Consider the following 57,671-nt stretch of genomic DNA (forward strand, 5'->3'; position numbering starts at 1 on the left):
GGCAGGGTCTGCCCGCCGGGATATCCGCTCAGTTCCGGCAGCCCGTCGCGGGCGTATTCCTTCGGGTAGCCGTCGACCGGGTCGTCGTAGAGCACACACAGGACCTTGGCCATGGGTATCGCCTCTCGTCCGTCAGGGGGGTGTCTAAGAACAGCTTTGAGGCGGCTCAATACCAGGTCAAAGCGTATGTCCCTATCGTTGATAGGCCCTGCCTATCGACTGAGGTGACCGCGCAGCGTGGCGTCGAGGGTGGCGCGGAGGTCGAGGCCGCGGGCGACGTCGAGCAGCGCCCGCACCACGACCGGCTCGGGTGACCGCTCGGCGGTGACGAGCCCGATCTGGGGTGAGCGCGGCGGGGTCTCCATCGGGATGATGCGCATGCCGTCGGGCACGCCGATCATGTGCAGCCAGGCGTGCGCGATCACGCTCGACCAGCGGTGGGTGGCGACGTGCGCGAACAGGGCCGACACGCTGTCGGTCTCGATCGCCGGGACGACCGCCGCCCCGGCGTCGTGGAACAGGTCGTCGAGGATGCGGCGGTTGCGCATCTCCTGGCCGAGCAGGCAGAGCGGCAGCGCCGCGACCTCGGTCCAGCGGGCCCTCGGGCGGTCGGCCAGTTCGCCGTCGTCGGGGGTGAGCAGCAGGTAGCGCTCCTCGTAGAGCGGGACGGCCCGCCGGCCGTCCTCGCCGTCGAGGTAGGTGAGCGCGGCGTCGATCTCGAAGTCGGTCAGCCGCCGGTGGATCTCCCGGGACGACAGGCTGCTCAGGGAGATGCGGGCGTGCGGGTGGCGTACGCAGAAGGGGGTCGTCAGCAGCGACGTGGCCGCCATGGCGGTGGGGATGGCGCCGAGGCGGAGCGTGCCGGAGACGCCGGCCCGCATCTGGCCGAGGTCGTCGCGCAGGCCGTCGAGGTCGGCCAGGATGCGGTGGGCCCACAGGAGCACCCGCTCGCCCTCCTCGGTCAGGCCGGTGAACCGGCGGCCCCTCCTGACCAGGGTGACGTCGAGGTCGGTCTCCAGACGGCGGATGCCCGCCGACAACGACGGCTGGGAGACGTGGCACGCCTCGGCGGCGCGGGCGAAGTGGCGCTCGCGGGCCAGCGCGACGAGGTATTCCAGCTCGCGGAGCAGCATGCCCCCAACCTAGGCCGCCAGGCCGGCGATCACTCGACGGCCTGGCGGCGGCGGGCTCAGAATCCCTGCGACAGGCGGTAGTACGCCTGGTTCCAGCGCAGTTCCTTGGTGAACCGGCGGGTGGTGGTGTCCGCGTCGATCAGGAGGAGCTCGACGCCGAGCATGTCGGCGAAGTCGTGCAGTTCCTCCGCGCCGACCGCCGCCGACAGCACCGTGTGGTGCGGGGCGCCGGCGGTCAGCCACGACTCCGAGGAGGTGCGCAGGTCGGGGCGGGGCTTCCAGACGGCGCGGGCGACCGGGAGGTTGGGGAGGGCCTCCAGCGGCTCGACCACGTCGATCTCGTTGGCGATCAGGCGGAAACGCTCGCCCATGTCGGCCAGGCCGATGACGACCGCCGGGCCGGGGGCCGCGTCGAAGACCAGGCGGACCGGGTCCTCGCGGCCGCCGATGCCGAGCGGGTGGATCTCGCACGACGGCTTCCCGGCGGCGATGCTCGGGCAGACCTCCAGCATGTGGGCGCCGAGGATGAGCTCCTCGTTCGGCGTCAGGTGGTAGGTGTAGTCCTCCATGAACGAGGTGGCGCCCCCGGGCACCATCGCCTTCAGCGTGCGGAGCAGCACCGAGGTCTTCCAGTCGCCCTCGCCGCCGAAGCCGTAGCCGTCGGCCATGAGGCGCTGCACCGCCAGGCCGGGGAGCTGGCGCAGCCCGCCGAGGTCCTCGAAGTTGGTGGTGAACGCCTTGAAGCCGCCCTCGGTCAGGAAGGTGCGCAGGCCGAGCTCGATGCGGGCGGCGTAGCGCAGCGACTCGTGCCGGGCGCCCTCGCTGCGCAGCTCGGCGGCGACGTCGTAGAGCTCCTCGTACTCCTTCACCAGGGCCGTCACGTCTGCGTCGGCCTGGGCGTCGACCACCGCGACCAGGTCGTTGACGCCGTAGGTGTTGACCGAGACGCCGAAGCGCAGCTGCGCCTCGACCTTGTCGCCCTCGGTCACCGCCACGTCGCGCATGTTGTCGCCGAAGCGGGCCAGCTTGAGGGAGCCGACCTCGGCCCGGCCGGCCGCCGCGCGCGCCCACGCGGAGATCCGCTCGGCCACCGCCGGGTCGGAGACGTGACCGGTGACGGTCTTGCGGGCCACCCCCAGGCGCGACTGCACGTAGCCGAACTCGCGGTCGCCGTGGGCGGCCTGGTTCAGGTTCATGAAGTCCATGTCGATGGTGGCCCACGGCAGCTCGCGGTTGGCCTGCGTGTGCAGGTGCAGCAGCGGCTTGCGCAGGGCGTCCAGACCGGCGATCCACATCTTCGCGGGGGAGAAGGTGTGCATCCAGGCGATGACGCCGCCGCACTCGTCGTCGGCGTTCGCGGCGAGCATCACGTTGCGGATGGACGTGGCGTCGAGGAGGACCGGCTTCCACTCCAGTTCGAACGGCAGGGCGTGGCCCAACTCGGCCGCGATCGCCCGCGACTGGTCGGCGACCTGGGCGAGCGTCTCGTCTCCGTAGAGGGACTGGCTGCCGGTCAGGAACCACAGTTTCACTTGGAACTCCTCTGTCCGTAGACGTTCTGGTAGCGGTCGTACAGAGCGTCGATGTGTTTCGGCTCGATGGGGATGACGGAGCCGAGCTGGCGCGCGACGTGCACGGTACGGGCGACGTCCTCGCACATCACGGCCGCCTTGACGGCGGCTTTGGGGGTGGCGCCGATGGTGAAGACGCCGTGGTTCTGCATCAGGACCGCGGGGGAGCGATGACCTTTCAGGGTGTCGACCAGGCCGCGGCCGATGTCGTCACCGCCGATCAGGGCGAACGGGCCGATGGGGATCTCGCCGCCGAACTCGTCGGCCATCGCCGTCAGCACGCACGGGATGGCCTCGCCGCGGGCGGCCCAGGCGGAGGCGTAGGTCGAGTGCGTGTGGACCACGCCGCCGACCTCGGGCATGTGCCGGTAGATGTAGGCGTGCGCGGCGGTGTCGCTGGAGGGCGCGTAGTCGCCCTCGACCAGGTTGCCGTCGAGGTCGCAGACGACCATCGTGTCGGGGGTCAGGTCGTCGTAGGAGAGGCCGCTGGGCTTGATGACGAACAGGTCCTCGCCCGGGATCCGGCCCGAGACGTTGCCCGCCGTCCAGGCGACCAGGCCGTAACGGACCAGCTCCGCGTGCAGGGCGCAGACGGTCTTCTTCACTTGGACGCCTCGTTCCGGATCGCGCGCAGCCGGTGGAGCACGGCCCCGTCGGCGAAGTGGTCGTGCAGCGTGCGGTATTCGGCGTAGAGCCGGTCGTAGGCCGCGGCGCGCTCGGGATCGGGCGTGTACGCCCCCGAGATCCGCTTGCCCATCGCCGCCGCCGCCGCGGGGATGTCGGGGTAGGCCCCGGCCGCCACCGCGGCGTGGATGGCCGAGCCCAGCGCCGGTCCCTGGTCGGAGTCGATCACCGACAGGGGCTTGCGCAGCACGTCGGCGTAGGTCTGCATGAGGAACGCGTTCTTCAGCAGGCCGCCGGCGACCACGAGTTCGTCGACCGGCACGCCGGACGCCTCGAAGGTCTCCACGATGACCCGGCAGCCGAACGCGGTCGACTCCAGCAGCGCCCGGTAGACGTCCTCCGGCTTGGTTGACAACGTCTGACCCACGACCACTCCCGAAAGATCGTGGTCGACGAGAACCGACCGGTTGCCGCCGAACCAGTCGAGCGCGACCAGTCCGTGCGCGCCGACGGCCTGCCCGGCCGCCAGAGACGTCAGGTGTTCGTGGACGGACACGCCCGCCGCGGCCGCGTCGGCCACGTAGGAGGCGGGCACGTTGTTGTCGACGAACCAGGCGAAGATGTCGCCGACGGCCGACTGCCCGGCCTCGTAGCCCCACAACCCTGGAACGATCCCGTCCCGTACGACGCCGCACATGCCCGGCACCTCGGCGAGGGTCTCGCCGTTCATGACCAGGCACGTCGAGGTGCCCATGATCGCGACCATCTGGCCGGGCCGCACGGCGTCGGCCGCGGCGGCCGTCACGTGGGCGTCGACGTTGCCGACCGCGACCGCGATGCCCTCGGGCAGCCCGGTCCACTCGGCGCCCTTGGCCGACAACGACCCGGCCCGGCCGCCGAGCGGCGCGAGTTCGGCGCCGAGCTTGGCGGTGAACCCGGCGAAATCGGGGTTGAGCGCGGTGAGGAACTCCTCGGAGGGGTAGGCGCCGTCCTGGTGGATGGCCTTGTACCCGGCGGTGCAGACGTTGCGGGTCTCGACGCCGCTGAGCTCCCAGATGATCCAGTCGGCCGCCTCGATCCAGCGGTCGGCCAGCGCGTAGAGCTCCGGGTCCTCTTCGAGGAGCTGGAGGCCCTTGGCGAAGGCCCACTCCGAGGAGATCTTGCCGCCGTAGCGGGGCAACCACGGCTCGCCGCGTTCGGCGGCCAGCTCGTTGATCCGGTCGGCGTGCGACTGGGCCGCGTGGTGCTTCCACAACTTGGGCCAGGCGTGCGGGCGGTCGGGGAAGCGGTCGCTGAGCGGGGTGCCGTCGGCCAGGGCGGGCAGGATGGTGCAGGCGGTGAAGTCGGTGGCGATGCCGATCACCTCCGACGGCGCCACCCCGGCCGACTCGACCGCCTTGGGCACGGCGATGCGCAGCACGTCGCGCCAGTCGTCGGGCGACTGGAGCGCCCAGTCGGGGGTCGGTCCGGAGATCACCCCCTGGGCGTATTCATGGACGGCGGAGCCGAGTTCGGCCCCGTCCCGGACCCGGACCACCACGGCCCGGCCGGAAAGGGTGCCGTAGTCGACTCCCACCACATAACGGTCATCGTTCACGCGAGACTCCTGTCGTCACAATGAGGCGCTGGAGAAGGATGAAGACCAGGAGCAGGAGACCGATGACGATCTTGGTCCACCACGAGCTGAGGGTGCCCTCGAAGCTGATCACCGTCTGGATCAGGCCCAGCACGAGCACACCGAGAACCGTCCCGAGCAGGTAGCCCGAGCCGCCGGTCAGCAGGGTGCCGCCGATGACGACCGCCGCGATGGCGTCGAGCTCCATGCCGACGGCGTGCAGGCCGTAGCCCGAGAGCATGTAGAACGACAGCAGCAGGCCGCCGAGGGCCGAGCACAGGCCGCTGACGGTGTAGACGGCGATCTTGGTCCGGGCCACCGGAAGGCCCATCAGCAGCGCCGACTGCTCGTTGCCGCCGACCGCGTAGACGTTCCTCCCCAGCCGCGTGTAGTGCAGCGTGTACGTCGCCACCAGCACCACCGCCAGCGCGATGAGCACCGTGGGGGAGATCCAGAGTTCGGGGGCGAGGTCGATGCGCGTCTGCGCGATGGCCGTGAAGGTGGGGTCGGTGATCGGGATCGAGTCGGTGCCGATCGTGTAGCACAGGCCCCGGGCCAGGAACATGCCGGCCAGGGTCACGATGAACGGCTGGATCTCGAAGTAGTGGATGATCGCGCCCATCGCCGCGCCGAGCACCCCGCCGATCGCCAGGACCAGCAGGATCACCAGGAAGGACGGTGTCGACGGCAGCAGGGAGGCGGCGATCATCGTGGTCAGCGCCACCACCGAGCCGACCGACAGGTCGATGCCCCCGGTGAGGATGACGAAGGTCATGCCGACGGCCACGACCAGCAGGAACGCGTTGTCGATGAAGACGTTCAGGATGATCTGACCGGTCGCGAAGCCCTCGTAGCGGATGCCGCCGGCGGTGAACATCGCGATGAACAGCGCCCCGGTGACCAGGACGGGCAGGTAGTTGCGCGGCAGCCGGCCGGGCAACTGGCGCGGGAGTGCCAGGGTTTTCACGTGCGGACCGTCACTTTCTCCCCGGCGGGCACCGTCGGCGGGGCCGGTTTTCTACGGGATCGGAAGACCTTGGCCCGGAACGCCGGCGACTGGAGCAGGCAGACGATCGTCACGACGAGCGCCTTGAACAGCAGCGTCGTCTCCGGCGGAACGCCGATGGAGTAGATCGTCGTGGTCAGGGTCTGGATGATGAGGGCGCCCAGGACCGTGCCGCCGAGGGAGAACCGGCCGCCGGCCAGCGAGGTGCCGCCGATGACGACGGCGAGGATGGCGTCGAGTTCGATCCACAGTCCGGCGTTGTTGCCGTCGGCGCTGGACACGTTGGAGCTGATCATCAGGCCGGCGATGCCGGCGCAGAGGGCGCAGAAGGCGTACACGACGATCAGCAGGCCGTGGGACCGGATGCCCGACAGGCGGCTCGCCTCGGCGTTGCCGCCGACCGACTCGATCAGCAGGCCCAGGGCCAGCCGACGGGTGACGAACGCGATCAGCGCGAGCACGACGGCCACGATGATGATGCCGAACGGCAGCGTCAGCCAGTAGCCGCCGCCGATGAGCTTGTAGGGGTCGCTGTTGATCGTGATGATCTGGCCGTCGGTGATGAGCTGGGCCAGGCCGCGCCCGGCGACCATCAGGATCAGCGTCGCGATGATCGGCTGAATGCCGACGATCGCGACGAGGAAGCCGTTGCCCACACCAAGCGCGACGGCCAGCGCGAGGGCGACGCCGATCGCGCCCAGGACGCCGCCGATCGAGTCCTGCGACGGGAGGGTGCTGATCTGCAGGCACGCCATCGCGCCCGAGATGGCCACCACCGAGCCGACCGACAGGTCGATGCCCTTGGTCGCGATGACCAGCGTCATGCCCAGCGCCACCAGGATGAGCGGGGCGCCGAACCGGAAGATGTCGATCAGGGAGCCGTAGAGGTGGCCCTCCTTGATCTCGATCTGGAAGAAGTGGTCGGTGAAGATCAGGTTGACCAGGAGGAGGGCGGCCAGGATGCCCGCCGGCCAGGCGAGGCGCTTCATTTCGCTCCCCCGCTCGCGATCGTCTCCATGAGCACGTCCGTCGTCAGGGTGTCGTCGTTGGGCAACTCGGCGACCAGCCGCCGGTCGCGGAGCACGGCGACCTTGTGGCTGAGCCGCAGCACCTCGTCGAGCTCGGCGGAGATGAACAACACCGCCATGCCGCCGTCGGAGAGCTCGACGACCAGCTTCTGGATCTCGGCCTTGGCGCCGACGTCGATGCCGCGGGTGGGTTCGTCGAGGATGAGCAGGCGCGGTTCGAGGATCAGCCAGCGGGCCAGCAGCACCTTCTGCTGGTTGCCGCCCGACAGGTTCCTGATGAGCATCTCCGGGTTGTCCGGGCGGATGTTCAGCGCCTTGATGTACTTGGCGACCAGCTCGTCCTGCTTCTTGCGGGGCACCGGGCGGCTCCAGCCGCGGCGGGCCTGCAGGGCCAAAATAAGGTTCTCTCGCACGGTCAGCTCAGGGACCAGGCCCTCTTCGCGCCGGTTCTCCGAGCAGAACGCCACCCCCCGGGCCATCGCGGCGCGCGGGGTGCGCAGGGTGACCTGGTCGCCGCCGATGCGCAGGGTGCCGGTCGCGGCGTGGTCGGCGCCGAACAGCAGCCGGGCGATCTCGGTGCGGCCCGAGCCGAGCAGCCCGGCCAGGCCCACCACCTCGCCCTCGCGGATGGTCAGCGAGAAGGGGGCGACCCGGCCGCCGAGCTCGGACGCCTCCACGAGCGTGTCGGAGGTGCGGGCGGGCGGGCGTTCGTCGAGGCGCTCCAGCTCGGCCAGCTCGCGGCCGATCATCTTGCCCACGAGCTCGACCTGGGGGAGTTCGGCGGTGACGTACTCGCCGACGAGACGGCCGTTGCGCAGGATCGTCATGCGGTCGGCGATCTCGTAGATCTGGTCGAGGAAGTGCGACACGAACAGGATCGCGATGCCCTGCTCCTTCAGGCGGCGCATGACCCGGAAGAGCTGCGCGACCTCGCCGGCGTCGAGGGAGGACGTCGGCTCGTCGAGGATCAGCACGCGCGCGTCGATGTCGATGGCCCGGGCGATGGCCACCATCTGCTGGATCGCCAGCGAGTAGTGGCTCAGCGGCTTGGCGACGTCGATCGGCAGGTCGAGCTGCCTGAGCAGGTCGCTCGTCCGGCGGCGCATCTCGCGCCAGTCGATGCGGCCGAACTTCCGCGGTTCGCGTCCGATGAAGACGTTCTCGGCGACCGACAGGTTCCGGCAGAGGTTGACCTCCTGGTAGACCGTGCTGATGCCGGCCTTCTGGGCCTCCAGCGGGCCGGCGAAGGCCACCCGGTTGCCGGCCAGCTCGATCTCGCCGCTGTCGATCGAGTAGACCCCGGTCAGCACCTTGATCAGGGTCGACTTGCCGGCGCCGTTCTCACCCATGAGGGCGTGCACCTCTCCGGGCAGCAGCCGGAAGTCCACGCCGTCGAGGGCCCGGACGCCCGGGAACTCCTTGCCGATCCCGGTCATCCGCAGGATCGCTTCAGCCATGCGCGTTCCTCAATTTCTGGCCTTCGATTGGAAAAGGGGCCGCCCCGATCTCAGGGCGGGACGGCCCCCGGCTCCTAGTACTGACGGGACGGCAGGGCCTGCTTGGCCTGCTCCTGGGTGAAGGTGGTCTCTTCGGTGACGACGCGGGTCGGGACCGTCTCACCCGCGAGAACCTTCTTGGCCAGGTCCATCAGCTGCGGGCCGAGCAGCGGGGAACACTCGACGATGTAGTTGATCTTTCCGTCGGCGAGCGCCTGCATGCCGTCCTTGACGGCGTCGACCGTGATGATCTTGATGTCCTTGCCGGGCACCTTGCCCGCGCCCTCGATCGCCTCGATGGCGCCCAGGCCCATGTCGTCGTTGTGCGCGTAGAGCACGTCGATGTCCGGGTTGGCCTTCAGGAAGGCGTCCATGACCTCCTTGCCCTTGGCGCGGGTGAAGTCGCCGCTCTGGGAGGCGATCACCTTGAACTTGGGGTCGGCGCCGATGACCTCGCCGAAGCCCGCCTTGCGGTCGTTGGCGGGGGCCGAGCCGGTGGTGCCCTGGAGCTCGACGATGTTCACGTCGCCGGTCTCGGAGGCGTACTGCTCGACCAGCCACTGGCCGGCCTTCTTGCCCTCTTCGACGAAGTCGGACCCGAGGAAGGTCTTGTACAGCGTCGTGTCGGCCGAGTCGACCGCGCGGTCGGTCAGGATGACCGGGATGTTCGCGGCCTTGGCCTCCTGGAGGACCGTGTCCCAACCCGACTCGACCACCGGCGAGAAGGCGATGACGTCGACCTTCTGCTGGATGTACGAGCGGATCGCCTTGATCTGGTTCTCCTGCTTCTGCTGCGCGTCGGAGAACTTGAGGTCGATCCCGGCCGCCTTGGCCGACTCCTGCACCGACTTGGTGTTGGCGGTACGCCAGCCACTCTCGGCGCCCACCTGGGCGAAGCCCATGGTGATCGTCGAGTCGCCGCCACCGCTGGCAGCGGGGGCGCCGCCTTCGGCCGTCGTGTCGCCGCCACTGCCGCACGCGGTCGCGAGCACGCCGACCGCCACCAGAGCCATGATCTTCTTGAACAAGGCCAAGTCCCTTCCGTATTTGTTAGCGCTCACACAATTTGCCCGGCCGGGAATCAGAGTGAAGCTTGGTCTGCCGTGTCGACTGTGAGCGTTAACATAGACGAGCGTCAAGAGTCCGCCTCGTCACGGTACGGTCACATGCGCTCAACCGGCTTGTGAGCCATGGCGCCATAGGCGAGAGACACCACGACGACCAGCACGGGAAAGGCGATTCCGGCCAGCAGCCCGGTGCTCAGCCCCCCGCCGGTCGCGTCGGCCACGGCCCCCGTCGTCCACGGTCCGACCGCCGCGCCGAGGTCCCCGAAGACGGCCAGCACGCCGAACATCGCCGCCCCGCCGAGCGGGAAACGCGCCGACGCGAGGCTGAAGGTGCCCGGCCAGAGCAGGCTCACCGCGAAGCCGCACAACGCGCAGCCCGCGAACGCCAGCACGGCGTTGTCCGACAGGCTGGCGAACAGGTAGCAGAGCGTCGCGAGCGCGCCCGAGAACACCATCGCGGGCACCAGGGGGATCTTCTCCCCGAACAACCCGTAGACGATGCGCCCGATGCCCATCAGCACCGCGAACAGGCACGGCCCGGCCAGGTCGCCCCAGACCTTCGACGCCCCGAGCCCCTCTTCGGCGAACAACGACGACCACTGCGACATGGTCAGCTCCGACGCGCCCGCCGCCAGCATCAGCACCATCGCGAGGATGAACGCGGGGGTCCGGAACAACGACGTCAGCGAGGTGCGGTGGGCGTCGGGAACGGTCTCGGGCATCGGCACCCGCAGGAACGCCACCAGGTTCGCCAGCGGCACCAGCGCCCAGATCAGCGGCAGCACGTACCAGGCGTCGCGGCCGATCCCGGCCAGCAGCAGGGTCGACCCGGCGACCACCGCGACCTGCCCCCAGCAGTAGAACGAGTGCAGCAGGCTCATCGCCGCCGCCTTGCCCTCCTGCGGCGCGGGCAGCGCGTCGACGACCGGGCTGACCAGCACCTCCAGCAGCCCGCCGCCGATGGCGTAGACCACCACCGCGACGCACAACCCGATGTACGGCGTCGGCGCGACGAACGGCGCCACCGCCAGCAGCACCAGCCCGGTCGCCGACATCACGTGGGCGAGCACGAGCGGCCCCCGGTAGCCGAGCCGGTCGACGTAGCGCACGGCGATGATGTCGGTCAGCAGCTGGGCGCCGAAGTTGAGCAGCACCAGACGTCCGAGCATTTCCAGCGGCAGCCCGTAGGCGGTCTGGAAGACGATGAACAGCAGGGGGGCCAGGTTGTTCACGATGGCCTGGGTGACGTAGCCGGTGTAGCAGGCCCAGCGCGTAGCCGTGTAAGACACCCAAAACCCCCCAAGGGCGACAGAAATCACCCGATGTTAGTGGAAGGTTCCGGGTACGCAGAAGGGCCGCGCACCCCCGAAGGGGTACGCGGCCCTCTGACTGCCAAGTGAGGCAGATTCCCAGCGCGAGCCGCGGTCGGCTTTGGGCCGCCCGCGGCTCGCTCAGCCGTCAGCTCTCATGGAACCCGAGTCGGAGACTCAGGTGGCCATGCGAAGCGGAGGCGTCTGGTCGGTCCACGCGGTGCAGTTCGCCGGGTAGGCCGGCGGGCCCAGCGGAGCACCGGGAGCGAAGAAGCCCCCGACGACCGGGACGGGCAGACCGACGGTGCAGATCGTCCGGTGGATGCCACCGGTGGTGGTCTGAACCGAGATGTGCAGGAGCGGGATCAGAGCGTCAATGATGACCTCTGTCGACACCGACTGCACGTTGGCCGGGTAGCCAGGCAGCCCGGACAGGTTGTGCCACATCGGCGTCGTCCGCGGGTCGCGGATCCACGTCTGGCCGTTCGGCCGGACCGACACCTGGAGGGTGTCGAGGAGCAGCGGCGACAGCGAAACCGACGTCCCTGCCCCCGGTCCCGCCGGGCCCTGCGGACCGGCCGGTCCGGACGGACCCTGCGGACCGGCGGGGCCGGTCGCACCGGTCGCGCCGGTCAGACCGGGCGCACCGGCCGGACCAACCGCGCCGGCCGGGCCCACGGGCCCTGCCGGGCCCTGAGCACCCGCCGGGCCGGCCGGGCCGACACCGCCGGTCGGGCCGACCGCGCCGGCCGGGCCCACGGGCCCTGCCGGGCCCTGAGCACCCGCCGGACCGGTCGGGCCGGTCTCACCGGGCGTGCCGGGCGTACCCGCCGGACCACCCGGGCCCGCGGGTCCAACCGGACCCTGGGGGCCCGCCGGGCCGACCGGGCCGGTCGTACCAGGCGTGCCGGGCAGACCCTGCGGTCCAGCCGGGCCCACCGGGCCGAGGCCACCCACGGGACCCGCCGGACCGACAGGTCCAACGGGGCCCACCGGGCCGAGACCACCCACGGGGCCCGCCGGGCCCACCGGACCAGCCGGGCCCTGGGCGCCGGGCGTGCCGGGCGTGCCGGGCGCACCCACCGGGCCGGTCGGGCCGACCGGGCCGATCAGACCGGTCTCACCGATGGGACCCTGCGGACCGACCGAACCCTGCGGTCCAACCGGACCAGCCGGGCCGATCAGACCGGTCTCACCGATCGGACCCTGGGGACCGACCGAACCCTGCGGTCCAGCCGGGCCCACGGGGCCCGCCGGACCCTGGGCACCGTTCGTCCCCGCAAGACCCTGCGGTCCAGCCGGGCCCGCGGGGCCCTGAGGACCCTGAGGTCCAACCGGGCCGGCGGGGCCACCCGCCGGTCCCGACGGACCCTGCGAACCGACCGGACCCTGAGGTCCGAACGGGCCGCGGGGTCCCATCGGGCCACGCGGACCCATCGGGCCACGCGGACCGCGGATGACGACGGGCTTCTTCCAACGCGGGTCGTCGTGCCACCCCGCCACACTCTGTGCCCGCATAGGGGCCGTGGAGTTGGCGGGCACGTTAGGGTTTTGGGCCGCCTGCTGAGTGCCGGGGACCTGAACGCCCTGCTGAGCCTGCGGCGCGGCCTGCGGCTGCGGCTGCTGCTGCTGGTCCCAACCGCCCTGCTGCTGGTTGTTGTCCCAGCCGCCCTGCTGGTTGTCGTCCCAGCCGCCCTGGTCGTTGTTGTCGTCCCAGCCGCGGTCGTTGTTGTCGTCCCAGCCACGGTCGTGGTGGCCGTGGTGGCCGCGGTCGTGGTGCCCGTGGTCGTGGTGGCCGTGGTGCCCGTGGTCGTGGTGGCCGTGGTGGCCGTGGTGCTCTTCCTCTTCGTGGTGGTGGCGGTGCTTCTTCTTGTGGTGCTTGTGGTGCTCCTCGAAGCGGTGGTGGTCGCGGCGGTGGTGGTGCCGCTCGTGCACGTGGTGGTGGAAGTTGCAGCGGTCGCCGAAGTGGTGGCCGTGGTGACCGTGGCCCCAGTCGCCGTCGCCGCCCCAGCCGCCGGTCGCGCCCCAGCCGCCCTCGTCGTCGCTCCAGCCGCCCTCGTGGTCGCCGTCCCAGCCGTGGTGGCCGCCGTGGTGGTGGCCGTGGTCACAGTGGTGGTGGCTGCGGTGGACGAAGTGCTGGCGGTGGTGACGGTGGAAGAAGCGGTGGTGCCTGTGGTGGTGGTGGCGGAAGCGCTTGATCACCTTGATCTTGACGCGCTTCAGCGGCCGCTTCTCGTGGAACTTCCAGCCGATGGCGCCGATGTTGTCGCTCAGCACACTCGCGTCGGCGACGGCCGAACTGCTGGCGCTGACGCCGGTGGCCCCGGTGAGAACCAGGCCGCTCGCCGCCACAGCGACGGCGAGCGCCTTGGCGCCGCGGACGGCGCGACGACCGAGCTCGCGCCCTTTATCCTGAAAAGTCATGTCAGTCCATGCTCTTTGGTACGTGCATCCGAATTACGGCATCTGAATTGATTCCGTAATGCTGAGTAGGGTGCCCGGCGTACCAAAAAGCGAAAAGCTGGACATAGCTAACTAACGTAAACGAGTTTCTATTGCGCAGGAAAAGCGCCGACGTTCTGACATGAGAGGACGTTCGTCATCGTCTCGCGGACTTCGCTGGTCGGATCGTTCAGATCCTCGGCCGTGACCCCCCGCAGCGCGGAGCGCAGACGCGTCAGATCAGCGGTGAGCACGGGGTTCGCGCGATCCGAGACGTCGTCGAGGCGGCCTCCCACCAGGCCGTCGATGACGGTGAGCGTGTTCGCGAGATTCGGACTTTTAGGATCAATCTGCTGAACTTGGGCGACGATTTCGACGGCGGCTTCGCATGGTGTCCGGTTATCTGCCCAAAATAGGACGTATAACCCCAGGCCCGACATGACTAATATGACGGAAACTGCGACGGCGACGCGGGACATTGACACTCCGAATGGCGAGGGAACACGCCACAGGATGCCGTGAATAGGGGAAAGGTTGTCTTCCCATGACGAATACGTTGGAGTACCGGGAAATGCCCGTCCGGACATTTCTGGATTTGTCGTGACGTAACGGCTTGACCTGGAGCGCGGTCCAGCACGCAGACTCGGTCGCGACGACGGGAGGAACACATGAGATACCGCACGATCGGCGCCACGCCCGCGACCCGGCGCGAGGTGAGCGTGCTGTCGCTGGGGGCGATGTTGTTCGGTTCGGTGACCGACGAGGCGACCAGCTTCGCGATCCTCGACCGCTTCGTGGAGGCCGGGGGGACCTTCATCGACACCTCGGGCAACTACGCCTTCTGGACCGACGGCGGCCAGGGCGGGCACAGCGAGGAACTGCTCGGCCGCTGGCGGCGCTCGCGCGGGGTCGGCGGCGAGATCGTGATCGCCACCAAGGTCGGCGGCCGGCCGCTGGCCCCCGGCACGAGCTACACCGACAACCCCGAGGGCCTGTCGGCGAAGATCATCCGTGAGTCGGCCGAGCGCAGCATGGAGCGCATGGGCCTCGACCGGATCGACGTCCTCTACGCGCACATCGAAGACCCCCGCACCCCGGTCGAGGAGACCGTCGAGGGCTTCGCCGCGCTGGTCGCCGAGGGCCTGGTCGGCATGCTCGGGGTCAGCAACCACGCCGCCTGGCGGGTGGAGCGGGCCCGCGCCCTGGCGGCGCGGCGGGGCCTGCCCGGCTACGAGATCCTCCAGTACTCCCACAGCTACCTGCGCCCCCGGGTGGACATCCCGGACGCCCTGTTCCGCGACGGCAACCTCGGGTCGGCGGGGCCCGACCTGATGACGTACCTGAGGGAGGAACCGGAGCTCGTGCTGGTGGCCTACTCGCCGTTGTTGTCGGGCCGCTACACGCGGGCCGACAAGGAGTTCCCGCCCGACTACCGGCACCCCGGCGTGGACGCCCGGCTCGCCAAGGTCCGTGAGATCGCCGCCGAGACGGGGGCCTCCGCCAACCAGGTCGTGCTGGCCTGGCAGATGGGGCACGAGGTGCCGATCATCCCGCTGGCGGGCGCCTCGTCAGTCGCTCAGCTGGAGGAGAACCTGGCGGCCGTCGACCTGGAGCTGACGGCCGAGCAGCGGGCGGCGCTCGACGCCACCCACTAGCCGGCCCGCTACCGGCCGGGCCCGAACAGGTCGTAGAGGGCGACCAGCAGCGCGGCCACCACGAACGCGGCCGAGGTGAGCATGGCGACCTGGAAGCTCTCGGCCCAGTTACCGCGCGAGGTCGCCAGGTGGGCGAAGTAGACCGCGCCGACGGCCGCGATCCCGGCCGCCGAGCCGATCCGCTGCCAGGTCTGCAGCACGCCGCCCGCGCTGCCCGCCCGCCCGACCGGCACCTGGCTGAGCGTGAGGGTCTGGTTGGGCGAGATGACGAGGCCGCTGCCGAGGCCCGACAGCAGCAGCGGCCCGGCCGCCGCCCATCCGGCGTGGCGGCCGGGCACCGCGTGCACGGCCAGCATCGTGGCCACGAACCCCACGGCCACGATGAACAACCCCCACGCGACCATCGCCCGGCCGTAGCGGTGCACCAGCCGTCCGCTGATCCCGGCGGACAGGCCCGAGCCGACCGCGAACGGCACCGAGGCGAGCCCGGCCATCAGCGCCGAGTACTGCAGGCCGTTCTGCAGGAAGAGGGTGAACACGAAGAAGATCGCGGTGAACCCGGCGAAGTAGAGCACGCCGATCAGCCCGCCGAGGGTGAACGCCCGCGACCGGAACAGGTCCATGTGCACCAGCGGCTCGATGCGCCGGGCCGCCCGCAGCTCCCAGCGCGCGAACCCGGCGAGCACGGCCGCCCCGGCCGGGACGAGCAGCCACTTCGCCCCGCCGGGCCACTGCTGGTTCTGCAGGAACGGCAGCAGGAGCAGCAGCAGCCCGGCCGCCAGCAGCAGCACGCCGACGGGGTCGAACCCGGCTTTCAGCGTGCGGCGCACGTTCTCGGCGGGCAGCACCCGCAGCGCGAACGGCAACGACAACAGGCCGATCGGCAGGTTGACGTAGAAGACCCAGCGCCAGCCGTTCTCCTCGCCGAAGACCTGGATCAGCACGCCGCCCAGCAGCGGTCCAACGGCGGTCGACAGGCCGATCACCGCGCCCAGGTAGCCGAAGGCCCGGCCGCGCTCCGCGCCCTGGAACATCTCCTGGATGTAGCCGCTGACCTGCGGCATCATCAGGGCGCCCGCCGCCCCCTGGACCAGCCGGGCGACGATCAGCCACCACTCGTTCTGGGCCGCGCCGCACGCCGCGCTCGCGGCGGTGAACAACACGATGCCCCACATGAACACCGCCCGGCGGCTGCGCGCGTCGCCCAGCCGCCCGCCGGGGATGAGGGCGAGGCCGAAGGTCAGGGCGTAACCGGACACCACCCACTGGAGGCCGCTGTCGCTGGCGCCGATCCCCGCCTGGATGTCGGGCAGCGCGACGTTGACGATCGAGACGTCCAGCAGCGTCATGAACGCCGGGACCAGGCAGACGGCCAGGGCACGCCAGCGACGGGGATTCATACCCCGTCCACTGCCCCCGCCTGGGGATTCACCAACCCTCCGACAGGGTGCGGGCCAGCGCGGCGGCGAAGAAGGCGGCGCTGTCCTCCGTCAGCACCATCGGCGGCTTGATCTTCAGGATGTTCAGGTGGTCGCCGGTCGGCTGCACGACCACGCCGAGCTCCAGCATCCGGTCGCAGATCGCCGCGGTCTCCTCGGTGGCCGGGGAGCCGTCGGGCCGGTTCAGCTCGACGCCCATGTAGAGGCCGAGGCCGTGCACCGCGCCGATGATCGGGTGCTCGGCGGCCAGCGTCTCCATGAGGTCGCGCAGGTGGTCGCCGACCCGGGCCGCGTTGGCCTGGAGACCCTCCTGCTCGATGACGTCGAGCACGGTCAGGCCGGTGACGCAGCTGACCGGGCTGCCGCCCGCGCTGGAGAAGAAGTAGCCGACCCGGCGGTAGGTCTCGGCGATCTCCCGGGTGGTGATGACCGCGCCCAGCGGATGGCCGTTGCCCATGGCCTTGGCGATTGTGATCACGTCGGGGACGACGCCCTGCTGCTCGAAGCCCCAGAAGTGGCGGCCGAGGCGGCCGTAGCCGACCTGGACCTCGTCGGCGACGCACAGACCTCCGTGGGCGCGGACCTTCTCGTAGACGGCCGCCAGGTAGCCGTCGGGGAGCGGGATCCCGCCCGCGTTGCCGTAGAACGCCTCGGCGATGAAGCCCGCCGGTTCGCCGACCATGGCGAGGGCCTTGGCGAGCGCGTCGGGGTCGCGGTGCGGGGCCGGGACCGGGCGCACCCAGGCCGGGCGGGTGGCCATCGCGTCCGGGTTGTCGGCCGTGGACGTGCTGACGGCGTCGGAGGCCGTCGTCCAGCCGTGGTAGGCCTCGGCGACGCAGAGCATCTCCTCGCGGCCGGTGGCGACTTGGACCAGCCGCAGCGCCAGGTCCACCGCCTCCGAGCCGCTGTTGACCAGGAACACCGTGTCGAGCGGGTCGGGGGCCAGGTCGGCCAGCCGCCGGGAGAAGTCGGCGATGGCGCGGTAGTTGAACCGCGAGTTGGTGTTCAGCAGGGCGAGCTGCCGCGCCACCGCCTCGGTGAGGCGCGGGTGGGCGTGCCCGATCGCCGCGACGTTGTTCACCATGTCGAGGTAGGTGCGGCCGTGCACGTCGGTGAGGTGCTGCCGCCAGCCGCGCTCGATCCGGGGCGGGTCGGCGTAGTAGTGCTCCTGGACGTCGGCGAGGGCGTCGCGGGAGAAGGGCGCCTCCTCGGGGGCCGGGCGGATGCCGAACAGGGGGCCGGGGTTGGGGCAGACGGCCTGCCAGGCGGCCGCCTCCTCGGGGGTGACGAAGGCCGGGGGTTCGAGGTCCCGTACCGAGCAGAGGGTGGCGTAGACGGGGCCGGAGACGGCGCCGATCTGGTCGCCGGCGCGGACCGGGCCCTCCCAGAGCTCGACCCCGCCCAGCCGCAGGTCGAGGGTGGCGCCCCGCAGCACCCCCAGGTGCACCTCGCCGTCGAAGGGCGCGTGCACCGGGGTGCCCGCCGGGAGACGCGACTCGACGCCGAGCGGGACCGTCGCGGGCGCGTCGAAGGAGTGGATTCGGGTCTCGGTCAGCCGGGGCTCGCCGGCCCGGTGGGCGACGCCCTCTTCCGGCGTGTACGTCTCCAGCACGGATCCCGGCAGATCGCTCGTCACCGACAGGTCCCGCACCGGCAGCACCGGCACGATCGGCGGGCCGGTGAACCGGGCCGGGGGAGTCTCCAGGAACGCCGCCTCGGCCACCTCGAACGGCAGGCTCAGCGCGGTCTCGAAGGCGCGGAACTCGGCGTCCTGGCGCTCGGTCGCGTAGTCGTTGTCGGGCTCCAGCAGCGCCTGGTGCACCCCGCTGACCACCAGCACCGCCGTGCGCGCCACGATCGCCGGCCAGAGCGCGGCCAGCTCGTCGCCGGTCAGCGGCACCACCCGCTGGAAGGCGCGCACCGCCGGGAGGATCGCCAGCGGCCGGTCGGGCGCGTGGTGCAGCAGCGACGCGCAGGTCACCGCGAGCTCGCCGACGATCCAGCCGTGCCCGAGGTCGCCGAAGTCGATCACGCCGTCGGGCACCGGCCGCCCGTCGCGGCCGATCGAGCAGACCACGTTGTCGTCGGTGAGGTCGCCGTGGACGGCCTGGGTCCGCAGGTCGCCCGCGAGGGAGTCGAGCCGGTCGCAGGCCAGGTCGGCGGCCCGGCGCACGAGGTCGCGGCCGGTCGACAACGAGCCGATCATCTGGTCGATCTCGGTCCGGGCCCGGCGCAGGTCCCACTGGGAGACGCGGTCGAGGCCGGGGTGGTCGAGGTCGGCGAGGTGGGAGACGAGCCGCCCGGCCAGGTCGCCGAGCCGTGCGACGACCACGGGCGCGAGGTGGGCGTGCTCGATCAGGGGCGTGCCGGGCACGAACGTCAGCAGCCGGGCCCGCAGCCCGTCGCCGAACCGGGCGACGTGCCCGCCGTCGACCGAGGGTTGCGGTTCGGGCACCCGCATCCGGTCGCGGAGGTGCAGCAGCGCGGCGTCCTGGGCGTCGAGTTCGGCGTCGGTGTAGCCCGTGTTGGCGACCTTGAGCAGGTACCGGCCGTCGACGACGAAGTTGCGGTCCTGGTTGCTGCCGACCTCCCTGACCTCGCCGTGCACGCCGAAACAGCGGTCCGCGATCTCTCGGGCCTGGTCGAGGGTGACATCAGGACGGACGACGTTCATGGGCCGACATTTCCGGTCATGTCGCCCAGTCTCGCATCGCCCGACAAACCGAAGTGATCGGAGTTGTCACCGTTTCGGTAGATAGCTCTTCTATGCCGGATCGGCGAGCATGAGGCGGCTGATTTCGGGGGCCGTCGATGGAGGGGACTTCCGCGTGCGTAGCGATGCTTCGATCCCGAGCTATGAACGACTCTTCGGAGAACTCGATCTGCGGACGGGAGATGAGGCGCGCTCGGTCTACTCGCCCGCGGCCTATCTGACCGACCTGCTCACCTTCCTGCAGGAGACCTTCCAGGACGTCTCGCTGCTGCGCCGCCGTCCCGGCATCGGGGCCATCCCGCTCGACGAGGAGAACACCTCGACGACGGTGCCCTACCTCGACATCGTCAACGAGGTGCTGGAGGCGCTGGTCGGCGACGACCCCTACGGTCAGCTGACCGGTCTGGAGCACCCGCTCGCGCTGCCGTTCTCGCTCGACGCCGCCAGGTTCGCCACCTACCTGCGCCACCTGGGCGTCGACGCCGTCGAGTTCTACCGGCTGTTCGCCGCCGAGGTCGACCGCGACCGGGTCGCCCGCCTCTACCTGGGCCTGACCGACGACGACGTCAGGGTCATCACCACCCCGCGCGCCGACGCGGCCGGGCTGGCGGTGGCCTACGGGCTCGACGGCGAGCCGACCTCGGTCCTCTACGACGTCGAGCGGTTCCTGGAGGCCGCCTCGCTCACCGGCGTGGAGCTGACCGAACTCCTCTACGGCGACCCGGAGCTGGAACGTTCCCTCTCGGGCACCTTCGTCCACCAGGGCGCCGTGGTCGAGGTCGCCGACGACGGCCGGACGCTGGAGCTCCGCGGCGGCGGCGACCCGCCCGACGCCTGGCTCGACCGGGCCCACCGGTTCATCCGGCTGGCGAAGAAGACCGGCCTGTCGTTCACCGACCTCGACCGGGTCGTCGGCGCCTTCACCTCGGTGCTCGAACCCGAGACGTTACGCGCGGTGGCCGCCGCCGCCCACCTCCACCGCACCCGCGACGTCCCGTTCGACCTGGTCGAGACGCTGACCACACGCACCCTCCCGGCCGAGGTCGGCGACCTGCCCCGCCCCGCCGGCGACATCCTCGCCCCGCAGAACCGGACGTTCCGCCGCGAATTGGCACGTTCCAACGATATGGCCGAGTCGGAGCTGGTCGAGACCGTGCGCCGGTTCCGCGACCGCTACGCCGGGCCGCTGGAGGAGAGCCCGTTCGACCGGGAGATCAGCCGCGCCTCGATCGTGGTCCTCCACCGGGTCGCCCGGCTGACCGGCCACCTCGGGTTGTCGGTCGCCGAACTGTTCGCGGTGCTGACCGCGCTGGAGAACGACCCCGCCATCGAGCGCCACTCGACCTTCCCGGTGCTGCCGGTGCTCGCGCCCACGTCGGCCGACGTCCACCGCATGCTCGAACGCGACGACGACCCGGTCTCCTCGCTCTGGCTGGCCCAGACCCTCGTCGAGGTGGTCACCTGGATGCGGTCGTGGGGGTTCGCCGGTGAGGACCTGACGGGCATCCTGGGCGAACCGGCCACGCCCGAGTCGGCGGCCGAGCAGGCCGAGGTCATCGCCTCGATCGCCGACCAGTTCGCCGCCGTCGCGCTGACCCCGGAGGTGTTCGTCTCCGACCGGTTCGACGACCGGGCCGCCCGGGTGGTCCACGAGGCGCTGGCGGCCCGCCGCGACGGCGTGGTCTCGCCGCACGACCCGCGGCTGCTGCGGCTCGACCCGGCGACGGTCGCCACCGCCGCCTACCAGGCGGTCGACGCCCTCGGCGTGCTGGCCGAGGGCGACTTCGAGGGGCTCGGGCTGGCCGACCGGCTGACGTCCAAGATCTTCGCCAATCTGGTGATCCGGGGCGTGTTGCGGCCCGACGGGCTGCCGGCCACCGAGGACCTGCCCGACCGGCTCACGCTCGCCGGCGACTTCGCCGCCCACCGCGACGAGCTGTTCGGCGTGATCGCCGGGCTCCAGGGGGCCTTCTACCCCTCCGACCTGGCGAGCGCGCTGCCGCAGCTGACCGAGGCCGAGCAGGCCGAGCTCTACGACAACCTGGTCCACAACGGCCACCTCTCCGACGAGGGCGACCTCACCGACCCCGACTTCTTCGCCGAGCCGGTCAACGTGACCGAGTTCCGGGTGAACGCACCGCTCGACGACGTGGCCCCGGCTGTGCTCGCGCTGCTGCGCGACCGGGCGGCGGCCTTCCGCGCGGCCCGGATCGAGCTCGACCGCGCCACGTTCGCCGAGCTCCGGCTGACCGCCGAGCAGCTCGACTCGCTCACCCAGAGCCTGCGGTTCAACGGCTTCCTCGACGCCGACCTGTGCTACGCCGACAAGGCGGCGCTCGCCGTGCTCGACGTCGCCGACTTCGGCATCGCGCTGGAGTTCTATCCGGTCCGCCGGGTCGTGCTCGACGCGATCAAGGCGCAGCTGGCCGCCGTCAAGGCCGAGATGCACCTGGTCACCCCCGACGACTTCGCCGCGCTCGCCGACACGGCCATGGCGGCCCGCGTGGTGCGGCGCCTGGAGGGGCCGATCACCCGAGGCGGGCGGATCCACGAGGAGCTGCGCGCCGAGCTCGACGACGCCGACGGCACCGTCGACCTGGGCGAGGGCTTCACCGACGGAGACGGGGAGCTCGTCTTCGAACGCGTCGTGGCGCTGACCCGCGCCCAGGCGCCCTACCGGATCGACCTCGCCGCCCTGGGCGAACTCGGCTTCGACGACGACGAGCGGCCGCGGCTGGTCGAGATGCTGGTCGAGGCCGGGCACCTGACGCCGTCGCTGGCGATCCCCGAGGCGCGGCTCGGCTACTTCCGGCAGGTCACCAGCGCGCTCGACTTCACCCTGCCGGGCGTCGACGACTACGCCAAAGACGTCTTCTTCGTGCTGCACGCCACCGCCAAGGAACAGCTGACCGCCATCGCCGAGATCGCCGCCGGCCTCGGCGACCTCGCCGACCGCCAGCACCGCACGCTGCTCAACGTGCTCCAGGACGTCTTCGGGGTGTCGTCGCAGGTCGTCGAGGCCATCGGCGCGGCGGTCGCGCCCGGCGCCCTCGACGTGCTGGTCGCCCCGGCGGTGCAAGGGGCCGCCGGGCCCGACTTCCGCCGGGTCTACCGGCGGTTGCGCCGCTTCGCCCGGCTGGCGGCCAAGCTCGCCCTCGACGTCGACGAGGTCGCCGTCGCCTTCCGCGACCAGGACCTGGCCGGGAAGTTCCCCGAGCCGCTGGCGCTGCCGCGCGGCGTCGACCGCTTCGACGCCCTGCTGAGCGGCCACGACGGCCTGATCCACCTGTTCCGGGGCGCGTCCTACTGGACCTACTCCGCCGCCTCCCACGAGCTGGCCGACCAGCGGCCGAAGGCGCTCACCGAGTTGTCGCCCCGGTTCTCCGGGCTGACCGCGATCGACGCCGCGTTCACCCGCGACGGCGTCGACTGGCTGATCGGCCGGGGCGACGACGGGAGGTCGCACGCCTTCACCCGCGCGAAGGGCGAGCAGCGCTGGGCCCCGAAGGCGCAGACCTGGGGCTCGGTGCGCAACGGCTTCACCGCCCCCAAGAAGATCGACGGCGCCTACGTCGACGCCGAGGGCCGCACCCACCTGTTCACCGGCGACCAGTACCTGCGCTACTCGGCCGACGGCCCGTTCACCGTGGCCGACGAGGGTTTCCCCAGGTCGATCGCCGAGTGGTGGCAGGGCGAGACCCCGCTGCCCGAACGCTTCCGCGACGCCGTCGACGCCGTCTTCCACGGACACGACGGCCGCACCCACGTGTTCTCCGGCGACCGCTCCTTCGACGGCCGGCAGGAGCAGCCGATCACCGAGCGCTGGGGCCGGATCCGCAACACCTTCGACGGCGCGACCAGCGTCGACGCCGCGTACGCCGACGCCCAGGGCTACCTGCTGTTCGCCGGGAACCAGGTGATCCGCTACACCGACAACCCGGAGAACGACGGGGTCCGGGTCGCCGACGGCTACCCGCAGCGGATCGAGAACTGGTGGCCGGGCCTGCCGGTCAAGTTCGAGAGCGCCGTCGAGGCGGCGTTCGCGGCCGGCGACACCGTCCACCTGTTCAAGGACGGCCGGACCGTCGCGCTGCCCGGCGGCCAGATCCGGCCGACCGCCGAGGTCTGGGGCGTGCCGAACGAGGCGCTGCCCGGCGGCCGGGTCGACGCCGCGTTCGTCGGCCTCGACGGGAAGACCTACCTGTTCAGCGGCGACCGGTACATCCGCTACTCCTCGGCCGACTACTCGGTCGTCGACCCCGGCTACCCCAGGGCGATCGAGGGCGACTGGGGCGGTCTCGACCGGGTCGACGCCGCGTTCGTCATGGACGGCTCCGCCCACCTGTTCGGCCCGGTCGGCCTGATCCTCGACCTGCCGGCCGACTACGAGGCCGAACTCGCCGACGGCAACTGCTCACCCGCCCTGCGCCGCCGCCTCCAGGCCCACGGCGTCACCGTGGGGGCCACCACCCCGGTGACCGGGGGCTCGCCGCAGTGGCAGGTGACCGCCGAGGGCGGGATCGTGCTGACCATCCGCCGCGTCGGCGACCGCGTCAAGGTGTACGGCGACGACACCCCCTTCTACGTCCGCTACTCCACCCGCGACTACACCCGGCCCGACGAGGGCTACCCGAAGCCGCTGGCCGAGAACTGGCTCAACCTGCCCGACTCGTTCGGCTCGATCGACGCCGTCTTCACCGGCCGCGACAACGAGACCTGCCTGTTCAGCGGCGGCCGGTTCGCCGTCTTCGACAACCGCCACCGCTGGTGGTCGGAGCCGATGCCGATCCTCTCCCGGTGGGACAGCATCCCGTTCCAGACGGTCGACGCCGCCTTCGTCGGCAAGGACGGCAAGACCTACGTCTTCTCCGGCCATGAGTACGTGCGCTACTCCACCGCCGACTACACCGAGATCGACGACCGCTACCCGGCCACGACGGCCAACTTCTGGGGCAACGTCGTCAACACGATCCAGCGCACCGGCCGGGTCGACGCGACGCTGGTCGTCGACGTCACCGAGAAGGCCGACGGGATCGAGTCGACGCACACCTACACCTATCTCTTCTCCGGCGCGCAGTACGTGCGCTACCGCGACCACGACTACGACCACGTCGAGTTCGGCTACCCGAAGGCCCTGTCGTCGCTGAAGTCGGAGCCCCGGCTCAAGGCGCTGACGGTCGAGCTCGACGGGGTCGACGCGGCGTTCGCCGACGGCCGGACCGTCTACCTGTTCCGCGGCGACCGCTGGCACGCGGTGTCCGACTCCCTCACCCGGTCCTACGAGCTCCCCGGCGTCACCGCCGCCTACGTCGACCACGGCTCGGTGATGGTGCAGACCTCGGCCGGGTGGCGGCGGCAGCACGCCCTCGAAGGGCCCGCCTTCGGCGCGGAGACCCGGCCGCTCGCGCTGCGGACCGTGCCGGCCGACTACCGGAGCGGCCTCGACGCCGTGCTGACCGGGGCCGACGGCAACGTCTACCTGTTCAAGGGCACGATGTGCCTCAACACGGCCATCGGCAAGGACTATCCGCTCGACGAGGAGTGGGGCCGCCCGCGCAACACGATCTACCAGGACAACGCCGTCGACGCCGCGTTCGTCGGCCGCGACGGGCGCACCTATCTCTTCTCGGGCGACCAGTTCGTCGTCTACGGCGACTCGCCCGACGTGATCGACGGCGAGCCGAAGCCGATCGCCGACCACTGGGGCGGGCTGACCGGGGTGCGGCTGGCCTACCACCGCGACGGCAAGACGTACGTGTTCGAGCACCCCGACGCGGCGGGCATGATGCGGCACCTGGTCTACTCCGGCGACGAGGGGGCGTACACGACCCCCGACCCGGGCTACCCGACGTTGACCGACGAGACGTTCTGGAAGGCGCCCGACGGGTTCCCGATGCCCGACGCGGTGATCTTCGAGGGCGACACGATGCTGCTGCTCGCGGGGGAGCGCTGCGTGCAGTTCAGCGAGGCGACCGGGTTGTGGTCCTACCCCCGGCCGATCGAGCGCGTCTGGCGCGGCTTCTCTGTCGCGACCGGCGACCGGTTGCGGTCGGCGTTCACGGGGGCCGACGGGGCGACGTACTTCTTCTTCACCGAGACCTACACCCGCTACGCCGACCGGGCCTTCTCCGCGCCGGAGGAGATCCGGTCGCGGTGGGGCCGGTCGGTCAACCCGTTCGGCTCCCAGGTCGACGCCGCCGTGGTCTTCGGCGGGCATACCTACCTGTTCGGCGGCTCCCAGTACGTCCGCTACACCGGCACGGAGTATCGCCACGTCGACCCCGGCTACCCGAAGCCGATCGCGGTCGAGCTGCGCCGGGAGGCGGCGTTCGCCGGGTTGCCGGAGGCGTTCGAGGACGCCGTGCTGAACACCCCCGTGGCGGCGGCGGTGGCCAACGACCGCACCGCCCACCTCGTCGTCGGGAGCACCGTGTTCGCGGTGTCGACGGCGCTGACCGCGAGCTACCCGCTCGGGCTGCTGGGCCGGGTCCGCAACGCCGTTGCCGACCGGCAGAGGGTCGACGCCGCGCTGGTGCGCGACCGGCACACCTATCTCTTCTCCGGCGACCAGTACGTGCGCTACACCGGCGGCGACTACCTCTACGTCGACGAGGGTTTCCCGCGCACGATCGAGAGCGACTGGACCGGCCTGCCGGCCGAGTTCGGCGACGGGGTCGACGCCGCGTTCCTGCGCGAGGGCGTCGTGCACTTCTTCAAGGGCACGAAGTTCACCGCCGGAGGCGTGCTGGGCGACGTCGCCACCACGTTCGGGAGGATCCGCAACGACTTCGCCGACGGTACGACCGTCGACGCGGCGTTCGTCACGGCGAAGGGCGAGCTCTACGTCTTCCGGGGCGGCCAGTACGTCCGCTACTCCTCGGCCGACCTGAAGCACGCCGACGAGGGCTTCCCGCGCACGATCCGCGACGACTTCGGCGACCTGCCGCGCACCTTCGAGGACGGCGTCACCGGCGCGTTCACCCTGGGCGAGGCCGCCTACCTCGTCCACGACCTCGAATACGTGCGCTACTCGGGCCGCCTCGACGTGGTCGACCGCACCTTCCCGCAGCTGTTCCGGCACCGCTGGTCGGACGCCGCCGACTACCGGCTGTCCGACGTCCACACGATCACCGAGTTCGCCGACCTGAGCCGCCGCCACAGCGGGCTGGCGGAACTGCTGGCCAAGGGCGCGGCGGAGCCGTACGAAAAACTGGCCGAGATCTTCCCCTGGGACGTCGAGGAACTGCGCTGGGCCAAGCGCAACGCGGGCCTCATCACCGAGTTCCCCGTCGAGGACGAGCGGTTCGAGATCGAGTTCCTGCTCAAGCTGGTGCGCCTGTTCGCGGTCGCCGCCAAGACCGGCGCGGGGCCGTCGAAACTTCATGGTGCCAGCGCCGACACCTTGGAGGCGCTGCTGCCCGAGGCACTCGCACCGCTGGCGCACGCCGACCTCAACGTGCTCAAGCGCGACGCGCTGGTCCCGGCGGTGCTGCACCTGCACCCCGACCTGGCCACCGCCGCGCAGATCTACGAGCACGCCCTCATCGACGTCGAGATGGGCAAGGAGGGCGTCACCTCGCGGGTGCGGGAGGCCATCGCGGCCACCCAGCTCTACCTGCACCGCTACCTGCTCGACCTCGAAGAGCTCACCTCGGAAGAAGACGTCAAGCCGAAGCTGCGCACCTGGTGGACGTGGCTGAAGAACTACCGGATCTGGGAGGCCAACCGGAAGGTCTTCCTCTACCCGGAGAACTACATCCGCCCCGAGCTGCGCGACACCAAGACCCCGGCGTTCAAGGAGCTGGAGGACGACCTCCTCCAGGGCGAGATCACCGCCGAGTCGGTGCAGCGCGCCTACAAGCGCTACCTCGACGAGTACACCGAGGTCAGCCGCCTGGCCATCGCCGGGGCCTACGTCTACAAGGCCGACGACGACGCCGAGGGCACCCGCCAGCTGGTGTTGTTCGGCCGCACCCGCACCGAACCGCGCCGGTGGTACTTCCGCGAGGCCGAGTTCCGCGACGGCGAGCGCCTGTCGGCCAGCTGGGAGCCGTGGTCGCGGGTCGACGTGGCGATCGACGCCGAGCTGGTGCACCCCGTGCACGCCTTCGGCCGGGTCTTCGTCTTCTGGACGGTCGTCGAGTCGGTCGCCCCGGAGGACACCGGCAAGACCGTCATCACCACCAAGACCAACGGCGACAAGCAGGACGTGTCGGCCCCGCCGCCCAAGAAGCGGGTCAGGGTCTGCTACTCCTTCCAGAACCTCAACCGCGAGTGGGTCGCCACCCAGACCCTCCCTGCCGGCGCGCTGCACGACGGCCTGGTCGTCGTCGACGATCTGACGGTGCGGGCGTCGTCGACCGTGCCCGGCAAGGGCGCCCACGACTCGATCGTCGTCTCCGCCGCCTACCAGGCCGGAGGCGTCGGTTTCGACACGTCACACGCGCTCACTCCCGAGCTGTACGCCCTCCCGATCGACGCCCCGGCCGCCCTGCCCCGCCCGATCGCACCCGGCAAGGTGTTCGCCGAGCCGGTCGGCGGTCTGATCCGGTTCAACATGCCGGCCGAGTCGACCGACGGGGCGTGGTTCAGCGTCGACCACAAGGGCGGCAGCTTCCTGGTCCGCCCGATCACCGCCGACCCCGGCGAGGACGCGCAGGTCCTGCCGCTGAAGGAGAACAACCACCGGCTGCCCGGCCAGGGCGGCGACCGGCCCGGCTCCGCCCAGTGGACCAAGATCGACGCCGGGTTCCAGCGCGGCGACTCCCGCTACTACTTCAACGGCCCCGACTTCGTCGTCATCAAGCCCACCGGCCCGGTCCGCACCACCACGGAGAAGATCGCCGACCGGTTCGGCGACGTCGGCGGCTCCGAACTGGCCCGGACCGGCCGGGTCGACGCGGTTCTGGTGCGCGACGGCCACTACTTCATCTTCACGGGCGCGGAGTACTACCGCTTCACCGGCCTGAACCGGATGGACCTCGGCTATCCGAAGCTCATCAGGGACAACCCCGACAACCTTCCCAAGTGGCACTCGATCAACGCCGCGTTCACGATGGGCCGGACCGAGTACTTCATCAACGGCTCCGACCTGGTCACCCGCGACGTCGACTCCGGCGTGTTCTCCGGGACCACCAAGGTGGCGAGCCGCTTCGGCAACAAGTCGCGGGTGCAGGCCACCCTCACGCGGGGCACGACCCTCTTCCTGATCTTCGACTCCACCTACTCGAAGTACTCCGACATCGCCCAGACCGCCCCCGACAAGGACTATCCGCGCGACCTCAAGGACAACCCCGACCAGCTGCCCGGCGACCGCAAGATCAGGTCGGCGATCGACATGCTCGGCACGCCCTACTACTTCGGCGACGACACCTACACCGCCGGCGCCGACGCCACCCCCCGGCCGACGCGCCCCCTCGGGCGCGTCTCGACCGGGCTCAACCTCGGCGGGTCGGTCGACGCCGCCTACGTCGACGGCGATCACCTCTATCTGGTCAGCGGCCTCGACCTGTTCCGCTACACGATGACCGGCAACGAGATCCCGGCCGTCGCCGACGCGGGCTACCCGAAGAAGCTGCCGCGGGAGATCGACGCCACGTTCAAACGCGGCGACCAGCGCTACGTCTTCGCCGAGGGTGACTACACGGCGATCCCGGCCGACCGGGAGCTCACCGCGATCAAGGACTTCGTCCCGATCGAGGGCAACTGGCGGTCGCTGCCGCCCGACTTCGTCGGCACCTACAACGGCGCCATGGACACCGACGCCGAGCTCATCCTGTTCCTCGACAGCAACTACGCGGTCAATCCGAAGGGCGGCGTGCTGGAACGGCCCTACGAATGGGCGTCGGTGCCGCACGAGATCGTCCGGCTCACCTCCAGCACCGCCTTCGAGCTGAACCGCCGCCTGCTGGTCGGCGGGGTGCCGGCGCTGCTCGCGCCGGAGACCCAGGAGATCGACGAACTGCCCGCCTTCAGTACGACGACCTCCGGCTCCACCACCATCCAGGTGCTCGACGACCTGGCGGGCGTGCCGGTGAGCAGCCACATCGACTTCCACAGCGCCAACGGCCGCTACTACTGGGAGATCTTCTTCCACGCGCCGACGCTCATCGCCCAGGCGCTCAACGCGGCCCAGCGCTTCGAGGACGCCAAACGCTGGTACGAGTACGTCTTCGACCCCACCGAGCCCGACCGCTACTGGCGGTTCGTGCCGTTCCTCGCGATCGACCTGCGGGCGCTCGTCGAGGGCTGCCGGATCGACCTGCGCAACCTGCCCGCCCAGGTCGGCGTCGACATGGCGCCGCTGCTGGCCGACCTGGAGACGCTGGCCCCGCTGTTCGACCACGCCCGCGCCTGCACCCCCGCCGACGAGGCGCTCCTCGACGGCCTGGCCGCCCGGGCGGAGCCGTTCGCGGGGTACGACCGGTTGCGCGAGAAGGCCGGCATGATCGCCCGCCTGCGCCGCCAGTACGACCTCATGGGCGACCGGGGCGCGCTGCTGAAGACCTACCTCGACGACCCGTTCGACCCGCACGCCATCGCCGCGCTGCGGCCCACCGCCTACCGGCGGGCGGTCGTGATGGCCTACGTCGACAACCTGCTCGACTGGGGCGACCTGCTGTTCCGGCAGTACACGATGGAGTCGGTCGACGAGGCGCGCATGCTCTACGTGCTCGCCTACGACCTGCTCGGCGACCGCCCGCAGGGCGTCGGGCGGCGGCACCTGCCCGACGTGCGCAGCTACCGGGAGCTCGACCCGGCGCAGGAGGGCGACCCCTACGCCGAGCGCGTCACCGCGGGCGGCAGTCTGCTCGACGGCATGGGGGCCATCCACCGGGGCGTGGCCGACGGCTACTTCTTCATCCCCGGCAACGCCGTGCTCGGCGAGTACTGGGACCGGGTCGAAGACCGGCTGCGCAAGATCAGGGCCTCGCTCGACATCCTCGGCGTCAGCCGTCCGCTGCCGCTGTTCGAGCCGCCCGCCGACGTGATGGCGCTGGTCAGAGGGGCCGCCGCCGGGCTCACCCCCGACCAGGTCGGCGCGGGCCTGGCGGGGCCGGTGCCGCACTACCGGTTCGGCTTCCTGCACCGCAAGGCGCAGGACCTCGTCGACCGGCTGCGCGCCTTCGGCGGCGAACTGCTCGGCGTGCTCGAACGCCGCGACGCCGAGGAGTTGTCGATCCTGCAGAACCGGCAGGAGGGCAACATCCGGCAGATGACCCGGGCGGTCCGCGAGGCGCAGGTCGAGATGGCCACCCAGTACCTGGGACAGATGGAGGCCGCCCGCGAGTCCGCCGAGGCGCGGCAGAAGTACTACGAGAAGCAGATCGCCGACGGGCTGACCTCGCTCCAGCGGTCGCAGCTCGACATCATGACGGCCGCCGCCGCGTCCCACCTGACGGGCGCGGGCCTGAAGGTCGGCGCGGTCATCGCGTACGCCGCCCCGCAGCTGCTGGCCGGTCCGTTCATCTTCGGCACGATGATCGGCGGCGAGCAGGTCGGCAAGGCCATGGAGACCGGCGCGGAGATCGCCGAGGCGCTCGGCGAGGGCCTCAGCGTCCTGGGCGAGCTCTACGGGGTGCGCGTCGAGCAGGAACGCCAGGAAGACGAGTGGGCCTACCAGGTCATGCTCGCCAAGGCCGACCACCGCGAACTGGGCCACCAGGTCGCCTCGGCGCGGGCCCAGCTCGCCCAGGCCCAGCGCGACCTGGAGATCATCGACCAGGAGATCGCCGACCTGGAGGCGGTCGCCACCTTCCTCACCGGCAAGTTCAGCAACGCCGAGCTCTACCAGTGGCAGGCCGGCCGGCTGGCCCAGATGTACTTCGCCAGCTACGGCCTCGCCCACGAGACCGCCAAGGCGGCCGAACGCGCCTACCAGTACGAACACGGCGTGAACGACTCCTACATCCAGCCCGTCTACTGGGAGAGCCGCCGCGCCGGCCTGCTCGCGGGCGAGGCCCTCGGCGTCGACCTCGAACGCCTCGGCAGCGCCTACGTCTCGGCCGACGGCCGGGGCTTCGAGATCACCAAGCGGATCTCGCTGCTCCAGCTCGACCCCCTGGCCGTGCTGAACCTGAAGAACGACGGCCGCTGCGAGTTCGCCCTCACCGAGGCGCTGTTCGACCGCGACTTCCCCGGCCACTACGCCCGCCGCATCAAGACGATCTCGGTGGTCTTCGACGGCCCCGAGGGCCCGCTGGAGGTGAACGCCGTGCTCACCCAGACCGGGCACAAGACGGTGCTCACCCCCGACCCGAAGGCGGTGCGCTACCTGCTCGACGCCAAGGGCGACCTGCCCGGGTCGATCAGGTCCGACTGGCGGCCGACCCAGCAGATCGCCCTGTCGGACACCGAGCAGCACCGCGACAACAACGGCCTGTTCGAGCTGCGCTTCGACGACGAGCGCTACCTCCCCTTCGAGGGCACCGGCGCGGTCTCGACGTGGAGGATGGAGGTCACCGGCCGCCGCCCGTGGGACCTCTACGACGTGACGCTGCTGGTCAAGTACACCGCCGAACAGGGCGGCGACGTCTTCGCCAACGCGGTCAGGGGCATGCGCAAGCCGTACGCCGCCGCCCGCTACATCGACGTCGCCGGGGAGTTCCCGACCGAGTGGGAGACCTTCACCGGCGGCGGCGACCTGGTGCTGCCGCTCACGCCCGACCTGTTCCCCGACATCGTCGGCGTCCAGCTCACCGGCCTGTACGCCCGCTACGACCTGGCCGACTGGGGATCGGCCCGGCTGCTGCTGAACGGCCAGGCCGTCAACGACGGCACCATGCTCCGGGTGCCGGGCCTGCGGGCCGAGACGCTGACGTTCACCGGCGACGGCGACCGCGAGGCGCTGGCCGACGTCGGGCTGATCCTGACCTACCGGGCGGCGTGATGCTGAAGAAGAAGAAAAAGAACAAGCAGCCCACCACCACGACGACGACACCCGCGTCCCAGACCGGGAACCGGGTGCCGTCGCCGGGCTTCAGCCTCGCGAGCGTCTTCGGCCTGGCCCGCCCCCAGCCCCGCCGGCAGCAGCCCCCTTCGAACAACACGACCCCGTCCAGCAACACGACCACGACCACGACGGTGACCTCGACCCGCACTCCGTGGACCCGCTCCGCCCCCACCCGGCGTACCGACCGGAGCGACATCACGATCCACATCCGGCGGCCCGGCGAAGGCAGTTCGTCGTCCACCGAGCAGGAGAAGGTGCTGGTCGTCCCCGACGAGCCGCAGGAGTCGGGGGAGTCGGACGCCGACCAGGGCATCTCGCCCGACGTGCTCCAGATGATCAGGGAGATGGAGGAGCTCCTCGAACTCCCCGGGTCCGACGACGCCGTCCACCTGCCGGTCACCGAGCTCGGCATCACCCTGAAGATCGACTACGGGCCGCTCCAGCGGATGAAGGACGGCGAGGAGGCCGCCTTCATCGACGCCCGGATGGCGCGGATCACGGGCGAGCCGGACCAGATCGGCGCCGCGTTCATCGCCAAGTACGGCGCCGCCGACCCGCGCATGACGGTCTGGGTGATGCGGGCCCTGTGCCTGCTGTCCGACAACGCCGAGGCGCTGGCGGCCATGGGGGTCGATCCGAAGAAGGCGGTCGACCGGCTCATGGCGATGGCCAGGAAACAGAGCCGGCTGTCGATCTCGGCCCCCTCCCACGGGTTCGAGATGCAGATCCTCCAGGTCGGCGGCTTCGTCGAGGGCAAGCTGCTGGCGGGCCTCGACCCGCCCGACCCGTCCAAGGTCCTCAAGCTGCTGGCGCTCTACCACCCGGCCCGGACCGAACGCGGCGAGATCCTCGTCCTCCCGCCGCTGGACGCCCGGCAACTCGATGCTCAGATGAAGAACCTGATGTACAAGGTCGTGATCAGCGAGTGGAAGGCCTGGCGGGAGACCGGCAAACCGATGGAGGTGCACGCCATCGGTGACATCGCCAAGGTGGCCGGCTTCCTGCAGGGCTGGCTGAAGGACCGCTTCGGCACCTTCCCGCTGGCCGCCGTCGACAGCCTCTACCACAACGGGTGGACGTACGAGAAACAGCTCGTCAGCACGCAGAGCAAACCCGGAGACGACAACGAGCTGCTCGGCTGGCTGATGAACCGGGGCCAGCTCATCGGGTGGGGCAAGAACTACGGCGCGCCCTTCGCGGCGGCGAGCTACGACCCGTCCCGCAAGCAGGACCGGGACGCGCTGCAGCGCATCTACGCCGACCTGCTGGGCAACCCGCAGTTCAAGCAGGCGCTGAAGGCCGTCAGCAGGCTCACCGCCTGCTGCTCCAAGGGGCAGGGCAAGATCATGGTCCAGCCCTTCTTCCCCAGCACGAAGGTGATGAGCCGGGTCCAGTTCCGCTGGCGGCAGGCCCGCACGCTGATCCACGAGTTCCTGCACGCCCTCACCCACCAGAACCTGACCGAGGCCAGCTGGAACATCGGCGAGGGCCAGGTGCTGACCGAGGGGCTGACCGACCTGCTCACCGCCCACTTCTTCGCCCAGCTCGTCGACGAGGTGCGGAGCAACGGCGAGATCCGGCAGCTGATCCTCGGCGACGAACCCTTCGAGGAACCCGCCGCCAAGCACCTGGAGGTCGGCTACGGCACCGCCGGTCAGAAAGCCAAGACCATCAAGGCCCTGGTGGGCCTCGACAACCTGATGGCCGCCTACTTCCTGGGCGCCGTCAAATTCATCGGCCTGTAGGTGACCTGATGCCCCTAGCCAAGACCAAACGTGACCTGCCCGCCGCCCCGCCCGACGTGGAGAACGACTTCCGCTCCTTCGAGTCCCGGCTGCGCGGCCCCCTGGCCGCCGACGAGTCCGCGTCCCGGTGGGTCGACGTGGCCGCGCACGACGCCGCCGCCCAGCGCTGGTTGCTGCACGGCCTCGACCTGCTGCTCCAGAACGGCGACGCGGCCGGTCCCGGCTTCGACGGCGGCCGGGCCTGCTCGCTCCTGGTCGACCAGGCCGTCAGACGCCGCCACGAGCCCGGCGACCCCGGGTTCGAGTTCGAGATCCTCACCGTCTCCGGGTGGCTGGAGACCACCCTCCCGGCGGCGCTGGCCCGGCCGCGACCGGCCGCCTTCTTCCCGGCCACCGGCCGGTTCGACCCCGACCGGCTCACCGCGGAGCTGCTTCCGCTGCTGGCCAGGCGGCTCGTCGAGGTCAGGGACGCCGGGGCGGACGAGCTCGACGAGCTCGTCGACCCCGGCCTGCTCGGCCGTGTCGCCGCGGAGATCGAGGCGCTGGTCCGGGCCGACCCGTCCATGTGGGCGATGGCGCGGGCCGACGGGCCGCTGCACGAGGGGTACGTGTTCGCCGACAACGTGCTCCCGTCGTCGGTCCGGTCGGCCGGCGACGCCGACCGGCTCGCCCACCTGCGGCAGCAGGTCCACCTGCTCGGCCGCGACCCGGCCGCCGGGGCGCTGCTCGACGGCTACGACCACGCCGTCCACCGCGAGCGGCTCGACACGCTGCTGACGGAGTGGCTGGCCGGTTCGCCCGAGCTCGACGCGCTGGTGGGCGAGGTGATCGAGGTCAGCCCCGCCCACCAGGGCGGCCTTCGCAGCCCGGTCTACGTGCCGACGGGCATTCCCGAGGGGCCGCAGCTGCGCCGCACGGTGGCGCACGAGTTCCTGCACCGGCTCGCGCACCCCCACTACCTGGCGCGGGCCGCCGAGACGGCCGACCCGCAGATCCTGGTCGAGGGCGTCGCTGACGTGCTCACCGCCGACCTGCTGCCCGAGGTCGGCGACGTCGGCTACGGCTCCTCCGGCGCCGCCGCCGTCGAGCTCTTCGAGTCGGCCGGGCCCGACCGGCTGAAGGCGGCCTACTTCCTGGGCCGCATCGAGTTCATCGGCCTGTCCTGAGGAGCCCCATGGCGTTCAAGAAGAGACGCAGCCTGTCCACCCCGGTCCGGCCCTCGGCCGGGCCGAGGGCCCGCTCCGCCAGCGCGCCCGAGGCGCGGGCCCCGGAGCCGGAGACCGACCCGGTCGACGCGCCGGAGCAGTTCGACGTGCCGGAGGAGTTCGACGTGCCGGAGGAGGTCGGCGACCTCCCGCCGATCCGCCTGTGGGATGTGCCGGAACCGGCCCCGCTGCCCGGCCCGGCCTCCCCCCGTCAGCACGGCGAGACCCTGACCGACGCCGACCGGCGGTCGGTGAACTACCAGCGCGACATGGAGTTCTTCCAATCCCTGTGGCAGACCTACTACCACGGGACGACCGGGGCCCGCGTCCACACCGTGGGCGAACGGGCGCTCTACGGCCTGATGAGCACCGACGATCCCTTCGAGAACGCCGACTACCTGCGCACCCCGCTCGAGCCGGGCTCGATCGTCACCCTCGCCGAGGTCGGAGTGCGGACCAGGAGTTTCGTCACCTTCCCGCAGGAGAACGAAGACCTGACGCAGGCCGCCGCGGAGGGCGACTACTTCCACCTCGCCAACTTCCGGCATCCCGCCGACCCCGGCAAGAACGCCTGGCGGGCCCGCCGCCTGGCGGTCAACGTGAAGACCCAGGAGACGGCGCTGTCGCTGGCCGCAGGGCTGACCACGCTGTTCGGCGACGAACAGGTGGGCCCCTACTTCGAGAAGGTCAAGGTCTTCCTGTCGGAGGTGCCGGCCGAGAGCCCGGTGAAGACCGACAAGCTGGTGCTCTACTACCAGACCGCCGACGACGCCGTCGACGGCGGCCCCGACGTGGTCGGCGACCGGCTGCTCGAAGCGGTCAACTCGTTGTTGCCGCCCGACCAGGCGGTCACGCTCACCAGCCCTTTCCTGTCCCGGGTCGCCACGGCGGTCACCTGGGGAGAGGACACCCAGCACTTCGCGCCGTGGGCCGAGGGGATGAGCTTCACCGACAGCCGCGCCTCCCTCATCAAGGTGGTCCTCGACACCAACACGCCGATGCTGAACCCCACCGCGCTGGCCGAGGCGGTGTTCGACGTCTTCGACGTCGCGGGCATCCCGTGGAACCAGCGCCACCGCCACACCCAGCCGAGCTGAGGACAACATGGCATTCAAGAAGAAGAAGGGCGCTCCCCGGCCGGGTTCGATCAAGATCCCCTACCGCCGCCCGGTCGTGTCGGACATGGTGTCGTCGCCGACGGGGGTCCGGGAGAGCCCCGCCGCACGGAGCGTCCGTTACCGGAAGGGCGCCGCCCGCGACGCCCGGTTCATCAGCGAGCTCTACAGCCGCTACTACGACTCCAGGAACGGCGGCGCCCGCATCGACCACGACGACGAGGACGTCATGTCGGACGTCTACCGCCTGATGGGGATGGGCGGTCCCGGATATCTCGCCCGGCCGGTCACCCGGCGTCAGGTCGAGGACTTCATGGTGGCGGGCGAAGGGCGGTGGGAGGTGGAGAACCAGTCGGGCGGGCCGTTCTCCGCCGCCCTGGCCGCCGGCGACTACTTCCGGGTGCTCAACCGCAGCCACGCCGAGCCGAAAGACCTGCGTTACCGTGCCCGGCGGCTGGTGGTGAACGTACCCGACCAGCAGACCGCGCTGGCCGTCGGCGAGGCGCTCGCCCCGCTGTTCGAGCACCCGGTGATCGGGCCGAGGTTCTACCAGTTCAAGATGTACCTCTCCAACTGGGCCGACCCCCAGCGGAACGTCAAGCACGACAAGATGGTCGTCTACTACGCCATCGACCCCACCGTTAAGGGCGACGCCGACGTCATCGGCGACGCGCTCGTGCAGACCATCTCCGCGGCGATCCCGCCCGGGCAGGCGCAGCAGAGCGTCAGCCCGTTCTACTCGATCGTCACCCCGACCGTCGCGTGGGCCGAGGAGGCCGAGGACTACCTGCCCGACTCCGGGGGCCAGAGCTTCACCGAGACCCGCGCCGCCACCATCGCGCGGGTGCTGGCCGACAACCCGGTGGTGAAGGGCCGGCAGGAGCTCGCCGACCTGATCACTACGGCGCTGACGAAGGAGGGCGCCATCGAGGGGGCCCGGCACCGCCACCAGATCCCCGACAAGATCTAGCCGCCGAGGCACTCGGTCCGGCCGAAGAAGAACGCCGCCTTCAGCCGGCCGGACCCGAGTTCCCGCGGCAGCCGCCGACCTCCTCGGAGCCCCAGTCGCGATCGGCCGGTTCGGGCAGGGTGAGCGTGCCGGGGAAGACCGCCTCGGTCCAGGCCGCCCACGGTCGGCCTGCGGGTCAGCCCTTATGGCTGCCCGCAGAGCGCCGTGACGGTGACGGTCACGGTGGAGTTGGTGTTGTTCACCGGGAACAAAACGCTCACGGCGTCGTCGAGCGGGCCGCCCGTCTGCGAGTAGAGCCGCGCCCAGGCGACCGAATGGGGGTTGAGCAGCGCGACGTACTGCGACGTGACCTGGTAGTCGGAGTCGAGCAGCACCTTGCCGGCCGGGCACTTGGCGTGGGTCGTGCCGGCGGTGTTGGCCGGGTACTTGTTCGTCGCGACGACCTTCTGCAACCCGGCGATCCCGTTGGCCCCCGCCGCTCCCCGCTCCCCCTGCGAGCCCTGCGGACCGGACGGTCCCTGGTCGCCCTTAACCCCCTGTGCGCCCTGCGGCCCGGTCAGCCCCTGCTCGCCCCGGGGGCCCGGCTCTCCTTGCGGCCCGGCGGGACCCTGCTGCCCGGCGGGACCTTCCGGGCCTGCGGCCCCCTGCGCGCCGGTCCGGCCCGTCGGGCCGGTGGGGCCCGTCTGGTTCCAGGTGATCTGCCGGTATCCGAGCGGGCACGTGTCGCCGGGAGGCTCCGTCGGCACGGGCCGCACCATCGTCTGCTCGATCGGCCCCGGCACGCGGAGCACCCCGTCGGCCCCGACGCAGGCCGTGATCCGCAGGTCGTCGGCCACCGCGACCGCGACTCCGGCCCCACCGGCGACCAGCCCGGCGGCGATCCCCACGGCCAGCCACATCGCCCGTTCCCTACCGCGACGCATGTCATCTCCCCACTGAAGGCGACGTCCCACGCTAGGGAGGGCGGGCCCGGGAATCGTCACCCGGCAGGCGGACCTTGGACGCCGACGTCCGCGGGTCGCCTAGTTCAGCTGGTCTCGTAGGCGGCGGCACTCTCTGGTGAAGCGGCTCCTGCCCTGATTGGCCGCGTGCACCGTGACCTCCGGGATCTCGCCGGTCGCGCCGATCCAGGACGCCACCTCGGTCGCGAAGGCGACCGCCTCCGACTGCGGGGTGGTGGGGCGAGCGCCCGCGCGGGGGAGCAGGTGCGGCAGGAGTCCGCGCAGGAGGGCCCACACCTGGCGGGGGGCGCCCTCTTGGGCCAGTTCGGTCAGGGCGGCGATCAGCGGGCGGATGGCCAGCCGTTCGCGGTCGACCAGTTCGGGGAGCTGGCGCGCCAGGGCCTCGGTGGGGAGGGCGTCGCGGGCGGCGAGGTCGAGCAGCAGGGCGATCAGGGGGTCGCCCGGCTCGCGGTCGGCCAGGAAGACGCCGAGGATGACGGCGGTCGCGTCGCCCAGGGGGCCGTTGGTGGTGGTGTGGTGGCCGAAGCCGGTCACGGTGAGGCTGTGGTGCGGCCAGGGGGCTCCGGTCTGCGCCAGGCAGCTGACCGACGCCACCTCGCGGTGCGACGGCACCATCGCGGCGTACCAGTCCATCTGCAGGGAGCAGGTGCCGAACGTGTAGCGCCGGGGCCTGACCAGCATGACCTCGTCGATCAAGGTGTTGCCCGTGGGGGTGGCGAGCCGCACGAACGGGGCCGGGCGGTCGACGGCTTCCCCGTTCTCGGTCCACTCGACCCCGGTCACCGGGTCGGGCAGGCCCTCGCCGGCCAGCCACTCGGCCGCCGTCTGCGCCGCCGCAGAGTCGACCTTCGCAGCTCGTTCGGCCGCCGCCGGGTGGGCGCCTCTCGGCAGGCGCATCAGCGCTTGGGCGAGGTCGGCCGGGAGCGGTTCCCGCCTGGCTTCGGCGCAGGTCTCCAGGCGGTCGACCAGGACCTCCGGGTCGAGATGGCCGGTGTCGAGCGTGGGGGTCGCCAGGAGGACGGGCGGGAGCGTGCCGGCGCGCAGGGCGTCGTACACCTCGCTGAACCGGTGCAAGAGGAACAGGTGCAGCGGTGTCGCGTGCCGCGGCAACCCATCGGGCGGCTCGTCCGGCGTCCAGCCGGGAGTGATCAACTCGGCCGACAGGGCCGCCATCCAGTCGCGGGGGTCGGCCCACACGGACGACCCGTGCCACCAGTCGTGGCGTCGCTTCAGCGACCGCCGAAGCGCCGTGCGGTCGCAGGCGGCCTCGCGGGTGAAGGCGGCGAGCCAGCCTTCCACGCCGGTCCACGTCGTGCCCGGGGCCGACAGTGCCGGTTCGGGGAACGGCTTGGGCTCGGAGGGCGCGGGCAGCGGCGGGAACGTCAGGGCGGGCGCGGGTTCCGTTCGCACGGGTGAGGAGGAGAGGCGGGCGGCCAGGTCGGCCGGGAGGGTCGCGATCCCGTCGGCGATCAGGGAGGCGTCGGTCACGTGTCTGAGGGTCAGGTCGACCGCCCGCGACTGCACGTCGAACGACGTGTGCCCATACGCCGTCACCAGCGCCGGCCCGAACTCCGCGACGGCCGAGGGGGTGCGCCTGACCTCGGCGTCGAGCCAGCGCAGGCCGATCGCAGCCAGTTTCGCCTCGGCGCGGAACGTCAGCGACTCGACCGCCTCGACGAGGTCGGCGCGGTCGATCGGGAACACGGTCTTCACCTGCTTCGCCGCGAGTTCGGCCACGGGGCCGGGGGCCGAGGGGAGCAGGCGCAGGTAGTCGCGCAGGCGGCCGGCGGTCTCCTCGGGAGTCGGGTCGAGCAGGTCGTGCAGGCGGACGAAGAAACGCAGGTCCTGCGGCTCGCCGCCGCGCAGGAAGCGGCTGACGCAACCGTCGAGGGCCTGCTCGCGCGGCACGCCTCTGCGGACCCGGGCCAGCCAGCGGGTGGGGGCGGGGGTGAGGCGTTCGTCGCGCAGTTCGCGGCCGGCGCCCTCGGCGTCGAAGACACGCAGGAGGAGGGCCGACGTCAGCGCGTCTTTGGGATGGGTCGTCATCCGCAACCACGCGGCCACCAGCGGGTCGTGGCCGGGGGGTTCGGCGCCGGAGGCACGCAGCAGGGCCACGGCCAGCGGCGCGAAACGGTCGTCCGGGCGGCGGATGCGGCGCGCGAGCCGCACCGCGACGTCGTGCTGCCACTCGATCGGCCGTGCCGCGGCGACCTTGACGGCGTCGGCGACGTTGAGCCCGGCGGCCCGCCGGCGGTTGACGTCGCGCCCGGCGATCCACGAGACGGCGGCGGCCGGGCCGGTGATGGCGCCGAGGCCGGCCAGCAGCAGGGCGGGGGCTCGTTCCTCGAGCATCTCGTCGACCTCGAAGCCCTCGTCCCAGGCGCGTTCCCACTCGGCGTTGTAGTCGCGCCGCGACAGTTCCGCCAGCTTCTCGGCGCGCAGCTCCTTCACCAGGCCGGGCAACGCACGGCCGATCTCGCCGCGTTCGGCCTCGGTCAGGTCGAGCAACCGCCTGCCGAGTTCGTGGACCTGGTTCCGCCGAATCAGGTCGAAGATCTGCCTCATGTCCCCGGACCTTAGGTGCACCGACCGACAAAGCGGTGAATGTCGAGAAATTGTGAATTCATGTAGCACGTGTCCCGTGAACCCCAAGGCCAATTCACCGGACCGGGTTCTCTCGGAAAATCCCCCGAATCACGCCTTGGCGGTTGGGCTAGTTTGGAAGGCACACAGGGGAGGTCGGAATTGCAGCACATGCGTGTATCCGACGCGGAGCGCGACCGCGCCTGCGCCGTTCTGCGTGAGCACTACGCCCTCGGGCGGCTCGACGACCAGGAGCTCTCAGTCCGGATCGCGGCCGCTCAGACCGCTGTGACCTGGCGAGATCTCCACGAACTGATGCACGACCTGCCGCCGATCCCGGGCATGCCGCTGATGCCGTCGGCCGCGCCGTTCGCACCGCCGCCGCCACCCCCGGTCATGTACGCGCCGCCGGTCGCCCATCTGGCGCCCAATCCCGCACTGGGCCGGAAGTACTCGACGGCCGCGTGGGTCTGTTTCGTGCTGGGGTTCGCGAGTTTCGGGCTCATGTGGATTCCCGCCCTGACCTTCGCCGTGCTCGCCCGGCGGGCCAGGGAACGCGGTCGCGACGACCGCAACCCGGGCACGGCCATCGCCCTCGTGACCGGCGCCACCCTGCTGCTGACGCTGGTGGCGCTGCCCGCCGCCTTCGACGACGGAGACGACGACGGGTCGTCGTGGGAACACGTGGACGCGCCCCCGCCAGTGGACTTCGACGACGACTCCGACATCCACGAGGTCGTGATGAGGGTGGTCGCCGACCGGCCCGACGCGACCGCGGGCGACTTACTGATGAACGCCGAAGGCAGCCAGGTCGCCTCCGGCAAGGGGCTGGTGCTGCCCTTCGAGAAGGAGCTCGACCTGGCCAGCCTCGACGACCTGGCCGTGGAGGCCGAGGCGGCCGGCGGGGCGAAGCTGACCTGCCAGATCGCCGTCGACGGCCAGGTCGTGGCCGAAGGGAAGCCCGAGTCGGGCGGCTGCTCGGCCGCCTACAGCGGCTGATCCTTCCGGTATCGGGTCAGCCAGCGGTCGATCTCGGCGAGCGGGGCGGGGTCGACCGCGTAGAGCCGCCGCGTCCCGTCGACCCGCACGGTCGCGAACCCGTTGTCGCGCAGCACCCGGAGGTGCTGCGACACGGCCGGCTGGGTGATGCCGAACTCCGCCTGGACGACCGCGCCCACCTCCCCGGCCGACTGTTCCCCGGCGGCGAGCAGTTCGAGGATCCGCCGCCTGACGGGATCTCCCAGGACGTCGAAGGCGCGCATCCGACTACCTTATATAAGTGACCACTGATAACGACCGCCTGCCCTTCCCCGCCGACCCGACCGAGGCCCAGCGGGCCGCGATCGAGCGCATCGCGGCGGGTCCGCGCGGCGGCGTCTCCGGCCCGTTCGTGCCGCTGCTGCGCAGCCCCGAGCTGATGACGCGGCTGCAGCTCGTCGGGGAGGCGATCAGGTTCGGCGGCGTGCTCGACGAGGACCTCGTCGAGCTGGTCGTGCTCACCGTGGCCCGGCACTGGGACCAGCCCTACGAGTGGGCCTTCCACCACCCGATCGCGCTGGCCAAGGGCGTGCCGCCGGCCGACGTCGAGGCCGTCGCCCGGGGCGAGCGCCCGCCGGACGGACGCCTGGCCGTGTTGTGGGACCTGGTCGACGAGCTCCAGCGCACGAAGCAGGTCGCCGACCCCACCTACGCCGAGGCGGTGGCGGTCTTCGGCGAGGAGCGGGTGGTCGCGGCGGTCGCCACGGCCGGCTACTACACCACGCTGGCGATGGTGATGAACACCGCCCGCACCCCGGTGCCCGACGGGCTCAGCGCCGCACTCCCGGAGGCCACACCCCGACGTTGAGGAACTGGTGGGCGTACGAGTAGGCGACGAGCTGACTTCGGTTGGAGCAGGCGAACTGGTCGAGGAGTTTGCTGATGCGTTCGGCCACGGTGTGCCGGCTGAGGTGCATCTCGCGGGCGATCCGGGTGGTCGTGTACCCCCGGGCCAGCATGACGATCAGCCATCGGTCGCGATCATTTATCAGGTCGTCGTACGCAAGATCCATGAATGAACTCCTCGCGTGATCGCTTGCGTTTCGAGCGTAGGTTCGGGCGCTTAACCGCTGGTATCGCCGGGCCTTGCGGCCGGTTTGCCGGTGAGGATCGACGTGTAGAGGCGCTTGAGCACGGGGCTGGGGTCGAGGCCCAGCTCCCCGGCCAGCCGGCGGCGGACCGCCTCGAACTGGGCGAGCGCCTCGGGGGCCCGGCCGCAGCCCGCCAGGGCGGTCATCCGGGCGGCGATCAGGCGTTCGCGGGCGGGGAAGAAGGCGGCCAGGTCGTCGAGCCGGGTCAGCACCTCGACGAACGCGCCGCGCTCGATCTGGAGCTCGGCCCAGTCCTCGTTCACGGCCAGGTGGAGGTCGGTGCAGCGGGCCACCGTCTCGTCGAGCAGCGGCACCCCGGCGAACTCGGCCAGCGGCCGTCCCCGCCACAGGTCGAGGGCCCGGTCGAGCAGGTGCAGGGCGGCCTCGCCCGCGCCCCGGCGGCGCATCTCGCGGCCGGCCGCCGCGAGGTCGCGGAAGCGGAGCAGGTCGAGTTCGTCGCGGCGGGCGTCCAGGCGGTAGCCCCAGCCTTCGAAGGCGATCCGGTCGCCGAGGCGTTTGCGCAGCTCGGACACGTACACCTGGAGGTTCTTGCGGGCCGTCGCCGGAGGGCGGCCCTCCCACAGGGAGTCGATGAGGTGGTCGGTCGGCACCACCTCGTTCGGGTTCGACAACAGGATCGCGGCCAGCAGGCGCGACTTCCGGGCGCTGATGGCGAGGGGCACGCCGCCGACGCGGACGTCGAGCGGCCCGAGCACCCGGACGTCGAGAGCCGTGGCGCGGCCGCCGAGCAGGAGGAAGCCCGACAGGTCGACGCGGGTGTTCTCGCGGTGCAGCCGGCGGACCATCGCGAGCGTGGCCATCGAGACGTCGTCGACGCCCGCCTTCGACTCGAACCAGCGCCAGTCGCCGTCGGGGTTGACCTCCAGGAACACCGGCCCGTCGGCGGTCAGCAGGAAGTCGAAGGCGCCGTAGCGCAGACTCCACAGATCGGCCAGGCGGTGCACGGCCTCGGCCACCTCCGGCGGCGCCGGGACGGGCTCGACGGTCACCGAGCCCTCGTCGCGCCAGATCGCGGCCGGTGAGGGCTTCTCCACCCGGAAGGCCCTGATCTCGCCGTCCACGTGGTAGACCCGCAACTCGGCGGTGTGCTCGACGTACTCCTGGACGATCATCGGCGCGTCCCGCGTGTGGAAGGCCGACCGGTCGCCGATCTCCGGGAAGACCCCTTCGAGCAGGTTCGGCTCGGCTTCAACGAAGTGCCTGCTCAGCGCCTTGACGACCACCTTCCGGCAGGGGAAGGCGGCGCCCGCCGGGTCGGTGGTGACGATCGTGCGCGGCACCCGGACGCCGGCCTTGGCCGCGCCGTCGAGCTGGGCCAGCCTGCCGGGGTCGAGGCCGTCGGGGATGCGTACCGAGGAAAGGGCCGTGACCTGGTCGACCAGGGCGACCCATGACTCGGCGCGGAACAGGGCGCGGGCGTCGCCGCCGGCGAACGCGCCGAAGTGCCGCACCCACGTGACCGTCGGCAGGATGCGGCGGCCGTCGATGGTGAGGGAGCCGTCTTCGTGGCGGGTCACCGCGGCGAGTGAACCGGCGTCGATGCGCACGCTCGGCACGCCGAGGGCGCGCAGACCGCGTTGCAGCCCGGCGAACTCGCCCATGCCGGCGCGGTCGGCCAGCACCACGCACGGCAGCACGGTCCGGGGATCGTCGTCGTCGGGCAGCCGCCAGCTCACGCCGCGCGCCGCCGCCGGCATCCGCAGGGTGTACGAGCCCGTGTCCATGGGCCGATCGTGTTCCGGCCCGGACGGGAGACACAATCAGCCCTCTGCCGTTCGGCATAAGCCCACTTTCGTGGGGTTGTCCGGCCCACTGATCACCAGCCCATACTCATGCCATGAGTGACGTGGTGACGGCCACGGGGCTTACCAAGCAGTACAAGGGAATGAGCCGGCCCGCGGTGGACGACGTGTCGTTCGACATCGCGCGTGGCGAGACCTGCGGACTGCTCGGCCCCAACGGCGCCGGTAAGACGAGTCTCATCAAACTGATCTGCGGGGTCACCGCCCCCACCTCCGGCGACATCCGCGTGTTCGGCGTCGACCCGGTCCGCCAGCCGGTCGAGGCCAAGAGCGGCATCGGCGCGATGCACCAGACCGCGCCGTTCGACATGATGCTGCCCGCGCTCGACAACCTGCACATCGCGGCCAGGTTCCGCGGCCTCAAGTGGCGCACGGTTGAACCGTGGGCGATGGAGGTGGCCGAGTTCCTGGGCCTGACCGAAGCCCTCGACCGCATGTGCTTCCAGCTCTCGGGCGGCCAGCGCCAGCGCCTCCAGCTGGTCAGGGCCCTGCTGAGCATCCCCCAGCTGCTGATCCTCGACGAGCCGTCGGCCGGTCTCGACGTCGCCGGCCGCCGCCAGGTCGAGAAGTTCGTCACCTGGTTGCGCGAGGAGCACGGCGTCACCATCCTGTGGACGACCCACCACATCGAGGAGCTGGAGCGCAACTGCCAGCGGGTCCTGGTCATCAACAAGGGCCAGGTCGTCAGGTTCGCCAAGCCCCGCGAGATCGTCGAGGAGTTCGGCAGCACCCACGTGCAGGTCAGCGTGGAGGACGCGCTGGCCCGGCAGCTCGTCGCCGACTGGGCGCGCGGGGCCGGCCACGAGATCACCGAGGGCGAGAACGAGGTGCGCATCCACGGGGCCAAGGCCCGGGACGTGCTGCCCGCGCTGGCCGGTCTGGCCGTCACGGGCGTCTCGACCGTCACCGACTCGCTGGAAGAGGCGTTCCTGCGGATGACCGAGAAGGTGACCGCGTGAGCCTGACCTTCGAGCACAAGCCCCCGGCCGCCGGCACCGCCCGCCAGGCCGACCTGGGCGCCGTGGTCTACCGCGAGTGGGCGCTGCTGGCCCGCAACCGGGTCTACCTGATCCTCGGCCTGGCCCCGATGCTCATCTACCTGCTGCTGGTCAACACCTCGCTGAGCAACCTGGTGCAGACCGTGGAGTACAAGGGGCTGGCCGTCGGGTTCGCGGTGTTCCTGCTGCCGATGACGCTGGGCATGTCGGTGGTCAGCGCGGCCGGCACCTCCGCCATGGCGATCTTCCAGGAGGAGATGAGCGGGGTGGCGACCCAGTTGTGGTCCTACCCGCTGCGCCGGTCGCGGTTCCTGATGGGCAAGATGATCGCCGGGGTGTCGCTGGTGCTCGGGCAGAGCCTGCTCGGCCTCGTCGCCGCCGTGCTGATCTTCGAGTTCCCGTTCGACCTGGAGGGCTGGCTGGCCCTGCTGGTGACGCTGGCGCTGGCGTCGCTGGCCATCAACGGGCTCTACCTGGCGGCGGCCATCACGGTCACCGACTACCAGGCGTTCATGGTCGGCTCGAACCTGTCGCTGCCGGTCCTCGTGTTCAGCGCGCCGTCGATGTACACCTACGACAGCATGCCGACGGTCCTGCAGTGGTTCTCCCACGTCAACCCGCTCACCTACGCCATCAACGGCATGCGCGACGCCAGCCTGTTCGGCTTCGCGGAGGCCGGGCGCGACATGGCGATCCTGGCCGTGATGGCGATCGTCGGCTACTCGATCGGCGGCCGGGCGCTGCTGAACCGGGCCCGCAACATCTGATCCGAGGGGGCGAGACGATGCACGACACCACCTGGCTGCGCTCCGCCGCCGACGCCTCGAAGGTGCTGTTACCCGGCACCGACCGGGCCGTCGGACCGGCCCGGACGCTGGAGATGGCCGGGCGGGCCGCCCCGCTGGTCGGGATCACCCGGGTGGCCGACATCACCCGGCTCGACCACATCGGCATCCCGACCTTCCAGGCGATCCGGCCGGCGTCCCGCACGCTGGCGGTCTCCCAGGGCAAGGGGGTCACCCCCGACCTGGCCCGACTGTCGGCGATGATGGAGTCGATCGAGTTGTGGCACGCCGAGCAGCCGATGGACGCGCGCACCGTCTCGCCGCCGAGAGAGCTCGACCTCGGCTACGACGTGGCGGCGCTGCCGCTGTCGTCCCCGACCGTCCTGCACGAGGGCCTGCCCGTCGCCTGGGTGCCCGGCCGGTCGCTCGTCGACGGGAGCGAGACCCTCGTGCCCCGTGACACGGTCGCCTTCCGGCTGACCCGCCGCACGGGCTGGAACCCGCCGGTGTTCTTCGAGTCGACCAACGGCCTGGCCAGCGGGAACACCCTCGTCGAAGCCACCCTGCACGCCCTCTACGAGGTGATCGAACGCGACGCCGTCACCGGGTGGCTGACCGGGAAGGACAAGGGCGAGACCGTCGACGCCGCGTCGATCGGGTCGCCGGTCATCGACGTGCTGTGCGAGCTGATGGCCCGCGCCCGCGTCACGATGGAGTGCCGGTCGGTGCCCTCGCCCACCGGGCTGCCGGTCTTCGTCGTCAGGATCACCTGCGACGACTACCCGCCGCCCTTCATGGGGTACGGCTGCCACCTCAGCGCCGAGATCGCCCTGTCGCGGGCCGTCACCGAGGCGGCGCAGTCGCGGCTGGCCTACATCTCAGGGGCCCGCGACGACCTCAAGGCGGGCGCGCAGAAACAGCTCGCCCGCGACTACCCGGCGCTCGTCGAGGGCGGGGCCGGCATCCAGGAGGTCCCGGCGCGCGGGAGCCTCGTCGACGACCTCGACGACGTGGTGAAACGCGCCGCCGTCGCCTTCGGGCACGCGCCCATGGTGGCCGACCTGACCCGCGCGGACATCGGCGTGCCGGTGGCCCGCGTGCTGGCCCCCGGCAGCCGCGTCATCCCGGAGGTGTTCTGATGAAGGTCGTCGTCTACACGGGCCCGACTCTGTCGGCCGACGAGGTGCGCGCCGTCCGGCCCGACGCCCGCGTCGCCGCGCCCGCCGCCCGGGGCGACCTGCTCAAGGACGACTGGAGCCCCGGCGACACCGCCGTCATCATCGACGGCTACTACCGCGAGCGGCTCTCCGTCGGGCACAAGGAGATCCTCTGGCTGCTCAACGAGGGGGTGCACGTCATCGGCGCGGCCTCGATGGGGGCGCTCCGGGCGGCCGAGCTCGCGCCGTTCGGGATGACCGGGGTGGGCGAGGTCTACGCGATGTTCTCCTCCGGGGAGGTCGACGGCGACGACGAGGTCGCCGTACTGCACGGCCCGGCCGAGCGCGGTTACCCGGTCGGCACGGTCGCCCTGGTCAACCTGCGCCACGGCGTGGCCCGGGGCACGATCGACCCCGCGGCGGGCGGGCGCATCGTCGCCGCCGCCAAGGCCCGGCCGTTCACCCACCGGTCGTGGGAGGAGCTCGAAGAGGCGGTCGATCCGGCCGACCGGGCGGCGGTGGCCGTACTGAGAGAAGAGCAGTGGGACGTCAAACGGCTCGACGCCCTCGCCGCGCTCGAAGCGGTCGGCGACGCGCGGCCGGGCGTCGCCGGGGCCTGGTCGGCCGACGTCGCGCTGACCGGCATCACCCACTATGAGGCGTTGAAGTGGCGGTCGGCCCGCGACCTCGACGTCATGAACGCGGCCCGGCTGTTCGCGCCGGAGTATCCGCAGGTGCACGCCTCGGTGCTGACCGAGTTGCTGGCCGGGTTCGGCGGCGAGGCCCACGCGCGGGAGAAGCTCGGCGTCTACGGCGACGAACTGCCCCCCGAGCTGGGCAGATGGCTGACGCCCGAGGAGAACGGGCTCGGCACGGCCGAGCGGCTGCGCCTGGTCATGTTGCGGGTCTGGCCGGTCTGGCAGTCGGAGGACTGGCGGCGGGCGGTGCTCGACCGGCTGCGCCGGCACCCGAAGTGGCCCGAGTGGAGCGACCTCGTCGACGCCGCCACGACGGCGCGGGAGACGGCCAGGGCGGCCACGCCGCCGCCGGAGTTCTGCGCGCGGTTGTTCCTGCGCCACTGGAAGACCGCGCCGCCGCAGGTCGAGATGGCCCGGCGCGGCTTCTACGGCATGGACGACCTCGGCCGCACCGTCACGCCGTTCTTCCCCTTGGACGCCCAGCGGAGACGCTGATGCGGATCCCGCGCGCGGACCCGCATCCGGTCCTCCGCCGGATGCGCGAGCAGACGCCGGTCGTGCAGATCGACGGCGCCTGGTATCTGACCCGGTACGCCGACGTGCAGCGGGCCCTGCTCGATCCGGCCGTCGGGCGGCGGGTCGTGGTGCACGAGGGCGTGGACGACCCGCTCGCCATGGTGCGCCGCACCATGTTCAACCTCGACCCGCCCGACCACACCCGGCTGCGGCGGCTGATGGCGCCCGCGTTCGGGCCGCGTACCGTCGCGCGGCTCGACCGGCGCATCGGCGAGATCACCGCCGAGCTGGTCGCGGGCCTCGACGGCGAGGCCGACGTGATCGAGCAGCTGGCGCTGCCGCTGCCGATCCTGGTGATGGCCGACCTGATCGGCTTCCCGGCGGCCGACGCGGCCCGGCTCCGCGTCTGGAGCGACGCGATGCTGCGCAGCCACCACGCTCCCCGGATCAGGGCGGCCGGGCTGGCCTTCGTCCGGTACATCGAGAAACGGGTCGCCGAACGGCGCGAACAGCCGCGCGACGACCTGCTCACCCGGCTCGCGTTCAGCGCCGAGCTCGACCAGGAGGAGCTGGTGGCGGGTGTGTTCCAGCTGGTCATGGCGGGCGACGAGACCACGGTCAACCTCATCGGCAACGGGGTGCTGGAACTGCTGCGGCACCCCGCCGAGCTCGCCCGGTTGCGCCGGGACCCCGGGCTGATCGACTCGGCCGTCGAGGAGGTCATGCGGTTCAACGGGCCGGTCGGCCACTCCCGGCCGCTCTACGCGCTCGCGGACGTGGCCTTCGGCGACGTGGTCATCCCGGAGGGCGACCGGATCGTGCCGGTGCTGCTGGCCGCCAACCGCGATCCGGAGGTCTTCCCCGACCCCGACGTGTTCGACGTCGGCCGCACCCCCAACCGGCATCTCGGCCTCGGCCACGGCATCCACTTCTGCCTGGGCGCGGCCCTGGGCCGGCTCCAGGCGCGGGCCGCCATCGGCGCGCTGATCCGGCGTCCGCTGGAGTTCGCCGCCGACCCCGCCGGCCTGGAGTGGACCCCCGACCTGTTCATCCACGGCGTGCGCCGCCTTCCCCTGCGAGTGGGCCCATGAAGAATCTCTCGGCCATGGCCTTCGGCTTCGCCGGTTCCCAGATCCTGTACGCCGCCACGAAGCTCGGCCTGCCCGACCTGCTGGCCCGGGGCCCCGCCGACGCGGAGACGCTGGCCGGGCAGGTCGGCGCCGCCCCCGACGCGCTGCGCCGTCTGCTGCGCGCGCTGGTCGTGCTCGACGTGGCGATCGAGATCCCGCCCGCACGCTACGCGTTGTCGGCCTTCGGCCAGCCGTTGCGCACCGGCCATCCGCGGTCGATCAGGTCGAGCGTGCTGCTCCTCGGCGACCCCGACACCTGGCGGGCGTGGGGCGCGCTGACCGAGTCGGTGCGCACCGGCGAGACGGCGTGGGACCACGTCCACGGGAAGCCGCTGTTCGAGCACCTCGCCGCCGCGCCCGGCCTGTCGGCGGTCTTCAACACCGCGATGCGCGAGGGCACCGGCCAGGTGGCCGACCTCGTCGACGTCGACGTCGCCGGCCGGACCGTCGTGGACGTCGGCGGCGGCAATGGCACCCTCCTGGCGTCGATCCTGACGCGCCACCCGGACGCCCACGGCGTGCTGTTCGACTCGGCCGAGGGCACGGCCGACGCCGCGCACGTGCTCGCGGGGGTCGCCGATCGGTGCCGGATCGAGAACGGCGACTTCTTCGACGCGGTGCCCGAGGGCGACGTCATCGTCCTCAAGGGCATCCTGCACGACTGGGACGACGGCACCTGCGTCCGGCTGCTGCGGGGGTGCCGCAAGGCGCTGCGGCCGGGCGGGCGGCTGCTGGTCGTCGAGCCGGTCATGCCCGAGAGCCTCGACGCGGCGGAGGCCGCGGGGGTGGTGATGAGCGACGTCGCCATGCTCGTCTACACCGGCGGCCGGGAACGCACCCGGCCGGAGTTCGAGGCGCTGCTGGCGGACGCCGGGTTCGTGGTGACGCGGGTCGGCGCGTGTCTCGGCGGCTCGCCGATCAGGGTCGTGGAGGCCGCGGGAGACTGAGCGGCATGAGTATGCCGCGCCCGGGAGCGGCTCTCATGAGTAAGTGCGCTGCTCTGGTGAGCATTTTCAGATGCGCGCATCCTGTGCCTGTGTGGCAGAAGCGGGCAATTCAGGTGTTCAGGTGACACATCAGGCCGAATTGGCCCTCTCGGTCGAGGCGATGCCCGTCAGGGTGGTCGTCGGCGATCCGGACCGGGGGGTTCGGGCCAGGCTCAGAGGATCGCTGCACATGGGCAACGGCGTCTACGTCGTCGGCGAGGCCGGCGCCGGGACCCGGCTGGGCGACCTGGTCGCGCGCCAGCGCCCCCGCGTGGTCGTGGTCAGCGCGGCGCTGCTCGACTCCGGGGTCGAGTTCGCCCTCGCGGTCGAGGCGCTGACGCGGTGCCGTACCCACGTCGTGCTGGTCGCCGACGAGCTCGACGAGGAACTGCTCGGACGGGCGCTGCGCGAGGGGGTCGGCGGGTTCGTGCACCGGCCGTCGCTCTTCGCCGAGATCGTGCCGGCGATCCGGCTGGTCGCGGCCGGGCACACGTTCATCTCCACCGCGATGATCACCCGGCTCAGGGACCGCATCGCGGGCGCGATGACCGGGGTCGACCACCACCTGGCCGCGCTCACCCGCCGGGAGGCCGAGGTGCTCGCCCTGGTGGCCACCGGCCTGTCGAACGCCCAGATCGCCGGCCGGCTCGGCATCGGCGCCGGGACCGTGCGGTCGCACCTGGCCAGGATCCTCGACAAGCTCCAGGCGGCCAACCGCGCGCACGCGGTCGGCATCGCCTACGAGCTCGGCTTCATCGCGCCCAGGCGAACTGGCTGATCGCCTGCTCGGCGGTCAGCGGCTCCACGAGGTCGTCGACCATGGCCCGGAAGACGGCCTGGTGGTCGCGCACGGCCGGGATGAGCGCCTGGCCGTGGAACACCTCGGCGGCCAGCCCCGCACTGCTCAGCACCGCCCGCCCCACCTTGGCGTCGCCGCCCTTGCGCGGCTCGGCCACCGCCATCCGCCACGACCGGTCGGCCACCTCGGCGACCGCCCGCTGACTGGGACCCTCCTCGGCGATCCGCAGCGCGGTCATGGCGGCCACCGACATGCCGTGCGAGTAGACCGGGTTGACCGTGACGACGCTGTCCCCGACGGCGAGGAAACCCTCCGGGAGCTCGGCGTCCTCGAAGTGACGCCGCCGGTTGGCGGTGTCGCGGCAGGGCCGGATCGGCCCGGCGGGTTTCGCCTTCTCGATCAGGTCGGCGATGACCGGGTCTCGTAGCGCTCGGGCGTATGCGAGGAAGCCCGCCTCGTCGAGAGGTGGATCGCCGGTCATCGTGACGATCCACCGGTTGCCCTCGATGGGGAACAACGTGCCGCCCCTGGCCGGGGTGTACTTGGGGTGGACCAGCACGGCGGGGATCTCGCCCGAACCCTCGTAGAGGCGGGTGGCGTAGGCGACCCCAGAGGGCACCGTGATTTCGCCTATCGCGGGAACGCCCAGGGCGGCCAGCCAGGTGGGGGCGGCGGAGCGGCGGCCGGTGGCGTCGACCACCAGATCGGCGCCGATCACCTCGGATCGGGCGATCTCCGGCAGGTCGCCGAGGGGCGCGCCGGTCGTGGTGCGGATCTCGGCGATTCCGCCCGCACGACCGGGTGCGGCGATGTGCTTCCACCCGTCGGTCACCGTGCCGAGACGGACCCCCGTCACCTTTCTCGTGTCGCCCGTCAGGCCGACCGCCGCCACTCCCTGGACGACCTCGATCGCGGCGTGCCTTCTGACCACCTCGTCCAGGAGGGGTCTGCCGCAGGCGATCAGGTCGGCCTCGGTGCGGACGCGGTGGAACCAGCCCTCGCCGGAGAAGATCAGGCAGTCGCCGGGGAGGTTGCGGCGGTGGGCGCCGGCGGCGAGCAGGTCGTCCACGACGCCCGGGAGGAGTGCGTCCAGGGCCCGGATGCCGCCCGTCATGAGCACGTGGTTGTGATGGGACTGCGGCAGCCCCCGCCTCGGGCGGGGGCCCGCCGGGTAGTGGTCGCTCTCGACGACCACGACCTCGTCGGCGTGCCGGGTCAGCGCGACGGCGGCCAGCACCCCGGCCAGCCCGCCGCCGAGGACCACAGCGCGGGTCATCACGCCTCTTCGAGGAGCATGCCGTTCTCGACCATGGCGCCGATGAACTGGTTGACCTCGGTCACGATGCGCCGGCTCACCGCCTCGTTGCCGCGCGCGTAGGCACGCGACATCGACAACGCGATCGGCTCGCGCTCGCCGGTCTGCTCGACCATCATCCAGATCTTGGAGCCGGTCTCGTTCAGGGTCGAGAACGCGCCGGTCTCGGTGTGGTAGAGCGACACGCCGTCGGCGGTCTCCTGCCAGATCACGTCGTCGCTGATCGTCAGTGCCATGGTCATACCTCGCTTAGACAGGCGTGATGGGGAGCAGCTTGCCGACCTTGATCGGCTCGCGCATCGGCGGGACGTAGCGCGTCCAGTCGTCGAAGACCGGGTGGATCGTGTCGTCGGCGACCAGGCGCGGGGTCGTCATGACGTCGTTGCCGGCGGCCAGTTCGGCGCCGGTCGCGCCCGACTCCAGCCAGAGCTGGGTGGCGATGCCGTGGCGCAGGATCCGGCACTGGTGGCGGCTGTTGCGCTTGATGTCGAGCGACTCTGCCATGTGGGAGGCCCGGCAGCCGCCGCCGCACGACGCCTTGATGTAGCAGCGGGCGCAGTCGGCGTGGTATTCGCCGCCGAGCACCGAGCTGGTGCGCATCTCCTTCAGCACCGGCGCGCCGAAGATCTCGGCCAGCGACTGCTCGCGCACGTTGCCCGCGTAGTGCTCGTGGCCGGTGACCAGCTTGCACGGGTAGACGTCGCCGAGCGAGTTGATGTAGATCTCGTTGCCGCCCATGCCGCAGTTGGCCTTCACGGCGCACGGGCCGAGCGGCTTGGGGCCGTCGGGGCTGAGCTTGCCGGCCGCCGGGGAGGTCCACGCGATCTCCTGGATCCGCATGTGGTCCTGCCACCCGAAGTCGGCCTTGTCGGTCACGCCCCGGCCGAGCTTGTTGTGGTACATCAGCCGGATGCTGTGGACCTCCAGCCCCTCCACGAACTGGGCGAAGTCCTCCAGCTCGGAGATGTTCTCCGACGTCACGATGTGGTTGATCTTCGGAACCACGCCCGCCTGGTTGAGCAGCTGGAGCGCCTTGTGGGTCTTGGCGAACGAGCCCGCGCCGCGGGTGCGGTCGTGGGTCTCGGCGGTGCCGCCGTCGACGCTCACGGTGACCGAGTTGAACAGCTCGGCGAACCGCCGCGCCGTCTCCGGCTTCCTGATCATCGTCGCGTTGGTGACGATGTTGCACTTCAGGCCCAGCGACCTGGCGTGCTCGACGATCTGGAACAGGTCCTTGCGGAGCATCGGCTCGCCGCCGGTGAAGATGACGTACTCGGCGCCGAACGCGGCGATCTCCTCGATCAGGCGCAGCGACTCGTCGGTCTTCAGCTCGTTCGGCAGGCACTTCTCCGACGAGGCGTAGCAGTAGGGGCAGCGCAGGTTGCAGCCGTCGGTGATCGCGTAGTACGCCTGCTTGAGCTTCGGCTCCTGGAAGGCCACGTTCGGGCGGTGGCCGTCGTAGTAGACGACGTAGTTCAGGATCAGCTTCGCCAGGGCCTTCTCGTTCTCCAGCGTCTCGTCGAGGGGAAGGGCACGGGCCAGCGCCGTCAGCACGCCGAACTCCCGTGACGTCAGCACCACCCGGCCGCCCGAGTGCGGATTGACCACGAGACGTCTGTCGTCGTGGACGAAATAGGTGAGGCCCTCGGGGACCTCGAACAGGGCGCGGTTCTTGACCAGCTTCCCCGGCATGTCGCTCTCCCTCCCTCGTCACCGCGTGGACGCGGCCCCGCCTTCGGCGTCCGGGGCCGCGTCCGCGAACTGTGGTGCCTAGTTGGCCGCGCCGGAGCCGGAGCCCGACCAGGCGCCGCAGAGGCAGTCGGCCGCGGCGGCCATGGTGTGGGCGACGACCTCGGGCTCGGACCACTCGCCGTCGGCGCCGGCGCCGGCGGAGACGCCGGCCAGCACGCCCGGGAGGGCGTTCGGCAGCTTGTCCTTGAGGGAGATGAGCAGGTCGACCTCTTCACGGGTCAGGGTGGCGAACGCCTCCTCGACCTCGGCGGCCAGCTGGGAGTTGAGAATGCCGGCCTGACGCAGTTCCTCAGTGGGATCGAAGGACATGCCTTCACCTCTCTAGCGATTCGGATGCGTTGCGAGTCGAGTATGTGCCGGTGACGCGCGGGCCGGACAACCCCACAAACGTGGGCTGACCTGCTGGAAAGACCCCACGAATGTGGGGTTGGCCGATCGCCTGGTGCGCTTCCACACTTACGCAAAAGCGGACTTTTCAGACGTGACGCGGTGAGGACGAGTGATGAACAGAACCGGTTCGGGGGCGTACGACGCACTGGCCGACCTACGTGCCGCAGGGCACCCCATCGACCTGCTCGACGAGCGGCAGCGCGACGTGTTCGCCTCGCTCAACCAGACCGAGGTCACCCTGCTCAACTCGATCAAGAGACGTCTCGACGACGTCGCGCCCGAAGTTGAGGGCCAGGAATTGAAGCTGGTCTGAGCATGCAGGGGTCGAGGCCGGCTCGTCGTCACATCGTGGTCCTGTTCATCGACCTCTCGGGGTCGACCGAACTCGCGGAGCGTCTCGACCCCGAGCTGCTCATGCAGATCCTGGAGCGCTACTACGCGGGGTGCAGGGAGGCGATCTTCGCCAACGGCGGCGTGATCGAGAAGTACATCGGCGACGCCATCATGGCCGTCTTCGGCATCCCGCTCAGCCGCGAGGACGACGCCCTGCGCGCGGTGCTCGCCGCCCACGGCGCGATGAGATCGGTGTACGAACTGGCCGACCAGCTCGAACGCACCGTCGGCGTCCGGATCGGGGCGCACGTCGGGGTGGCGTTCGGCGAGGTCATGGTGGTCGGCAACACCGGGACCGACGTCCGCGTCATCGGCGACACCGTCAACACGGCCGCCCGCATCCAGTCGGCCGCCAAGGAGGGCGAGATCCTCCTCGGCGACGACGTCGCCCGGCTGGTGCGCCAGCACGCGGTCATGGAGGAGGTCCCGCCGCTCACGCTGAAGGGCAAGAAGGACCCCGTCCGGGCCTGGCGGCTGGTCGACGTCGAACCCGACCGCGCCGGGGAGGCCGGCGCCGACACCGTCCCGCTGATCGGCCGCGACGAGGAGCTCGCCCAGCTCACCCGCCTGCACGAACGGGTGATCAGGGAACGGTTGTGCGGGATGGCGACCCTGCTGGGCGTGCCGGGCATCGGCAAGTCCCGGCTGGTGCGCGAGTTCCTGCACCGGCTCCCGCCGGGCGTACGGGTGCTGACCGGGCGCTGCCCGTCGTACGGCATCGGTGCCACCTACCGCCCGATCGCCGAGATGCTCGAAGACGTCAACGGCGACTGGCCCGCCGTCGCGGCGGCGGTCGGCCCCGACGGCGAACGCACCCTGCGCGCCCTCGCGGGCAACGGCCAGACCCCCGGCGTCGCCGAGATCGCCCGCGCGGTGCGCAGCTTCCTGGAGGTGATGGCCGACGACCGCCCCCTCGTGGTGGTGCTCGACAACCTCCAGTGGGCCGAGCCGACCCTGCTCGAACTCGTCGACGACTGCGTGTCGTGGCTGACCGACGTGCCGGTGCTGTTCGTCTGCGTGGCCCGGCCGGAGATCTACGAGCTGCGTCCCGGCTGGGGCGGCGGCGTGGCCTGCGGGATGTCGCTGGAGCTCGGGCCGCTGAGCGGCGCGGACGTCGCGCGGCTCGTCCAGGAGCTGTGCGCCGAACGCGTCGAGGTCATGGCGCACGCCGACGAGGCCCTGCACTGGCGGGTCGCCGCCAGCAGCGACGGCAACCCGCTGTTCGCCGAGCTGATGCTGGAGACCCTGACCGAGGGCGACGGCTCGTTGCCGCCCACCATCACCGCGCTGCTGGGCGCCCGGCTCGACCGGCTCGGCGGCGACGAACGCGAGGTGCTGGAGCGGGCCGCGACCATCGGCCAGATGTTCACCCTCGGCCAGGTCGAGATGCTCGGCGGCGAGACCCCGTCGGGACCGGTGCGCAGCCTCCAGCGCGACCGCCTGGTCAGACGCGGCTCCCAGCCGGGCGCCTTCGAGTTCACCCAGACCCTCACCCGCGAGACCGTCTACTCCCTGACCAGCAAGGAACAGCGCGCCGACTGGCACCGCCGCCTCGCCGACTGGCTGGGTGAGCAGGAGGCCGCCGACGACACCCCGTTCCGCAGCTGGACGTCCGGCGACATCAGCCGCCACCTGCTCGCCGCCTGCCGATTCACCCGCGAGGTCCGCCCGTTCGACCCCCTCCTCGACGAGCTCACCGACCGCGCCGCGACCGCGCTGATCCGCGACGGCGGCGAGGCCCTGCACCGCAAGGACCTCCCGGCCGCCATCGCGCTGCTCGAACGCGGCCGCGAGATCCTGCCCAAGGGCCGGCAGGAGCACCGCCGCCTGGCGATCCTGATCAGCGACGCCGAACTGGCGCGGGGGGAGGCGAGCAAGGCCGCCGCCGCCCTCGACGCCGCGGAGGAGATGCTCCCCGGCGACCCGCGCACCGCGCTGACCTGCACGATCCAGCGCGAGATGCTCGGCCTGCGCACCGGCCGGGGCACCGACCCCGAGGCGCTGCGCGACCGGCTCGAACAGGACGACGACCTCAGCTGGTGCCGCTTCCACCAGCTCGAAGCCTGGACGCACATCGACGCCGGCCGATTCGGCGCCGCCGACCAGGCGCTGCGCGACGGCGTGACCCGCGCCCGCGCGATGGGCGACCGCTACGAGGAGGACCGCCTG

At 71.3% G+C, this 57,671-nt stretch carries 41 protein-coding genes (2 of these 41 running past the window's edge); 18 read left to right on the plus strand and 23 right to left on the minus strand.

All coding sequences use genetic code 11. The features are described from left to right. The 11 genes from AW271_RS14790 to AW271_RS42850 form a co-directional block, all read right to left on the minus strand. On the minus strand, positions 1 to 113 hold the start of the coding sequence (locus AW271_RS14790) for an NAD-dependent formate dehydrogenase (RefSeq protein ID WP_062337068.1). Its footprint begins 1,048 nt before the window's first position; 113 of the gene's 1,161 nt are visible here — the first part of the coding sequence; it begins with the start codon at positions 111 to 113; its stop codon lies beyond the left edge, outside the window. A gap of 99 nt (positions 114 to 212) precedes the next feature. Beyond that, positions 213 to 1,133, minus strand: a complete 921-nt coding sequence (locus tag AW271_RS14795; RefSeq protein ID WP_062337070.1) for a LysR family transcriptional regulator — start codon at positions 1,131 to 1,133, stop codon at positions 213 to 215. Positions 1,134 to 1,189: 56 nt separating this feature from the next. Beyond that, positions 1,190 to 2,665: an L-arabinose isomerase gene (gene araA / locus AW271_RS14800; RefSeq protein ID WP_062337072.1), complete on the minus strand. Its 1,476-nt coding sequence runs from the start codon at positions 2,663 to 2,665 to the stop codon at positions 1,190 to 1,192. After that, the gene (locus tag AW271_RS14805; RefSeq protein WP_062337074.1) at positions 2,662 to 3,309 is read right to left on the minus strand and encodes an L-ribulose-5-phosphate 4-epimerase; all 648 of its coding nucleotides are present in this window, start codon (positions 3,307 to 3,309) and stop codon (positions 2,662 to 2,664) included. The genes araA and AW271_RS14805 overlap by 4 nt, the downstream gene beginning before the upstream one ends. Then, positions 3,306 to 4,907: a ribulokinase gene (araB, locus tag AW271_RS14810; protein ID WP_083976633.1), complete on the minus strand. Its 1,602-nt coding sequence runs from the start codon at positions 4,905 to 4,907 to the stop codon at positions 3,306 to 3,308. The genes AW271_RS14805 and araB overlap by 4 nt, the downstream gene beginning before the upstream one ends. A 7-nt stretch (positions 4,908 to 4,914) precedes the next feature. Beyond that, positions 4,915 to 5,910 (minus strand): galactofuranose ABC transporter, permease protein YjfF, encoded by a 996-nt coding sequence (gene yjfF, locus AW271_RS14815; protein WP_062337078.1) that lies wholly within the window; start codon positions 5,908 to 5,910, stop codon positions 4,915 to 4,917. Further along, positions 5,907 to 6,938, minus strand: coding sequence for an ABC transporter permease (locus tag AW271_RS14820; RefSeq protein ID WP_062337080.1), 1,032 nt, complete (start codon positions 6,936 to 6,938; stop codon positions 5,907 to 5,909). Before AW271_RS14820 ends, yjfF begins: the two co-directional genes overlap by 4 nt. Further along, positions 6,935 to 8,434, minus strand: coding sequence for a sugar ABC transporter ATP-binding protein (locus AW271_RS14825; protein ID WP_062337082.1), 1,500 nt, complete (start codon positions 8,432 to 8,434; stop codon positions 6,935 to 6,937). The genes AW271_RS14820 and AW271_RS14825 overlap by 4 nt, the downstream gene beginning before the upstream one ends. Positions 8,435 to 8,508: 74 nt before the next feature. Beyond that, complete coding sequence (locus AW271_RS14830) at positions 8,509 to 9,501, minus strand: ABC transporter substrate-binding protein (protein WP_245653061.1); 993 nt, start codon at positions 9,499 to 9,501, stop codon at positions 8,509 to 8,511. A 134-nt stretch (positions 9,502 to 9,635) separates the two neighbouring features. Beyond that, entirely contained in the window at positions 9,636 to 10,829 is a 1,194-nt protein-coding gene (locus AW271_RS14835; protein WP_062337084.1) for an MFS transporter, read from the minus strand. A gap of 198 nt (positions 10,830 to 11,027) precedes the next feature. Beyond that, the gene (locus tag AW271_RS42850; protein ID WP_218008053.1) at positions 11,028 to 11,609 is read right to left on the minus strand and encodes a collagen-like protein; all 582 of its coding nucleotides are present in this window, start codon (positions 11,607 to 11,609) and stop codon (positions 11,028 to 11,030) included. A 792-nt stretch (positions 11,610 to 12,401) separates the two neighbouring features. Here AW271_RS42850 and AW271_RS40695 point away from each other — a divergent pair. After that, the gene (locus AW271_RS40695; protein WP_062337088.1) at positions 12,402 to 13,325 is read left to right on the plus strand and encodes a hypothetical protein; all 924 of its coding nucleotides are present in this window, start codon (positions 12,402 to 12,404) and stop codon (positions 13,323 to 13,325) included. 77 nt (positions 13,326 to 13,402) lie between these two features. On the opposite strand, the gene AW271_RS39670 is transcribed toward AW271_RS40695, so the two are convergent. After that, the gene (locus AW271_RS39670; protein ID WP_157554160.1) at positions 13,403 to 13,771 is read right to left on the minus strand and encodes a hypothetical protein; all 369 of its coding nucleotides are present in this window, start codon (positions 13,769 to 13,771) and stop codon (positions 13,403 to 13,405) included. Between the two features lie 189 nt (positions 13,772 to 13,960). Here AW271_RS39670 and AW271_RS14850 point away from each other — a divergent pair, with 189 nt between their 5' ends. Next, the gene (locus tag AW271_RS14850; RefSeq protein ID WP_062337090.1) at positions 13,961 to 14,947 is read left to right on the plus strand and encodes an aldo/keto reductase; all 987 of its coding nucleotides are present in this window, start codon (positions 13,961 to 13,963) and stop codon (positions 14,945 to 14,947) included. An 8-nt stretch (positions 14,948 to 14,955) separates the two neighbouring features. Here AW271_RS14850 and AW271_RS14855 read toward each other — a convergent pair whose 3' ends face one another. Both AW271_RS14855 and AW271_RS14860 read right to left on the minus strand, forming a co-directional pair. Continuing rightward, positions 14,956 to 16,347, minus strand: a complete 1,392-nt coding sequence (locus tag AW271_RS14855; protein WP_062337093.1) for an MFS transporter — start codon at positions 16,345 to 16,347, stop codon at positions 14,956 to 14,958. Positions 16,348 to 16,375: 28 nt separating this feature from the next. Beyond that, entirely contained in the window at positions 16,376 to 19,060 is a 2,685-nt protein-coding gene (locus AW271_RS14860; RefSeq protein WP_062337095.1) for an aminotransferase, read from the minus strand. A gap of 154 nt (positions 19,061 to 19,214) precedes the next feature. Here AW271_RS14860 and AW271_RS14865 point away from each other — a divergent pair, with 154 nt between their 5' ends. Genes AW271_RS14865 through AW271_RS14885 form a run of 5 tightly spaced genes read left to right on the plus strand, consistent with a single transcriptional unit; the run spans position 19,215 to position 37,086 of the window. Continuing rightward, the gene (locus AW271_RS14865) at positions 19,215 to 31,988 is read left to right on the plus strand and encodes a hemopexin repeat-containing protein (RefSeq protein WP_062337096.1); all 12,774 of its coding nucleotides are present in this window, start codon (positions 19,215 to 19,217) and stop codon (positions 31,986 to 31,988) included. Continuing rightward, a complete protein-coding gene (locus AW271_RS14870) occupies positions 31,988 to 33,796 on the plus strand; it encodes a hypothetical protein (RefSeq protein WP_062337098.1) in 1,809 nt (602 codons plus the stop codon). The genes AW271_RS14865 and AW271_RS14870 overlap by 1 nt, the downstream gene beginning before the upstream one ends. 8 nt (positions 33,797 to 33,804) lie before the next feature. Beyond that, a complete protein-coding gene (locus AW271_RS14875) occupies positions 33,805 to 34,962 on the plus strand; it encodes a hypothetical protein (protein ID WP_062337101.1) in 1,158 nt (385 codons plus the stop codon). Between the two features lie 8 nt (positions 34,963 to 34,970). Beyond that, complete coding sequence (locus tag AW271_RS14880; protein WP_062337103.1) at positions 34,971 to 36,098, plus strand: hypothetical protein; 1,128 nt, start codon at positions 34,971 to 34,973, stop codon at positions 36,096 to 36,098. 7 nt (positions 36,099 to 36,105) lie between these two features. After that, on the plus strand, positions 36,106 to 37,086 hold the full coding sequence (locus AW271_RS14885; RefSeq protein ID WP_062337105.1) for a T3SS effector HopA1 family protein: 981 nt from the start codon (positions 36,106 to 36,108) through the stop codon (positions 37,084 to 37,086). 182 nt (positions 37,087 to 37,268) lie between these two features. Here AW271_RS14885 and AW271_RS42855 read toward each other — a convergent pair whose 3' ends face one another. Next, a complete protein-coding gene (locus AW271_RS42855) occupies positions 37,269 to 38,009 on the minus strand; it encodes a collagen-like protein (RefSeq protein ID WP_083976635.1) in 741 nt (246 codons plus the stop codon). A 99-nt stretch (positions 38,010 to 38,108) separates the two neighbouring features. After that, entirely contained in the window at positions 38,109 to 40,613 is a 2,505-nt protein-coding gene (locus AW271_RS14895) for a hypothetical protein (protein ID WP_062337109.1), read from the minus strand. A 189-nt stretch (positions 40,614 to 40,802) separates the two neighbouring features. On the opposite strand from AW271_RS14895, the gene AW271_RS39675 reads away from it, so the two are divergent. After that, entirely contained in the window at positions 40,803 to 41,630 is an 828-nt protein-coding gene (locus AW271_RS39675) for a DUF1707 SHOCT-like domain-containing protein (protein WP_062337111.1), read from the plus strand. Here AW271_RS39675 and AW271_RS14905 read toward each other — a convergent pair. After that, the gene (locus tag AW271_RS14905; protein WP_062337113.1) at positions 41,618 to 41,893 is read right to left on the minus strand and encodes an ArsR/SmtB family transcription factor; all 276 of its coding nucleotides are present in this window, start codon (positions 41,891 to 41,893) and stop codon (positions 41,618 to 41,620) included. The two genes, AW271_RS39675 and AW271_RS14905, sit on opposite strands and share 13 nt — an antisense overlap. Positions 41,894 to 41,910: 17 nt before the next feature. Here AW271_RS14905 and AW271_RS14910 point away from each other — a divergent pair, with 17 nt between their 5' ends. After that, a complete protein-coding gene (locus AW271_RS14910) occupies positions 41,911 to 42,477 on the plus strand; it encodes a carboxymuconolactone decarboxylase family protein (RefSeq protein WP_062337115.1) in 567 nt (188 codons plus the stop codon). Here the strand turns inward: AW271_RS14910 and AW271_RS14915 are convergent. Together AW271_RS14915 and AW271_RS14920 are read right to left on the minus strand one after the other, a co-directional pair. Then, a complete protein-coding gene (locus AW271_RS14915; protein WP_062337117.1) occupies positions 42,440 to 42,682 on the minus strand; it encodes a LuxR C-terminal-related transcriptional regulator in 243 nt (80 codons plus the stop codon). The genes AW271_RS14910 and AW271_RS14915 overlap by 38 nt on opposite strands. Before the next feature lie 50 nt (positions 42,683 to 42,732). Further along, entirely contained in the window at positions 42,733 to 44,505 is a 1,773-nt protein-coding gene (locus AW271_RS14920; RefSeq protein ID WP_062337119.1) for a BTAD domain-containing putative transcriptional regulator, read from the minus strand. 113 nt (positions 44,506 to 44,618) lie between these two features. On the opposite strand from AW271_RS14920, the gene AW271_RS14925 reads away from it, so the two are divergent. From AW271_RS14925 to AW271_RS14955, 7 genes are all read left to right on the plus strand, one after another. Further along, positions 44,619 to 45,542, plus strand: a complete 924-nt coding sequence (locus AW271_RS14925; RefSeq protein ID WP_062337121.1) for an ABC transporter ATP-binding protein — start codon at positions 44,619 to 44,621, stop codon at positions 45,540 to 45,542. Then, on the plus strand, positions 45,539 to 46,348 hold the full coding sequence (locus AW271_RS40700; protein ID WP_062337123.1) for an ABC transporter permease: 810 nt from the start codon (positions 45,539 to 45,541) through the stop codon (positions 46,346 to 46,348). The genes AW271_RS14925 and AW271_RS40700 overlap by 4 nt, the downstream gene beginning before the upstream one ends. A gap of 17 nt (positions 46,349 to 46,365) precedes the next feature. Then, positions 46,366 to 47,505, plus strand: coding sequence for a YcaO-like family protein (locus AW271_RS14935; RefSeq protein ID WP_062337125.1), 1,140 nt, complete (start codon positions 46,366 to 46,368; stop codon positions 47,503 to 47,505). After that, positions 47,505 to 48,716, plus strand: a complete 1,212-nt coding sequence (locus AW271_RS14940; RefSeq protein WP_062337126.1) for a TfuA-like protein — start codon at positions 47,505 to 47,507, stop codon at positions 48,714 to 48,716. The genes AW271_RS14935 and AW271_RS14940 overlap by 1 nt, the downstream gene beginning before the upstream one ends. After that, positions 48,716 to 49,828 carry a cytochrome P450 gene (locus AW271_RS14945; protein WP_062337128.1) on the plus strand — a complete coding sequence of 371 codons (1,113 nt, stop codon included), beginning with the start codon at positions 48,716 to 48,718 and terminating at the stop codon, positions 49,826 to 49,828. Before AW271_RS14940 ends, AW271_RS14945 begins: the two co-directional genes overlap by 1 nt. Continuing rightward, positions 49,825 to 50,814 (plus strand): methyltransferase, encoded by a 990-nt coding sequence (locus AW271_RS14950; protein WP_063817986.1) that lies wholly within the window; start codon positions 49,825 to 49,827, stop codon positions 50,812 to 50,814. Before AW271_RS14945 ends, AW271_RS14950 begins: the two co-directional genes overlap by 4 nt. Before the next feature lie 121 nt (positions 50,815 to 50,935). Beyond that, positions 50,936 to 51,631, plus strand: coding sequence for a response regulator transcription factor (locus AW271_RS14955; protein WP_157554169.1), 696 nt, complete (start codon positions 50,936 to 50,938; stop codon positions 51,629 to 51,631). Here AW271_RS14955 and AW271_RS14960 read toward each other — a convergent pair. From AW271_RS14960 to AW271_RS14975, 4 genes are all read right to left on the minus strand, one after another. Further along, positions 51,606 to 52,928, minus strand: coding sequence for an FAD-dependent oxidoreductase (locus AW271_RS14960; protein WP_062337135.1), 1,323 nt, complete (start codon positions 52,926 to 52,928; stop codon positions 51,606 to 51,608). The two genes, AW271_RS14955 and AW271_RS14960, sit on opposite strands and share 26 nt — an antisense overlap. Next, on the minus strand, positions 52,928 to 53,203 hold the full coding sequence (locus AW271_RS14965) for a PqqD family protein (protein WP_169806333.1): 276 nt from the start codon (positions 53,201 to 53,203) through the stop codon (positions 52,928 to 52,930). The genes AW271_RS14960 and AW271_RS14965 overlap by 1 nt, the downstream gene beginning before the upstream one ends. 13 nt (positions 53,204 to 53,216) lie before the next feature. Further along, the gene (gene stsB, locus AW271_RS14970) at positions 53,217 to 54,659 is read right to left on the minus strand and encodes a StsB family radical SAM/SPASM domain sactipeptide maturase (protein ID WP_062337139.1); all 1,443 of its coding nucleotides are present in this window, start codon (positions 54,657 to 54,659) and stop codon (positions 53,217 to 53,219) included. Between the two features lie 78 nt (positions 54,660 to 54,737). After that, on the minus strand, positions 54,738 to 55,028 hold the full coding sequence (locus tag AW271_RS14975; RefSeq protein ID WP_062337141.1) for a StsA-related sactipeptide RiPP: 291 nt from the start codon (positions 55,026 to 55,028) through the stop codon (positions 54,738 to 54,740). Positions 55,029 to 55,221: 193 nt separating this feature from the next. Here AW271_RS14975 and AW271_RS14980 point away from each other — a divergent pair, with 193 nt between their 5' ends. After that, the gene (locus AW271_RS14980; RefSeq protein ID WP_034385328.1) at positions 55,222 to 55,422 is read left to right on the plus strand and encodes an aroma-sacti cluster domain-containing protein; all 201 of its coding nucleotides are present in this window, start codon (positions 55,222 to 55,224) and stop codon (positions 55,420 to 55,422) included. A gap of 35 nt (positions 55,423 to 55,457) precedes the next feature. Then, positions 55,458 to 57,671: the 5' portion of an AAA family ATPase gene (locus tag AW271_RS14985; protein WP_062337143.1), read on the plus strand. The gene runs 744 nt beyond the window's last position; 2,214 of the gene's 2,958 nt are visible here — the first part of the coding sequence; it begins with the start codon at positions 55,458 to 55,460; the stop codon falls past the right edge of the window.

Source organism: Herbidospora sakaeratensis (genome assembly GCF_001570525.1).
Lineage (GTDB): Bacteria > Actinomycetota > Actinomycetes > Streptosporangiales > Streptosporangiaceae > Herbidospora > Herbidospora sakaeratensis.

Bases quoted from the DNA above. Each gene is read 5' to 3' on its own strand.
- AW271_RS14795 (WP_062337070.1), bottom strand. From the start codon at position 1,133: ATGCTGCTCCGCGAGCTGGAATACCTCGTCGCGCTGGCCCGCGAGCGC.
- AW271_RS14820 (WP_062337080.1), bottom strand. From the start codon at position 6,938: ATGAAGCGCCTCGCCTGGCCGGCGGGCATCCTGGCCGCCCTCCTCCTG.
- AW271_RS14825 (WP_062337082.1), bottom strand. From the start codon at position 8,434: ATGGCTGAAGCGATCCTGCGGATGACCGGGATCGGCAAGGAGTTCCCG.
- AW271_RS39670 (WP_157554160.1), bottom strand. From the start codon at position 13,771: ATGTCCCGCGTCGCCGTCGCAGTTTCCGTCATATTAGTCATGTCGGGC.
- AW271_RS14850 (WP_062337090.1), top strand. From the start codon at position 13,961: ATGAGATACCGCACGATCGGCGCCACGCCCGCGACCCGGCGCGAGGTG.
- AW271_RS14855 (WP_062337093.1), bottom strand. From the start codon at position 16,347: ATGAATCCCCGTCGCTGGCGTGCCCTGGCCGTCTGCCTGGTCCCGGCG.
- AW271_RS14860 (WP_062337095.1), bottom strand. From the start codon at position 19,060: ATGAACGTCGTCCGTCCTGATGTCACCCTCGACCAGGCCCGAGAGATC.
- AW271_RS14870 (WP_062337098.1), top strand. From the start codon at position 31,988: ATGCTGAAGAAGAAGAAAAAGAACAAGCAGCCCACCACCACGACGACG.
- AW271_RS14875 (WP_062337101.1), top strand. From the start codon at position 33,805: ATGCCCCTAGCCAAGACCAAACGTGACCTGCCCGCCGCCCCGCCCGAC.
- AW271_RS14880 (WP_062337103.1), top strand. From the start codon at position 34,971: ATGGCGTTCAAGAAGAGACGCAGCCTGTCCACCCCGGTCCGGCCCTCG.
- AW271_RS14885 (WP_062337105.1), top strand. From the start codon at position 36,106: ATGGCATTCAAGAAGAAGAAGGGCGCTCCCCGGCCGGGTTCGATCAAG.
- AW271_RS42855 (WP_083976635.1), bottom strand. From the start codon at position 38,009: ATGCGTCGCGGTAGGGAACGGGCGATGTGGCTGGCCGTGGGGATCGCC.
- AW271_RS14895 (WP_062337109.1), bottom strand. From the start codon at position 40,613: ATGAGGCAGATCTTCGACCTGATTCGGCGGAACCAGGTCCACGAACTC.
- AW271_RS39675 (WP_062337111.1), top strand. From the start codon at position 40,803: ATGCGTGTATCCGACGCGGAGCGCGACCGCGCCTGCGCCGTTCTGCGT.
- AW271_RS14905 (WP_062337113.1), bottom strand. From the start codon at position 41,893: ATGCGCGCCTTCGACGTCCTGGGAGATCCCGTCAGGCGGCGGATCCTC.
- AW271_RS14915 (WP_062337117.1), bottom strand. From the start codon at position 42,682: ATGGATCTTGCGTACGACGACCTGATAAATGATCGCGACCGATGGCTG.
- AW271_RS14920 (WP_062337119.1), bottom strand. From the start codon at position 44,505: ATGGACACGGGCTCGTACACCCTGCGGATGCCGGCGGCGGCGCGCGGC.
- AW271_RS14925 (WP_062337121.1), top strand. From the start codon at position 44,619: ATGAGTGACGTGGTGACGGCCACGGGGCTTACCAAGCAGTACAAGGGA.
- AW271_RS14935 (WP_062337125.1), top strand. From the start codon at position 46,366: ATGCACGACACCACCTGGCTGCGCTCCGCCGCCGACGCCTCGAAGGTG.
- AW271_RS14940 (WP_062337126.1), top strand. From the start codon at position 47,505: ATGAAGGTCGTCGTCTACACGGGCCCGACTCTGTCGGCCGACGAGGTG.
- AW271_RS14945 (WP_062337128.1), top strand. From the start codon at position 48,716: ATGCGGATCCCGCGCGCGGACCCGCATCCGGTCCTCCGCCGGATGCGC.
- AW271_RS14950 (WP_063817986.1), top strand. From the start codon at position 49,825: ATGAAGAATCTCTCGGCCATGGCCTTCGGCTTCGCCGGTTCCCAGATC.
- AW271_RS14960 (WP_062337135.1), bottom strand. From the start codon at position 52,928: ATGACCCGCGCTGTGGTCCTCGGCGGCGGGCTGGCCGGGGTGCTGGCC.
- AW271_RS14965 (WP_169806333.1), bottom strand. From the start codon at position 53,203: ATGGCACTGACGATCAGCGACGACGTGATCTGGCAGGAGACCGCCGAC.
- stsB (WP_062337139.1), bottom strand. From the start codon at position 54,659: ATGCCGGGGAAGCTGGTCAAGAACCGCGCCCTGTTCGAGGTCCCCGAG.
- AW271_RS14975 (WP_062337141.1), bottom strand. From the start codon at position 55,028: ATGTCCTTCGATCCCACTGAGGAACTGCGTCAGGCCGGCATTCTCAAC.
- AW271_RS14980 (WP_034385328.1), top strand. From the start codon at position 55,222: ATGAACAGAACCGGTTCGGGGGCGTACGACGCACTGGCCGACCTACGT.